The 57,671-nt window shown below is 60.6% G+C and carries 43 protein-coding genes and 2 pseudogenes (1 of these 45 running past the window's edge); 25 read left to right on the top strand and 20 right to left on the bottom strand.

Going from position 1 to position 57,671, the window contains the following annotated elements; genetic code table 11:
- From HV670_RS20670 to HV670_RS20645, 6 genes are all read left to right on the top strand, one after another.
- On the top strand, positions 1 to 578 hold the 3' portion of the coding sequence (locus HV670_RS20670; RefSeq protein ID WP_175106738.1) for a sugar phosphate isomerase/epimerase family protein. The gene continues 307 nt to the left of window position 1, outside the view; only the last 578 of its 885 coding nucleotides appear in the window; its start codon lies beyond the left edge, outside the window; the stop codon is at positions 576 to 578.
- A gap of 32 nt (positions 579 to 610) precedes the next feature.
- Positions 611 to 2,092: a sugar ABC transporter ATP-binding protein gene (locus tag HV670_RS20665; protein WP_217478475.1), complete on the top strand. Its 1,482-nt coding sequence runs from the start codon at positions 611 to 613 to the stop codon at positions 2,090 to 2,092.
- Entirely contained in the window at positions 2,089 to 3,075 is a 987-nt protein-coding gene (locus HV670_RS20660) for an ABC transporter permease (protein WP_175106736.1), read from the top strand. The genes HV670_RS20665 and HV670_RS20660 overlap by 4 nt, the downstream gene beginning before the upstream one ends.
- Positions 3,072 to 4,058 carry an ABC transporter permease gene (locus tag HV670_RS20655; protein ID WP_175106735.1) on the top strand — a complete coding sequence of 329 codons (987 nt, stop codon included), beginning with the start codon at positions 3,072 to 3,074 and terminating at the stop codon, positions 4,056 to 4,058. Before HV670_RS20660 ends, HV670_RS20655 begins: the two co-directional genes overlap by 4 nt.
- A 3-nt stretch (positions 4,059 to 4,061) precedes the next feature.
- On the top strand, positions 4,062 to 5,246 hold the full coding sequence (locus HV670_RS20650) for an ABC transporter substrate-binding protein (protein WP_217478474.1): 1,185 nt from the start codon (positions 4,062 to 4,064) through the stop codon (positions 5,244 to 5,246).
- Positions 5,247 to 5,814: 568 nt separating this feature from the next.
- Positions 5,815 to 7,941 carry an acyltransferase family protein gene (locus HV670_RS20645; RefSeq protein ID WP_175106734.1) on the top strand — a complete coding sequence of 709 codons (2,127 nt, stop codon included), beginning with the start codon at positions 5,815 to 5,817 and terminating at the stop codon, positions 7,939 to 7,941.
- A 112-nt stretch (positions 7,942 to 8,053) separates the two neighbouring features.
- Here HV670_RS20645 and hutG read toward each other — a convergent pair whose 3' ends face one another.
- From hutG to HV670_RS20615, 6 genes are all read right to left on the bottom strand, one after another.
- Positions 8,054 to 8,848 (bottom strand): N-formylglutamate deformylase, encoded by a 795-nt coding sequence (hutG, locus tag HV670_RS20640; protein WP_175106733.1) that lies wholly within the window; start codon positions 8,846 to 8,848, stop codon positions 8,054 to 8,056.
- Between the two features lie 138 nt (positions 8,849 to 8,986).
- Positions 8,987 to 10,870: an acyl-CoA synthetase gene (locus HV670_RS20635; RefSeq protein WP_175106732.1), complete on the bottom strand. Its 1,884-nt coding sequence runs from the start codon at positions 10,868 to 10,870 to the stop codon at positions 8,987 to 8,989.
- A 14-nt stretch (positions 10,871 to 10,884) separates the two neighbouring features.
- Positions 10,885 to 11,658: an SDR family NAD(P)-dependent oxidoreductase gene (locus HV670_RS20630; RefSeq protein ID WP_175106731.1), complete on the bottom strand. Its 774-nt coding sequence runs from the start codon at positions 11,656 to 11,658 to the stop codon at positions 10,885 to 10,887.
- Positions 11,655 to 12,416 (bottom strand): SDR family NAD(P)-dependent oxidoreductase, encoded by a 762-nt coding sequence (locus HV670_RS20625; RefSeq protein WP_175106730.1) that lies wholly within the window; start codon positions 12,414 to 12,416, stop codon positions 11,655 to 11,657. The genes HV670_RS20630 and HV670_RS20625 overlap by 4 nt, the downstream gene beginning before the upstream one ends.
- A 92-nt stretch (positions 12,417 to 12,508) precedes the next feature.
- Complete coding sequence (locus HV670_RS20620) at positions 12,509 to 13,690, bottom strand: lipid-transfer protein (RefSeq protein ID WP_175106729.1); 1,182 nt, start codon at positions 13,688 to 13,690, stop codon at positions 12,509 to 12,511.
- Between the two features lie 213 nt (positions 13,691 to 13,903).
- Positions 13,904 to 15,025: a DUF5938 domain-containing protein gene (locus tag HV670_RS20615; RefSeq protein ID WP_175106728.1), complete on the bottom strand. Its 1,122-nt coding sequence runs from the start codon at positions 15,023 to 15,025 to the stop codon at positions 13,904 to 13,906.
- Between the two features lie 812 nt (positions 15,026 to 15,837).
- On the opposite strand from HV670_RS20615, the gene HV670_RS20610 reads away from it, so the two are divergent.
- On the top strand, positions 15,838 to 16,224 hold the full coding sequence (locus tag HV670_RS20610) for a hypothetical protein (RefSeq protein WP_175106727.1): 387 nt from the start codon (positions 15,838 to 15,840) through the stop codon (positions 16,222 to 16,224).
- A gap of 28 nt (positions 16,225 to 16,252) precedes the next feature.
- The gene (locus HV670_RS20605; RefSeq protein WP_175106726.1) at positions 16,253 to 17,212 is read left to right on the top strand and encodes an SOS response-associated peptidase family protein; all 960 of its coding nucleotides are present in this window, start codon (positions 16,253 to 16,255) and stop codon (positions 17,210 to 17,212) included.
- Positions 17,213 to 17,225: 13 nt separating this feature from the next.
- On the opposite strand, the gene HV670_RS31145 is transcribed toward HV670_RS20605, so the two are convergent.
- Positions 17,226 to 17,477, bottom strand: a complete 252-nt coding sequence (locus HV670_RS31145; RefSeq protein ID WP_246257760.1) for a hypothetical protein — start codon at positions 17,475 to 17,477, stop codon at positions 17,226 to 17,228.
- A gap of 251 nt (positions 17,478 to 17,728) precedes the next feature.
- On the opposite strand from HV670_RS31145, the gene HV670_RS20595 reads away from it, so the two are divergent.
- Complete coding sequence (locus HV670_RS20595) at positions 17,729 to 18,208, top strand: hypothetical protein (protein WP_175106724.1); 480 nt, start codon at positions 17,729 to 17,731, stop codon at positions 18,206 to 18,208.
- A 7-nt stretch (positions 18,209 to 18,215) separates the two neighbouring features.
- Here HV670_RS20595 and HV670_RS20590 read toward each other — a convergent pair whose 3' ends face one another.
- Positions 18,216 to 19,361, bottom strand: a complete 1,146-nt coding sequence (locus HV670_RS20590) for an alpha-hydroxy acid oxidase (RefSeq protein WP_175106723.1) — start codon at positions 19,359 to 19,361, stop codon at positions 18,216 to 18,218.
- 397 nt (positions 19,362 to 19,758) lie between these two features.
- Between HV670_RS20590 and HV670_RS20585 the strand changes: the two genes are divergently transcribed.
- The 5 genes from HV670_RS20585 to HV670_RS20565 all read left to right on the top strand — a co-directional run bounded on the left by HV670_RS20585 (position 19,759) and on the right by HV670_RS20565 (position 24,763).
- Complete coding sequence (locus HV670_RS20585; protein WP_175106722.1) at positions 19,759 to 20,136, top strand: DUF4148 domain-containing protein; 378 nt, start codon at positions 19,759 to 19,761, stop codon at positions 20,134 to 20,136.
- A gap of 313 nt (positions 20,137 to 20,449) precedes the next feature.
- Positions 20,450 to 20,872, top strand: coding sequence for a hypothetical protein (locus HV670_RS20580; protein WP_175106721.1), 423 nt, complete (start codon positions 20,450 to 20,452; stop codon positions 20,870 to 20,872).
- A 305-nt stretch (positions 20,873 to 21,177) separates the two neighbouring features.
- The gene (locus HV670_RS20575; protein ID WP_175106720.1) at positions 21,178 to 22,689 is read left to right on the top strand and encodes a sugar ABC transporter ATP-binding protein; all 1,512 of its coding nucleotides are present in this window, start codon (positions 21,178 to 21,180) and stop codon (positions 22,687 to 22,689) included.
- 19 nt (positions 22,690 to 22,708) lie between these two features.
- On the top strand, positions 22,709 to 23,734 hold the full coding sequence (locus HV670_RS20570) for an ABC transporter permease (RefSeq protein WP_175106719.1): 1,026 nt from the start codon (positions 22,709 to 22,711) through the stop codon (positions 23,732 to 23,734).
- 87 nt (positions 23,735 to 23,821) lie between these two features.
- Positions 23,822 to 24,763 (top strand): ABC transporter substrate-binding protein, encoded by a 942-nt coding sequence (locus HV670_RS20565; RefSeq protein ID WP_175106718.1) that lies wholly within the window; start codon positions 23,822 to 23,824, stop codon positions 24,761 to 24,763.
- A 147-nt stretch (positions 24,764 to 24,910) separates the two neighbouring features.
- Here HV670_RS20565 and HV670_RS20560 read toward each other — a convergent pair whose 3' ends face one another.
- On the bottom strand, positions 24,911 to 27,073 hold the full coding sequence (locus HV670_RS20560) for a phosphocholine-specific phospholipase C (RefSeq protein WP_175106717.1): 2,163 nt from the start codon (positions 27,071 to 27,073) through the stop codon (positions 24,911 to 24,913).
- 637 nt (positions 27,074 to 27,710) lie between these two features.
- On the opposite strand from HV670_RS20560, the gene HV670_RS20555 reads away from it, so the two are divergent.
- Together HV670_RS20555 and HV670_RS20550 are read left to right on the top strand one after the other, a co-directional pair.
- Positions 27,711 to 28,205 (top strand): GNAT family N-acetyltransferase, encoded by a 495-nt coding sequence (locus HV670_RS20555; protein WP_343054480.1) that lies wholly within the window; start codon positions 27,711 to 27,713, stop codon positions 28,203 to 28,205.
- A gap of 60 nt (positions 28,206 to 28,265) precedes the next feature.
- A complete protein-coding gene (locus HV670_RS20550) occupies positions 28,266 to 28,685 on the top strand; it encodes a DUF1801 domain-containing protein (protein ID WP_175106715.1) in 420 nt (139 codons plus the stop codon).
- 34 nt (positions 28,686 to 28,719) lie between these two features.
- On the opposite strand, the gene HV670_RS20545 is transcribed toward HV670_RS20550, so the two are convergent.
- The 5 genes from HV670_RS20545 to HV670_RS20525 form a co-directional block, all read right to left on the bottom strand.
- Positions 28,720 to 29,133, bottom strand: coding sequence for a hypothetical protein (locus HV670_RS20545; protein ID WP_175106750.1), 414 nt, complete (start codon positions 29,131 to 29,133; stop codon positions 28,720 to 28,722).
- Positions 29,134 to 29,476: 343 nt separating this feature from the next.
- Entirely contained in the window at positions 29,477 to 30,442 is a 966-nt protein-coding gene (locus tag HV670_RS20540) for a sterol desaturase family protein (protein WP_175106714.1), read from the bottom strand.
- A 12-nt stretch (positions 30,443 to 30,454) separates the two neighbouring features.
- Positions 30,455 to 31,471, bottom strand: coding sequence for a YncE family protein (locus tag HV670_RS20535; protein ID WP_175106713.1), 1,017 nt, complete (start codon positions 31,469 to 31,471; stop codon positions 30,455 to 30,457).
- A gap of 273 nt (positions 31,472 to 31,744) precedes the next feature.
- The gene (locus HV670_RS20530) at positions 31,745 to 31,966 is read right to left on the bottom strand and encodes a dodecin family protein (protein ID WP_175106712.1); all 222 of its coding nucleotides are present in this window, start codon (positions 31,964 to 31,966) and stop codon (positions 31,745 to 31,747) included.
- 129 nt (positions 31,967 to 32,095) lie between these two features.
- Positions 32,096 to 33,529 (bottom strand): FAD-binding oxidoreductase, encoded by a 1,434-nt coding sequence (locus tag HV670_RS20525; protein WP_175106711.1) that lies wholly within the window; start codon positions 33,527 to 33,529, stop codon positions 32,096 to 32,098.
- Between the two features lie 75 nt (positions 33,530 to 33,604).
- On the opposite strand from HV670_RS20525, the gene HV670_RS20520 reads away from it, so the two are divergent.
- On the top strand, positions 33,605 to 34,570 hold the full coding sequence (locus tag HV670_RS20520; protein WP_246257758.1) for a LysR substrate-binding domain-containing protein: 966 nt from the start codon (positions 33,605 to 33,607) through the stop codon (positions 34,568 to 34,570).
- Positions 34,571 to 34,696: 126 nt separating this feature from the next.
- Here the strand turns inward: HV670_RS20520 and HV670_RS20515 are convergent, their stop codons facing one another.
- Positions 34,697 to 40,234, bottom strand: coding sequence for a trifunctional serine/threonine-protein kinase/ATP-binding protein/sensor histidine kinase (locus tag HV670_RS20515; protein ID WP_246257755.1), 5,538 nt, complete (start codon positions 40,232 to 40,234; stop codon positions 34,697 to 34,699).
- A gap of 693 nt (positions 40,235 to 40,927) precedes the next feature.
- Here HV670_RS20515 and HV670_RS20510 point away from each other — a divergent pair.
- Genes HV670_RS20510 through HV670_RS20495 form a run of 4 tightly spaced genes read left to right on the top strand, consistent with a single transcriptional unit; the run spans position 40,928 to position 44,676 of the window.
- Complete coding sequence (locus HV670_RS20510; protein ID WP_175106709.1) at positions 40,928 to 42,181, top strand: substrate-binding protein; 1,254 nt, start codon at positions 40,928 to 40,930, stop codon at positions 42,179 to 42,181.
- Between the two features lie 18 nt (positions 42,182 to 42,199).
- Positions 42,200 to 43,258, top strand: a complete 1,059-nt coding sequence (locus tag HV670_RS20505) for a branched-chain amino acid ABC transporter permease (RefSeq protein WP_175106708.1) — start codon at positions 42,200 to 42,202, stop codon at positions 43,256 to 43,258.
- Positions 43,245 to 43,979 (top strand): ABC transporter ATP-binding protein, encoded by a 735-nt coding sequence (locus HV670_RS20500; RefSeq protein WP_175106707.1) that lies wholly within the window; start codon positions 43,245 to 43,247, stop codon positions 43,977 to 43,979. Before HV670_RS20505 ends, HV670_RS20500 begins: the two co-directional genes overlap by 14 nt.
- The gene (locus tag HV670_RS20495) at positions 43,972 to 44,676 is read left to right on the top strand and encodes an ABC transporter ATP-binding protein (protein WP_175106706.1); all 705 of its coding nucleotides are present in this window, start codon (positions 43,972 to 43,974) and stop codon (positions 44,674 to 44,676) included. Before HV670_RS20500 ends, HV670_RS20495 begins: the two co-directional genes overlap by 8 nt.
- A gap of 17 nt (positions 44,677 to 44,693) precedes the next feature.
- Here HV670_RS20495 and HV670_RS20490 read toward each other — a convergent pair whose 3' ends face one another.
- The 4 genes and pseudogenes from HV670_RS20490 to HV670_RS32055 form a co-directional block, all read right to left on the bottom strand.
- Positions 44,694 to 45,551 carry a branched-chain amino acid ABC transporter permease gene (locus tag HV670_RS20490; protein ID WP_175106705.1) on the bottom strand — a complete coding sequence of 286 codons (858 nt, stop codon included), beginning with the start codon at positions 45,549 to 45,551 and terminating at the stop codon, positions 44,694 to 44,696.
- Positions 45,548 to 46,585: an aliphatic sulfonate ABC transporter substrate-binding protein gene (locus HV670_RS20485; protein WP_425511447.1), complete on the bottom strand. Its 1,038-nt coding sequence runs from the start codon at positions 46,583 to 46,585 to the stop codon at positions 45,548 to 45,550. The genes HV670_RS20490 and HV670_RS20485 overlap by 4 nt, the downstream gene beginning before the upstream one ends.
- A gap of 443 nt (positions 46,586 to 47,028) precedes the next feature.
- Entirely contained in the window at positions 47,029 to 51,234 is a 4,206-nt protein-coding gene (locus HV670_RS20480) for a trifunctional serine/threonine-protein kinase/ATP-binding protein/sensor histidine kinase (protein WP_343054479.1), read from the bottom strand.
- 100 nt (positions 51,235 to 51,334) lie between these two features.
- A pseudogene (locus HV670_RS32055) lies at positions 51,335 to 52,492 on the bottom strand (serine/threonine protein kinase); the annotation flags it as partial.
- Between the two features lie 459 nt (positions 52,493 to 52,951).
- On the opposite strand from HV670_RS32055, the gene HV670_RS20475 reads away from it, so the two are divergent.
- The 4 genes and pseudogenes from HV670_RS20475 to HV670_RS20460 all read left to right on the top strand — a co-directional run bounded on the left by HV670_RS20475 (position 52,952) and on the right by HV670_RS20460 (position 56,420).
- Positions 52,952 to 53,725 (top strand): alpha/beta fold hydrolase, encoded by a 774-nt coding sequence (locus HV670_RS20475; protein WP_175106704.1) that lies wholly within the window; start codon positions 52,952 to 52,954, stop codon positions 53,723 to 53,725.
- 106 nt (positions 53,726 to 53,831) lie between these two features.
- Positions 53,832 to 54,505, top strand: a pseudogene (locus HV670_RS20470) (heavy metal response regulator transcription factor).
- The gene (locus HV670_RS20465) at positions 54,502 to 55,920 is read left to right on the top strand and encodes a heavy metal sensor histidine kinase (RefSeq protein ID WP_175106703.1); all 1,419 of its coding nucleotides are present in this window, start codon (positions 54,502 to 54,504) and stop codon (positions 55,918 to 55,920) included. Before HV670_RS20470 ends, HV670_RS20465 begins: the two are co-directional and overlap by 4 nt.
- 134 nt (positions 55,921 to 56,054) lie before the next feature.
- Positions 56,055 to 56,420: a nuclear transport factor 2 family protein gene (locus tag HV670_RS20460; RefSeq protein ID WP_175106702.1), complete on the top strand. Its 366-nt coding sequence runs from the start codon at positions 56,055 to 56,057 to the stop codon at positions 56,418 to 56,420.
- A 278-nt stretch (positions 56,421 to 56,698) separates the two neighbouring features.
- Here the strand turns inward: HV670_RS20460 and HV670_RS20455 are convergent.
- The coding region (locus HV670_RS20455; protein WP_175106701.1) for a multicopper oxidase domain-containing protein at positions 56,699 to 57,671 on the bottom strand (973 nt) is incomplete at its 5' end.

Genomic DNA, 57,671 nt, shown 5'->3' with positions numbered 1-57,671 from the left:
GACCGGTCCATTCGCCCGTGGGCGTCTTTAGCGGCTTTGGGCCTACTGCCGAGGAGCGCGGCCGGTGCATTGAGGCGATGCGTGCGCTCGCCGAATATGCCGAGCCCGCGGACATCAGGATCTCCGCCGAAGCCATCAACCGCTTCGAGTGCTATCTGATGTCGACGATTGCTGCGGCATCGGCAATCTACCGTGAGGTCGACCATCCGAACTACGGCTATATGTTCGATACGTTCCACGCCAATATCGAGGAAAAGGACGCGCCGGCGACTTACGAACATTACCACCGGGAGATCAATCATTTTCACGTTTCCGAGAATGATCGAGGCATACCTGGCACCGGACATGTGCCCTTTCCGGCACATTTCGACGCGCTGCGCCGCTGCGGCTATGACGGTTGGCTGACCGTCGAGTCATTCAGCCGCGCCCTGCCGGAACTCGCTGGCGCCACGAGAGTGTGGCGAGATCTCTTCGATGACGTCGATGTGCTTTTCGCGCGCAGCGCAGCGTTCGTCCGGCAGCAATGGGATGCCGCCGGCGAAAGACTGGCCGTGTCACGGGCGGGGGCCTCGCAATGACAGGCATGCCGGTCCTTCAGATGAGGGGAATCGTGAAGGCCTTTCGGGGTGTCGTCGCCCTCGACCAAGTCGATTTCGATTGTTTTGCGGGCGAGGTCCACGCGATCTGCGGTGAAAACGGCGCGGGCAAATCCACGCTGATGAAGATCCTCGGCGGCGGCTATCGGCCCGATGCCGGAGAGATCCGCATCAGTGATCAGCCGGTGCGCTTTACGCATCCCGTTGAAGCGCAGGCGGCGGGCATTTCCGTGATCCATCAGGAGTTGAGCCTGCTGCCTCACCGGAGCGTTGCGGAGAACATCTTCATGGGGCGCGAGCCGTCGCGAAGAGGCTTCCTCGACCGCCAGCAGATGCGTCAACGGACGGCCACGCTACTGGCGCAGCTCGGCACTCGCATAGACCCGGATCAGCGCGTCGCCACCTTGTCGATTGCGAGCCAGCAACTGGTTGAAATCGCCAAAGCACTGCTACTTGATGCCCGGGTTGTCGTCATGGACGAACCAACGGCGGCGCTCGATGAGCGAGATTCCCGATCTCTACTGCAGCTCGTCCAGAACCTGCGAAAGGACGGTGTAGCGATTGTCTATATTTCCCACCGCATGCCTGAAGTCATGGCCATTGCCGACCGGGTGACGGTTCTGAAGGACGGGTGCAAGATCTGGACTCGGCCGCAGGCCAGCGCGGACGTCAATTCGATCGTCACCGCCATGGTTGGCCGGGACCTGAAGCATTTCTACCCGAAGCCGCCGGTCGTCGAACCCCGCGAATCGCTGTTTTCAATCGAGAATGGCGAGAATGCACAGTTGCACGGCATCGATCTGCATCTCCGTGTCGGCGAGATTTTGGGTGTCGCGGGTCTCGAGGATTCGGGTAAGGCGGCACTGGCCCAGGCGATCGTCGGCGACGTGCCATTGAAGACCGGCTCGATGAAGCTGCGCGGCAAGCCTGTGACGATTCTGTCACCGCGCCGGGCGGCGGCGCATGGCATGGGCTATGTTCCTGCTGACCGAAAAGGCGAAGGGCTCATGCTTCGTCAATCGGTTCGCGACAATGCACTTTTGAGCCTGCATGCAATGGCAGCGTCCTTGTCGCGCCCCGATCGCGGCGCGCTGGCATACAGGAAAATCGATGACGGACTGCGCGCCATGGATGTGCGCGCGGCGAACTTTGGCCAGCCTGTCGGCGCGCTTTCCGGCGGTAACCAACAGAAGACGATCATCAGCCGCTGGCTCGCCCAGGCTTCCGACATGCTCGTTTTCGTCGAGCCGACGCGCGGCATCGATATCGCCGCAAAGGCGGCCATTTACGAAACCATGCGCCAGTTCGTCGACTCCGGTCGCGGTATCGTGGTCATCTCCTCGGATTTGCCAGAGATCATTGGTCTATCCGACCGCATCGTCGTCATGCACCGGGGCGCAATCGCCGGAGAACTACCCCGAGGCTCCAGTGAAGCGGCCGTCGTGGCCCTGTCGCTGGGACTTGGCATGCACGAACGGCAGGACGCAGCCGCATGACCATCGAAGCTTATCCACGAGCGATGCGCTTCGGACGACCGTTTCGGTTCTCCTTTGCATCCGCCCTGCTTCTTATTTCCCTGGCCATCTATGCCTGCACCGCGATCGTGACCGGGGAAGTGAATCAACTGAGCCTGAACGGCCTGACCGGTCTGTTGCAGCGCATGGTGGCGCTCGGGCTTGTAGGGCTGGGCCAGACGTTTGTCATTCTCGTCGGTTCGATCGATCTCTCCGTCGCGGCCTTGATCAGCGTCGTTGCGGTGCTGGCTTCTTTCATCATGCATGGCGAGTCGAGCATGATGGTTCCAGCGATCGTCGTCTGCCTTCTCGTTTGCCTCGTTGCAGGATGGGTGAACGGCATGTTGGTGGCTTATGGACGCATCAATTCGCTGATCGCGACGCTCGGTACCGGCCTGGTCATGCAGGGCGTGTTGTCCACCGGGTTTTCCTCCATGCCGGGCTCCGTTGCGCCGCAGTTTGAGGCATTCGCCTATGGCAGCCTCTTCGATATTCCGTATCCGGTCTTCTTGCTGGCCATCCTTGCCATCGGTGCTTCTCGTCTACTGTCCGGCACGGTCTTTGGTGCTCGCATTTATTCTGTCGGCGGCAGTCCTGAAGGCGCACGCATGGCCGGAATACGGACCGAGCGCGTCGTGCTCAGTGCGCATCTGATCGCCAGCCTGTTCGCCGGTATCACCGGACTCTATCTCGCTGCACGACTGCAGTCCGGTACGCCTCGGGTCGGGCGCGACGGGATCTACGATCTGGAATCGATCGCCGTCACCGTTGTCGGCGGCACGATTCTCGCCGGTGGCAAGGGTGGAGTGGCCGGAACGATGGCCGGCGTACTGCTCTTTGCCAGCCTGGACGCAAGCTTCAACATGCTTGGCGTGGATGCCTTCGTCAAGCAAGTGCTACGCGGCGCCATCGTGATTGCGGCGGTCGCGGTCCACGCCGTGGGCAACAAGGAACATGTCGCATGACACTCATCCCGCACGCCACGCCGTCGCGACGGCCTGTCTTCTCGATCCCCGCTATCAATTTCGGTTTGGTCATTTTTCTTCTGCTTTATGCCGGCATCGCGATCTTGCAGCCAAGCTATCTGCAAGCGGGTCTCTTCATGAACTTTCTGCGCCGCGCGGCGCCGTTGATCATTCTGGCAAGCGGACAACTCTATGTCATTCTGACGGGAGGCTTCGATCTTTCGATGGGGGCCGTCGTCACGCTCGTTGTCCTCGCCGCCTCGATTCTCGTGAACGGTGATCCGAATGCGACCTGGCCGATGATTGGCGTGCTTTACCTGATGGGTCTTGCCATCGGCCTGGTCAACGGGATAGTGGTTGCCTTCCTGAAGGTACCGTCGATTGTCACGACGCTCGGCACCATGCTGCTGATCAAGGGCCTGGCGCTTGCATGGTCTGGCGGTGCGGCGCGTGGTGACCTGCCGGACAATTTTCGTGATCTTGGCCGTTTCGTCGCGCGCGATGTCTGGCTGATCGGAACCTTGCCGATCGCGGTCATCGTGCTCATCGTTTTCATGATGATCGCCGGCTGGGGGTTGCACGGCACGGTCTATGGCAAGCGAGCGATCGCCGTTGGCGACAATGCGCGCGCGGCGGAACTCGCCGGGATGCAGGTTGCGGCCACACGTATTACCGCGTTCGTGGTTTCGGCACTCGCTGCGGTGACAGCCGGCATCCTCGTTGGCGGGTTTTCGGGTGTCTCCGTGAATGCCGGCAACGGGTTCGAGTTGCAGGCGATCGCCGCCTGCGTCGTGGGCGGTGCCCAATTGCTGGGCGGGCGCGGCACGATCTGGAGCGCGCTCTTCGGTGCACTCAGTTTGTTCACCCTTTTTACACTGCTTAATCTCGCCGGCCTGCCACAGGCGTTGCGCGACAGCATTCAGGGATTGATCCTGATTACGGCAGTCGGCGCGAGTGCCTGGCGGGACCGACGGAAAACCTGACGCTTGCCGGACGGCCAAGCGATAAAACGCCGGTTCACCGGCACAAGGAGACGAAGCATGCATTTCAGAGCGACTATCGCAGCGATGCTGGCACTGGCATGCGCTGCCGCCACTCACGCACAGGGGTTCGACGATACCGCGCAGTTCCAGAAACAGCTGGCGGAATTGTCGACGACACCCCTGGGACCGCAAGGTCAGCCTTGGGCGCAGCATTTAGGCGGCAGCATGATCGAAACGACGAAGTACAAGAAGAATGGCCCGGTCACCCTTTGCTTTTCGAACGCCGGCGTCTTCAATCCCTGGCGCGTCGTTGGCCTGAAGAACCTTCAGGCAGAGGCGGAGCTGCACAAGGACCGTATCAAGCAACTGATTGTCGTTGACGCGGAAGGCAAGGACGACAAGCAGATCTCCGACATCGAATCGCTGGTCAGCGGCGGCAAATGCGACGCTCTGATCGTGTCTCCGAATACGACCGCCGCAGTGACCCCTGCCGTGGAGGCCGCCTGTACGAAGCTGCCAGTCATCGTGTTCGACCGAGGCGTCAATACAAAATGTCCGATCACCTACATCCATCCAGTGGGTGGGTACGGCTGGGGCATCACCTCCGGCAGATTCATCGCCAGCAAGTTGAAGAAGGGCGATAACGTCCTGGCGTTGCGCATCATGCCCGGGGTCGATGTACTGGAGACGCGTTATTCAGCCGCCAAGCGGATTTTCGATGAGGCCGGCTTGAACGTCATCGGTTCCGAATTCACCGGAAGCGACCGCGCCAAGACAAAGGCGATCGTTGAGGATTACATCAATCGCGGCAAGAAGATCGATGCGATCTGGATGGATGCCGGCGACACTTCGACTGCCGCGCTCGAGGCCTTCGAGGACGCTGGCCTGCCCTATCCGGTGATCAGCGGTGAAGACCAGCAGGACTTCTTGCGTCAATGGAAAAAAGACAAGCTGACTGCGATCGCTCCGTCCTATCCAACCTATCAGTGGCGTACGGCGATCATCGGCGCGATCGACGTCCTTGACGGAAAGCCGGTTCCCGGACCTGAATGGATCCTGCCGCAGCCGGCGATCACCCAGGATACGTTGACGAAATACATCGATGAGCGCATGCCGCCGCTTCACTACAGTCTCTGCGGCTGCCAGGATCTACCAGGATATCCGGGACGCTGGGACGGGAAACAATAGCAGGCAGGGCGCTTTCAACTTGCCAATTGTGCAGCGTCAGCGGGGAGCCGCGCCGGTGGAAGCCGGTGCGATTGTTCCGACATCGATTGAAGCCGGCCTCGGCTCGGCGCTGCGACGCATCGCAACGCTCATCTCATAATTGCTCATCCGTCTGTCCTTTCGTCTCGCCGCTTCCCCAGCGTCAATAGCGCCGCTTGCACGAACTCCCACTAGGGATTCGCTGATCAATTGATTTCTGCTACACGTTGCATGCATGCTGAAATCGATGCGTACATAACGGTACGGACATGAAGCAACGCAGCTTTGCAAGTGCCGAGTACGCGATGAGGAAGATGCAAAACGCGACGGGACCTCATCAATTGGCCGTTTTGCACAGACATGTGTGCAAACAATCGCCGTTCATTTTTAACCTTCGTGGAAAGCGAGCAAAGATCCAGACTGGCCGTGAATCGCCTTGAGTGCGCGTAGTGACGTTTGTGAGATAATAACTAGTTACACATCAATAAAGAAACTGGTCTGGCGCGAGTCATTTTTAATCGCGCGCGGCAAACTACGGGGTAATTGGGGTTTGGAATTCAGGAAAGACATAAACGGCCTGCGTGCCATCGCGGTATTGGCGGTCGTGTTCTATCACTTTGGCGTTCCCTATTTCAAAGGTGGATTTGTAGGGGTCGATGTTTTCTTCGTGGTTTCTGGGTATCTTTTGACCACCATCGTGCGCGGTGAACTGGAAGCCGGGCGCTATTCAACCATCAATTTTCTTTCGAATCGGTTACGCCGCATCTTCCCGGCTCTCTGCGTGTTGCTGTGTGCCTGCGTGTTCTGGGCAACCTACTCGTACTTGCCCGGCGATTATAAGCGCATCGTTCGCGACGCCACATCGGCACTTTTGATCCGTTCGAACTACGCGTTCGTCGACAATTCGGGATATTTCTCGCCGGATGCCCGACAAAACATTCTGCTGCACACATGGTCGCTGTCTGTTGAATCGCAGTTCTACCTCATCTTCTCGGTTCTCTGTGGGGTGTTCTGGCCCAAGGGTCGTGGGCTTTCGAGGCTCCTGGGGGGAGGACTATTTTTTGTCCTCGCTGCTATGTCTCTGATCTGGTGCATTTGGCACACACCCGCTAATCAGCCGGCGGCGTTCTACCTCCTGTGGAGCCGAGCATGGGAATTCATGGCGGGCTCCATCGCTGCACTTTGCGGTGCTCGCGAACTACGTGTGTCGCGCGCGAACATCCTGGCCACTCTCGGTGCAATTCTTCTGCTCGGTGGTATTGCGGGCTTTGATTCGACGATGCCCTATCCGGGCTGGCGCGCGCTGCTGCCGGTGGTAGGAACGATGCTGATCGTCGTGACAAAGCGAAGCTATATTGCTCGGCTTTTGGGCCTGCAGCCGTTGCAGTTTGTTGGCAGTATTTCCTATTCCGTCTATCTATGGCACTGGCCGTTAATGGTGGCGTTTCGCGAGCGTACCGGAGTCGTGCCGACACCTGTCGACATCATCATTCTCCTTATCGCATCGATTGTCGCCGGCTGGGCTTCCTATTCGCTCGTTGAGCAACCGCTTCGTCGACGTGCACGCAGCGGGCACCTGGCATTCGGGTTGGCCGGCACTATTGCTGCGGGTTTGGTGTTTTCTGGCGTGCTCACGTGGACTGAAGGATGGCCTCAAAGACTGCCGGTGTATGTTCAACCCGCCATCGCAGCGCGCGACGAGCCCAATCCACGCGCGGCCGAGTGCATGCGCGATGCCAACGGAGTGCAACATTCGGCGGGTGAATTTTGTGTGCTCGGCACCCTCGACGGCAATCGCCCGCCTGTCGCGATGCTTTGGGGCGACTCGTTCGCTGGTGGCTTGCAACCCACCGTGTCGTCGATTCTAAAAGACATCGGAATTTCCGGAATCTTGGCGTCGGAGGGAGGATGCCCACCCTTCATTGGAACTGCGTTCAAGGGGTCCGGCGCGGACTATTTTCCCGGGTGCGAGAAATACGCGAACTTCGTTTTCAAATACTTCGAACAAACCCCATCGATCTCTCTTGTGGTGGTGGCTGGAGACTGGAAACGTTATGACGCGGACTATGAAGGCTCCGTGCTCAAGAAGATCGCACAGGTCCTAGCTGCTCGGAACGGGCGCATGGTGGTTCTCGGCGCCGTCCCAGACCCTCTTGGCGATGTCCCTCATATGTGGGCCCGAAAGGAGTTTCAGGCGGCCAAGGCTGTCCCCAACATGACTGTGTCACGAGAATCGCAAGCCAAATTGCTCGACGAGGTTGCTCGGATTGTCACCCCGTCGCTGACTGTCGGGGATGTAATGACAGTTGAGCCATTCAGTTCTCTTTGTTCTGCGAAGGAATGCTTCAGTGTCAGGGATGACCGGGCCCTGTTTCTTGACACCGACCACTTGAGCAAGGCTGGCATTCGGTACATTGAGCCACAATTGCGAGCCGCGATCACGCTGTCGGAACGCGAAATCGAGGAAGCTCGTGTGAAGCCCCACGGATCCAACCCAACCGCCGTTGCTCTTCCACGTCTGCGAGACTCCCAACCGGGCCACGATGTCAGTTCTGGCCGCGCCCAGCGAGCCGAGGGCCACGCAGCGAACACGATTGAAGGGATGCCTGGCAATCACCGCTGCCTGAGTTCCAACTCAGTGCGATCAGAGTCATCGGAGCCTTGCGGTCTTCTCTGAGCCGTCAACGAGGTCGTCGTCTCGCTCAGCACGGCTAGGGATTCGCTGATCAATTGATTTCTGCTGCACGATGCGTGCTTGCTGAAGGCGATGCGTATTGGTCAGCGTATCCCTAGAGCGCCTGAACTGCGTGCAACGATGCTTCGACCATGCGTCGCACGACAGGCTGCACCTTGGCCGCGCGCGCTTCGTCATAGTTGAACGGGGATACTTCGTTCATGTACGTCGACTGACACATCTCGAGCTGGATCGCATGGATGCCGGCTTGCGGCGAGCCGAAGTGCCTCGTGATGTAGCCACCCTTGAAGCGGCCGTTCGCAACCCACGTGAATTCGCCCGCGGCGGCTGCGCTTTCTGCGGCATGTTGTACCGCGGCCGCGGCCGTGCGGCCGTCCTGGGTGCCCAGGTTGAAATCCGGCAATTTGCTGTCGAAGAGGCGCGGCAGAACGCTCGCGATCGAATGCGCTTCCCATAGCAGCACATTTTTGTGCTGCTCTCTCAAACGAGCCAACTCCGCTGTGAGCGTAGCGTGATACGGCTGCCAGTATTTCTCGACGCGCCCTTGCTTTTCGGCGGCGTCCGGCTCGCAGCCGTTTCTGTACACCGGTTCGCCGCGGAACGTTTCGCGTGGACACAGGCCCGTGGTGGTCTGCCCCGGATACAGGCTCTCATCGTTCGGCGGCCGGTTCAGGTCGATCACGTAACGCGAGATTCGTGCGCCGAGCACAGTGGCGCCGAGTTCCGCCGCAAAGTCATACAGGCGGTCCAGATGCCAGTCGGTATCCACTAGCGTGAGCGCGACATCCGAGTAGCGGTCGCGCAAATCGGTCGGGATGTGTGTGCCCAGATGCGGAATCGAAATCAGCAAGGGCGCCTCGCCTCGCTGCAAGCCGTACAGGTCGTTCATCGAATTGCCCCCAGTTGATGCATTTTAGCGCAAGGCATCATCCGGCAGATCGGGCTGCGCCCGCGCCAGCAACGGCTGAATCGCATTGTCCAGCACACCGCGCGTCATCATCTGTGTTCAAAACGATCTCAAGGTGATTCACGCCACCGACCACTTCGTCACCCAATGCACGGAAAGGCGGCCGAGTTCCGCTTCGGTTTGCACGATCAGCCGATTCCGATCCGCAATGTCTGAAAGCACCACATTGACGTGGGATTCCAGCCCGAGCTTCGGATGTGGTCGGACCTCGACGTCGACTTTCACCGTCTCTCCACACACGCGCCGGACCGTATCAACCAGTGCCTTCGCGATCGCTTTCTCCCGCAATGCGGGTTTGAAAATCTTGCTGACCGCCGTCAGCGGCATCGCATCGAGAATGAGCACCTGCACCGGAACGGCAGCACGTTCAGTGATGACGCTACGTGCGTGCGCCAGCAGCTCCTCAGCGCTGGTGCTTGCCCCGGCGCGCAGAGTCACATAGACGATCGGCAGCTCGCCCGCATGTCCATCGGGTATGCCTACGGCGGCGGCAATGTCCACCGCCGGATGCCGCATCATGCCTTCTTCGATCACGGCGGGATCGATGTTGTGCCCGCCGCGGATGATCAGGTCCTTGGCGCGACCGGTCAGCCAGAAATAGCCCTTGGCGTCGCGGCGGCCCAGGTCGCCCGTGTTGAGCCAGCCATCCTCGAGGCAAACACTTTTGTTGTCGCTCGCCTTGACATAGCCCGAAAACACATACGGTCCACGTAGCAGCACGATGCCGATCTCGTCCACCTCGCATTCGCGAATGATGCCGCCACCCTGCCCCTGGAACTCGACGATCTTCACTTCCTGATAAGGCAGACGCAGGCCGATGGAACCGGCCAGCCGATCGCCATCACGTGGATTGATCGAACTCACGCACGTGGCTTCGGTCATGCCGTAGCCTTCGAGCAGTTTGAGACCGGACGCTTGCTCGAAGCGCTGAAACAGTTCGGGCGATAGCGGCGCGGCGCCACAGATCGCGAAGCGCAGCGACCCCACGTCCGCACCGTCGCGCGGCACACTCAGCAATGCGGACAGCACCGTGGGCACCGCGCTGAACAGCGTCGCCCGATAGCGCTGGACCGAACGCCAGAACGACTTGCGAGTCCTCTCGGAGCGATAACCGCTCTCGGACAGCAACACGACATGCGCCCCGACGCTGAACGGCGCCAAGCCGGTCACCATCATCGCATTCGAATGAAACAGCGGCAGACCGCACAACGCTGTGTCCTGTGGACCCACGTCGAGAGCGGACGCGACGGCCCACGCGTTGGCCGATTCATTGAAGTGCGTGCGGCGGGCAAGCTTCGGCGTCCCAGTCGTACCACCCGTATGAAAATAGGAAGCGACGTCACTGCCATCCGCCGCGGGCAGCGGGAACACGGGCTCGACCGGTTGCTTCGCAAGCAGCGCGTCGAAGTCCTGCGCCCAGTCGGGACAGGCGCCTTCTCCGCCGACACGCAGAACCGTCGCGAGGCTCGGCACCTGGGAACGCAGCGCTTCGACTTTCTCCCACACGCCCGACGTCGCCTGGCGTCCCTGGGCCACGAGCGCGCGTGTGCTTGCGGCTTTCAGGATACCGACGATATGATCGACCTCAAGGAAGGGGTTGATCGGGTTCACGATGCCCACGGCCTCTGCGCCCCAAAGCGCGAAATGCGTTTCGGGCAGATTGGGCAACATGTACGAGACGACGTCGCCCCGCTCGACACCCAGGCCGTGCAACGCATTGGCTGCCTGGGTGACACGGGTCAATAGCGTCGCATAGTCATAGCGCTGCTCGCCATCGTCCGGGTCACCCGTGGGCACGAAGGTGATGGCTGTTGCATGCGGCGATCGCGCGGCCTGGCGCGCGATCGCCGCATAGCTCGAGACCGGACGCTCCAGGCGCTCCACCAGCGGCACGCGCTCCAGCGCCTCCACGTCGGCCTGGTTGCGAAGAGGAGGACGCACCATGGCTATGCGCAGGGTCAAAGAAGCGACGAACTCGCGCCGCCATCGACAACGAACGACCCGCCATTGCAGAAGCTGGAGCGCTCGCTAGCGAGAAAGACGGCGAGATTGGCAACTTCGCTCTCTTTGCCGTAACGGCCCTGTCGTTGCTTGATCACCGCATCGAAGTCCGGAATACCGAGTTGTTGCTCAAATTCCTTCTTGTGCGAAACAACCAGTTCAGTCGCGATGAACGACGGCAGAATCGCGTTGGTGCGGATATTGTGCGCACGCAGTTCAACCGCGGCCGTCTTCGCCAGCGACACGGCCCCCGCCTTCGACGCGGAGTAGCTGCCGATCAGCGCGCAAGAAGCCTTGGCCATGACTGAGGCCATGATCACGATGTTGCCACCGCCATTCTTGATGAGCGCGGGAGCGGCATAGCGAATGCAGAGGAACACCCCATCGAGATTGACAGAGGTGACCGCACGCCACTGTTCGAGGCTCTGGGTTGCAAGCGGGGCGACCACAGCCACGCCGGCGTTCGGCACCATGATGTCGAGCTTGCCGTAACGCTCGACGGTCGTGTTGACGAGTGCCTCGACCTGCGCAGGTTCACGTACGTCGCAGGTGACAGCGCTCGCCCCAGGCAGCGATCCGGCCACGCTTTGGGCGGCAGCACCGTCGATATCGGAGACGACCACCGTGGCACCCTCGGCAGCATAGGCACGAGCGATGGCTTCGCCCAGGCCGCGGCCTGCACCAGTGACAATGGCCACCTTGTCTTTGAGAATCAGTGAGTGATTGTTCATAGCAGGCTCGCGGACAGGCCGCCGTCAAGGAGGAACTCAGCGCCCGTCGTGAACGACGCGGCATCGGATGCGAGATAGGCCACCGCCTCGGCCACTTCAAGTTGGGTGCCCAGGCGCCCCTGCTTGAGTGCGACGAGGTCGGAGAACGGCACGCCGACGATCGCTTCGACAGTTGGAATCAAGCGCTCCACCATCTCCGTATCGACGAAGCTGGGACACACCGCGTTCACGCGAATGCCCAGTGGACGCAACTCGGCTGCCGCGGTACGCGTGAGCTGGAGCACCCCCGCCTTCGACGCCGCATACGCGCCAAACAGCGGGACGCCGTTGGTGCCCGCCGCCGAGGACATGTTGACGATGACGCCACGGCCCGAAGCGACCAATGCCGATGCGCTGTGCTTCATGCCGAGGAAGACGCCTGTCACATTGATCTTCATGATGCGATCGAACTCTTCCTCGCTGTGCTCGAACAGCGGCTTGACGATTTCGATGCCGGCATTGTTGACGAGCGTGTCCATCGCACCGAACGCGTCGACGGTGGCTGCGACTGCCTTGTCGAAATCGCCCGCGACAGTCACGTTGCAACGTATCGAACGCGCCTGTGGCCCCAGCTCCGATGCCGTGCGAGCCGCACCCGCTTCATTGATGTCGGCGAGCATGACGTACGCGCCGCGCTGGACGAAAAGTTCGGCGATCGCCTTACCCAAGCCTTGCGCCCCGCCTGTGATGAGAGCCTTTCTGCCCTGAAGTTCGTTCACTCGTTTGCTCCTCCTTTTAGGAATGCTCAGCTCGTCATGTGCGTGTGAGGCGCACGGTGAGAGCCAAAATACTGCGATTGACTACCTGCGATTCAATCGTGGCGGTACATCGTGACGACGCACGCACCGCCCAGACCGATGTTGTGTTGCAACGCGACATGTGCGCCTTCGACTTGCCTTGGGCCTGCCGCACCGCGCAGTTGCCAGACCAGTTCAGTGCACTGGGCGAGGCCGGTCGCTCCCAGCGGATGGCCCTTGGAAAGCAGACCGCCGGACGGATTCGTGACGATCCTGCCGCCATACGTATTGTCACGATCCCGGATGAATTGCTCGGCCCCGCCCTCCGGACACAGGCCAATGGCTTCATAAGTGAGCAGTTCGTTGACTGTGAAACAGTCGTGCAGCTCGGCGACCTGCACGTCTTCGGGGCCGATGCCCGAAGCTTCATACACCTGCCGGGCCGCGAGTGCCGACATGTCATAGCCGACCATCTTGATCATCGATGCCGGCTGGAAGCTGCTCGGATAGTCCGTCGTCATCGCCTGGGCGGCGATGTAGACGGGATTGGCAATGCCGTGGCGTGCGGCGAATTCATCCGAGCACAGAACCGCGCTTCCCGCACCGCATGTGGGGGGACAGCATTGAAAGCGCGTCAACGGATCAAAGACTTCGTCGGAGCTCATGACCTGTTCGAGATCAAGTCGCTCCTTGAACAGGGCATAAGGATTTCGGCTCGCGTGCTCGCGTGCTTTCACCGAGATCATCCCCAAGGTCTCCTTCCTTGTTCCATGGCGGTCAAGGTATTCCCGGCCAGCGCCGCCGAACATTTGTGCGGCCAACGGGGCTGAGGAGGCGCCTTGTACTTCGTCGATCACCTGGATATGCAGGCCAAGTGGGGACTCCCTATCGTCAAACCGGGTCACCAACGGCCCTTTCGCCATCTGCTCGAAGCCGAGCACCAGAACGCACTCGGCCGCGCCGCTCGCGATGGCCTGCCGGGCAAGCCAAAGCGCGGTCGATCCGGTCGAGCAATTGTTGTTGACATTGAGAATGGGAATACCGGTCAGGCCAAGTTCGTACGCGGAGCGCTGCCCGCATGTGGAATCTCCGTAGACATATCCGGCATAGACCTGCTCCACCGCACCATAGGGAATGCCGGCATCGCCCAACGCCAACCGGCCCGCATCGCTTGCCATCCGGTAGTACGGCGGACTGGCACCCGGTTTCGTAAACGGCGTCATTCCCACACCTATGACATTGACGCGACGACTCATCGTTCTCTCCCACTCTCTGGAACCTCGATCTGCCTGGCTGTGTCGGTGCCGCACGCTATGCTTTTGCGAAGCCGTACACCACCAGCCCGGCGACCATGGCCACACTGTGCCATGGTTATTTTTGAGACCATCAACTGGAGAAGCAACACCAAAGCGTCTCCTTACCTCCCCAGCCTGAAGGCCGAGTTTTCTCGGAGACGCTGATGAACTGCGTCAGTCGTGCACCGTGAGGTCCGGCTTCATCACCAGGCCGAAACTTCGCAATTGGCCAAGCAGCTCGCGATGACCAAAAGCCTGGCAGGCGGACGCGAAACCGACCTTCCTTGGCGCCGTCTGCAGCAGCGAGAACGCCGCATAGGCCTGCAGCAAACCTGTCTGCTTATAGTTGCAGTTGCCATGAATGACGCAATGCGCGCGGCCGAGCGGGCCGGACGCATACACCGAATCGAGGGTCGTGTTGACGCGCGTGTTTTCGCGCGGCGGCATGCTGGCTTGCAAGCTGCTTGCGATTGCGGCCAGAGCGGCATCCTGCTGATCGGGTGGCAGGGGTCGGATTTTCTCCTGGACCATCTGCTGCGTCTGGACTACGCCCTCCATGACCTCGCGTGCCATCACGCCGCCGACAACACGGCAATTCGATACGCGGGGATCGTCCTTGAACCACACGGGGTGCGCCGTGCCGCCCCATGGAACAGCGATCGCCGTTTCGTGCTGGCCCGGCACGTGCACATTCACGCTGGCGGTCGGGCTCCATGCGACATACTTGTTCTGCTCGAGGTAGTACCAGGTCGCCTTGAGAATCGTGAAGATGGTCTGGGTCGAAGCGTAGGTGGGAAAACCCTTCCAGAGCACCAGTATGTCGAGCGTGTCGAGACCGGGTGTCTCGAGGCAGAGATTCGCCGCGATCTCGCCGGTCGTGTACATCTGCGCGACGTTCGGAGCGAGCAACAGATTCTTCTTGGCGAACGCCTCGCCCCAACGCTCTTTTGCCAGCATGACCCAGTCCTGCTCACCTGTCGTGTCGGAGTAGTGGCAGCCTGCTGCCAGGCAGGCTTCCACGACTTCGCTGCCGTACTTGATGAACGGACCCACCATATTGCTGACGGACTTTGCGCCTTTGAACAGTTTAGTCAGCGCTTCGACTGAATGCTCGACCTCGACCACCTCATAATCCGCCGTTTCGATGCCTGGAATCTTGTCGACGACTTCCTGTACCTTTTTCCCGTCACGGCCGGCCGCAATAAAAGGGATATTGAATTCCCGAAGGTATTCGCACACCAGGCGCCCGGTATAACCTGAAACACCATAGACAACGACAGGTCGCTTCTCGCTCATTGCTTGTCTCCGCCGGCATTAAGAGGGTGGTGCGGGTACGCGGCTTACCTGCCAGGCCGCGGTCAAAGGACAGCCATCTGCTTGCGCGGGTCGGCAGCAATGCCGTCGACCGTCAACGATCGCCCTGCATTGACCAGTGCTCATGCGCCGGCCGCTCCGAAACCCTATACACCACTTGTCAGCAAGACCTTGCGCCCTCGAGACTGGTGTTTTCCATGAGTCTTCCCCCGTGTATCGGCTTGGGTTCGGACGAAAACTCGCCAAATATCTAAGCGACCGTTGAGATTATTTAGTACAGATGGTTGGATATTTATTTACGACCGTCAAGGCGAATCTTTACGATCGTCAAGTTATTTGTTAGCGTCTGATTAGTTGCATCGCATCATAAATACACCGATATCGTCTGGCGTATCGTTACGCGATATGCTGAGCCGGGCGACGGACAGTCTGCGGTTACGTCAGGGGTGGCTTTTGCTTTGCTCGACGGGCTTTTTCAAAAGTCTCGGTTGAGGCACGTTTCGAAGCAGCCCGACGCTGGTTCGGGCTCTCGAAGAGATGAGGCTTTGCTTCCGAGGCTTGGCCAGCCAGCGCAAATTCTTTCGCAGTGAGTAGCAGGTATGCCGGCAATCGTTCGCCGCGGTACCGGATAGAGCTATGCTCGCGACGCCAAGGCCGACGACAAGACTCCTGCGATGTGTTGGACGGTCAGACGACGGAAGGCAGAAATTTTTGTTGACATGGTCGGCTGCGCTCCCAAAGCCGGCGTGATAATTTAACCATGCGAATACGCGGTTTTCCCCTGGAGTCGAGAAATGCGGGTACAAGTCACAACGATGCGGCTCAATGGCCAACCTTTAACGGATGACAACTCCGACCAGCAGACGACAACCTCTGGCGAGCTTACTATCGACTCCGAACTTGTCGGCGAGCTCGCGGCACAAGTGACGGTGGCCCGGCTGAAAGCCGATGGAACGACCCAGTCCGATGAATTGCTGACACCGTTGGTGGACGCAAAACTGACGGAGCTATCCGACGATACTTTTGCCCTGACAGGCATTGAGGTGCGCGGCGTAGCCCGATTTGCACAGGCCTGGTATTGCAAGGTCCATGTGTGGAAGCCGGTTGTTTCCAGCGTGACGGCTCTGGCAAACAACGAACTTGCGAAGCGTGCAGAGGAAGAAGCGGAGCACGGTAGATAGCGGGTCCGAATGCGAACCGGAGACTTCGATGTGCTACTCGGCTCAGATTCTGGCGGACTATCGCAAGTACGTCCGGATGTTCGGTGCCCACATGAGCATAGAGGAATTCACTCGGCTTTTTTTCGAGCGAGTTCAAGGCAGCAAGGCGAAGATTCCGAAGGCGATGGAAGATGCGTTCGCCGAACCGCAGACCGATGCCGAGCGCGAAATCAGAGCGCTCATCGACAAGTTCAATGCCGAACAGGTCATCAAGCTCGAGCAGGAACGCTTCAAGCAGCGGACCCGTCTCGCGGATGCGGAGCGCGCGCTTCAGAATAAGGTAACGAAGGCGGCAAACGAAAGCCGGCGAATTGCCACTGACAAAATTGAGTGGACGCGTGGCAAGCTCGAGGACATCAACCGCATCTTGCCGGAGGCCCGCGACTCGCGCATCTTTCCCGGGAACCATGCACCCGTGATGGTCATGGAGAACGGCCAACGCGTCATCAAGCCGATGCGTTACCAGTGCCGCCTGGCTGACAAGCCCGCGTCGTACGACGTGAAATATCCGGGCACGTACAACGCGCGTCGCGACAGCCTCGAAGGCTTTTGGAAGCCGCTGTTCGGCTATTCCCACGGGCTGCTTGTCGTTAGTGCTTTCTTTGAGAACGTGAGCCGCGCGCGAATGGAAGGCCACGTGCTTGCGCAGGGGGAGCAAGACGAGAATGTGATTCTCGAGTTCAGTCCGAACCCGCCTCACGAGATGCTCGTTGCATGTCTGTGGTCGCGCTGGTCAAGTCCTGGCGAGCCCGACTTGTTGTCCTTTGCTGCCATCACCGACGAACCGCCGGCGGAAGTTGCCGCGGCCGGTCATGACCGTTGCATCATCCCGATCAAGCCTGAGTACATCGACGCGTGGCTTGACCCGGACCCTTCTGATCTGGCGGCGCAGTACGCGATACTGGATGATCGCGACCGGCCGTTCTATGAGCATAGACTGGCGGCGTGAGCCGCCGTCCGATCTACATCTGCCGCGTGCCTTGCTGCTGTTGTTGCTGCTTTTGCGCAGCGCGCTCCTTCGCTTGCTCCTTGGCCAGGTGATGCCCGACTATGCAGCCCCCTACCGCTCCAACCACGGCGTGGTGCCCCGCATAGTGTCCCGCAACACCGCCGACGACGGCGCCTTTCATACAGCCTGCGGCGGCGGCTGTGCCAATACTAGCGAAACCAAGGACGCCGGCTACTACTAAGGTACAAACTTTCAATGTGTTCATCCGATAAGATCTTTGTGAGTGGCGAAGAGAATGTAGCGTCGGGACGATCGAATTTCAAGATCCGCGACGACCTCTTCTCGGGCAGCTGACAATCCGGATACTTCGAGCCATTCGCCTTTTCGACTCGAGGACAACGTAAAGCAAGCTGAAAGCACGGTCGTCTTTCAAGCAGATTTCTTTCAAGGGCATTCAATGGAACAAGAGACCAGACGAGCCAAGGAGATGTTGCTCGCGCACCTGAGGGCGCTCAGATGAGCGCGACCATTGTCATCGGCAGAGCCCTGCTCAACCGCATCCATGCCGACCTGGACCGGCCCCACGCGTTTGCGGCTGAACGCGGCGGCTTTCTGACGTGCAGATCGGAAAGCGATGGGTCCGGTTGGACGATTCGCAGCATCGATTACGACCCTGTTCCCGACGTCGAGTATGTCAACGTCCCCTCGGTCGGAGCAGCTGTCAAGGGAAGCGCATTTCGACGTTTCCAGATGAAAGCGCACAGCGAGCCGGTGAGCATCTTTCATATTCATCGACACGACCACCACGGTACACCCCGGTTCAGTTCGGTCGACCGTCAGGAAGGGCATCGCTTTGTTCCTGATTTCATGACGGTCAGGCGCGAACTACCGCACGGCATCGTCGTGCTGAGCTACGACGCAGCGCATGCACTCGTGTGGTTACCCGAGGATCCTCACGCGGCAGTGGTTGGCGAGGTCGCGCTCGCGTTTGACTAAAGAGACTTCACCGCGTCCCAGGCAGCAGGATCCGCTCGTCCACACGGCGGATGTCGGTGTGCCCGCACAGGGCCATCGTGGTGTCCAGTTCCTTGTGGATGATCTGCAGGCACCGCGTGACACCGGCCTCGCCCATCGCACCCAGGCCATAGAGGAAGCTGCGGCCGATCAGCGTGCCCCTGGCGCCGAACGCAACGGCCTTCAGCACGTCCTGTCCGCTGCGGATGCCGCCATCCATCCACACCTCGATGCGCGAGCCGACCTCCTGCGCGATCTCGGGGAGCGCGCAGATCGACGACGACGCACCGTCGAGTTGGCGGCCGCCATGGTTGGAGACGATCAGCGCGTCGGCACCGCTGTCGGCGGCAAGGCGCGCGTCTTCGACATCCATGATTCCTTTCAGAATGAGCTTGCCGCCCCACAGCTTCTTGACCCATTCGACGTCTGCCCAGCTCAGCGTCGGATCAAACTGCTCGGCAGTCCATGAACTCAGGGACGATAAATCGCGTACGCCCTTTGCGTGGCCGACAATGTTGCCGAAGCTGCGCCTCCGGGTGCCGAGCATACCGAGGCACCACCGTGGCCTGGTCGCCAGGTTCATGAGATTCACGAGGTTCAGTTTGGGCGGCGCCGATAGCCCGTTCTTGATGTCCTTGTGACGTTGACCAAGGATCTGCAAGTCCAGCGTGAGCATCAGGGCGCTGCACCGGGCAGCCCGGGCGCGCTCGATCAGTCGCACGATGAAATCGCGGTCGCGCAGCATGTAAAGCTGGAACCAGAACGGCTTGCTTGTGTGTGCGGCAACGTCCTCGATCGAGCAGATGCTCATCGTGGACAAGGTGAACGGGATGCCGAACTTCTCCGCTGCACGCGCTGCAAGGATCTCACCGTCGGCGTGTTGCATGCCGGTCAACCCCGTTGGTGCGAGCGCCACGGGCATGGCCACCTCCTGCCCGACCATCTCCGTACGCGTGCTGCGGCCTGTCATGTTGACCGCGACTCGCTGGCGAAACTTGATGCGCTGGAAGTCGCTTTCGTTGGCGCGATAGGTACTCTCGGTCCATGAGCCACTGTCGGCGTAGTCGTAGAACATGCGCGGCACGCGCCGCTGCGCGAGTACGCGCAAATCCTCAATGCAGGTGATAGTTGGCACGATCTCTCTCAGCGTGGGGAGGAACAAGCAGTATATGTGCTCGAAGCAGTCGCCCGTTAATCGGGGAACGTTCTAGAACTCGCCCCTAACCCAACGCTGCCGGCGGGGTTACTCATCGCGAGGGAGGTGACACTGACCCGAATGCCCTCGGCGCGGACCCGACTGTAGATGCGCCATCACTCCCCTAGGCCGTTTCGGGCTGAAGGAAGCTTTTTCCCCCCGGACGCATCGGCGCCGATAAATAATGCAACGAGTTGATATTGCATTTTCCTATGATAGATACATTACGATAGTAAGGGTATAGACTGATCTCCGTCGTCTCACCACCGGCCAGAGCAACAGTCGCTGCGCCGGGGCAAGGCAGAACGAACAACTTTTCAGACATCGGAGCAGATTCATGAATACCAAAAGCCTTGCAGCTTTCGTCCTTGCAGCCGTCATTGCCGCACCCGTCATTGCCGCACCCACCTTTGCAGATAGTGCCACTCCCTCGTCCAACGGACCGGCCGCGGTGGCCGCACAGCCCGATGCCCTGAGCCGTGCTCAGGTGCGCGCCCAGCTCGTCCAGATTGAAAAGGCAGGCTATAACCCGGCCAGGGGCGAAGATATCCACTACCCGGACGATATCCAGGCGGCCGAGGCCAAAGTGGCTGCGCAAAATGCAGTGACGCGCAGCAACCCCACCGTAGCCGGCACTGCGTCGGCATCCGGTGCTCCTGCGATGGTCGCCGCCAGCGGCAACGACGGCATGACGTCGATCTATTCCCATCATTGAACCGTCAGGTCGACGAATCGCCGGCGGCCTACCCGGATCGCCAGGCATTGTGTGGTGAGGCGTGCGGAGATCCCGCACGCCTCCACCAGACGCACCCAATCCGACACTCGACAAGTCTTCGGTTATACGGACGGATAGGCCCGTTACCCTAACGCGGCATCGGCATATCCAACCGTAGAGTAGATATGCCCGGCAGCAAAACCTACTCTTCACTCATCAAGACAGCGCTTGCAGTGATGACGGCGCAAAGCTGGCGGTTGGCCCGCCGACCACCTGGCTTATTCGCGCAACTCGAGCGCGGCAGGAGACACGTATGAGCCTCGATTTCTTAAGCCATCAAGCCATCTTCGACAAGGCCGTCCAGCATCTTTTTCAGCAGCGTCAGGCATCGCTCCTGCCGGGCGGCGGTGGGGCATACCGAGGCTTCTGCGGCGGCTGTCCGATCGGCAACTTCATCAAACCACGTGACTACGTGACGGCGATGGAGGGGGTTCCCGTCCGCTTTGTCAGCCAGGGAAAAAGTGAAGTGCCTGCCTACATGGACGCGGGCGTCGCCGCGCTGAAGAAAGCGCTGCTGCGTTCGAAGATCAACGTCTACGACACCCAGACAGTCAGTCTGCTCAGCTGCCTGCAAAACGTGCATGACATCTTCGGCGTCTGGGAATGGAACGACAGACTGCAGTCCATCGCGCGCCAGTTTGGTCTCAATGCCGACCAAGTCAGGAAAGCTGCTTGAGTCGGCGATCCTGACACCCACCGATCCGGCGATCGACTCGAACAGTCTTCGCCGGCAGTCTTCCCAATCGAAGCAAGCAGCCTTCCCGAGCCATCGTGCAAGACGATATTAGGGAATGCCTAACCTTGAGCCCCCGCCGTACAGCGTCGTAGAATCGCTGCACATCAGCTCGGGGGGGCCCCAGGAATGGGTCTGGCTTCTCGTTACGATTTCAGCCGCGATACTCGGCAACGCCCGGCGCTTTTTCGACAAGCATCTCGCGATGAGGCCAGCGGCCGTCGCGGAATTGTCGTTCAACCCGCGCCATGATCCCGCTCATTTCCGTCAAAGCGCTCAACAAGAGCTTTCCCGGCGTGAGGGCGCTTCACGAAGTCCAGTTTGAGCTCATAGCGGGTGAAGTCCATGCGCTGATGGGTGAGAATGGCGCCGGCAAATCGACGCTGATGAAAATCCTGGCCGGCGTCTACACCCGGGATTCCGGCGAATTCCTCTATGACGGCCAGCCGGTCGAGTTCTTGAGCCCGCGCCAGGCGCAGGCCATGGGCGTGTGCATCATTCATCAGGAACTCCAGTTGATGAATCATCTGAGCGTCGCCCAGAATATGTTCATCGGCCGCGAGCCGCGCGGACACCTCGGCCTGTTCCTCGACGAAGACAAGCTCAACGCGCAAGCGCGCGACATTCTTGCCCGCATGCATGTGAAGCTCGACCCGCGCGCCGTTGTCGGCACGCTCACGGTCGCCATGCAGCAGATGGTCGAGATCGCCAAGGCCTTGTCCTTCGATTCGCGCGTCCTGATCATGGACGAGCCCACCTCGGCACTCAACGATGCCGAGATCGCCGAACTCTTCCGCATCATCAGAGAGCTGAAGAGCCGGGGCGTGGGAATCATCTATATCTCTCACAAGATGGATGAGCTCAAACAGATTGCCGACCGCGTCACCGTGTTGCGTGACGGGGAATTCGTGGCCACCGTCGCCGCCAGGGACACCCACGTCGAAGCGATCATCGGCATGATGGTCGGGCGAACGTTGACCGACGTCGCGCCTTCTCGCAGCGCGACGGACCAAGGCGAGGTCGCGCTCGAAGTCAAGAATTTGAACGCCGGTCCGCTGGTCAGAGACGTGAGCTTCGCGCTGCGCAAAGGCGAGATATTGGGCTTTGCCGGCTTGATGGGCGCGGGTCGCACCGAGGTCGCCCGAGCGGTGTTCGGCGCCGATCCGGTCGAATCTGGCGAGATTGTCGTGAAAGGCGCGAAGGCAACGATCAGGACGCCAAGCGATGCGGTGGCGCGCGGTATCGGCTATCTCTCGGAAGACCGCAAGCGCTTCGGCCTTGCGACCGGAATGGACGTCGAATCGAACATCGTGATGTCCAACTTGCGCAAATTCCTTTCGTTCAACTTCTTCTTGCGCCACGCTCAGATACGCGGGACAGCCACCCAATTCATCAAGCTGCTCGCCATTCGCACGCCCTCCGCGGCGCAGGAGGTGCGGCTGCTCTCGGGCGGCAATCAGCAGAAAATTGTCATTGCGAAATGGCTCGAGCGCGACTGCGATGTGCTGTTCTTCGACGAGCCGACGCGCGGCATCGACGTCGGTGCCAAGAGCGAGATCTACAAACTCCTGCGCTCGCTCGCCGGGCAAGGCAAGGCGATCGTGATGATCTCGTCGGAACTGCCGGAAATCTTGCGCATGAGCGACCGCATCATCGTGATGTGCGAGGGGCGCATCACGGGCGAACTCTCGGCCAGCGAGGCGACGCAAGAGCGCATCATGCAATTGGCAACGCAAAGAGAAACCTTAAAAGCGGCCTAAGCCTCGAGAGACCCATTTCATGACATTGCCATCGGATACTTCAGCGCTGGCTAATCAAGGACGGTTGTCCGGCCTTAGAGCCCGCGTCTTTGCGCCGACCTCAGTGCAAAAGCTGCTCGCGTTCGGCAGCCTGGTTCTGCTGCTGATCTTTTTCAGCTTCGCCTCGCCCGCTTTCATGCAGATGGACAATATCCTCGGGATTCTGCAGGCGACGGCGGTCAACGGCGTTTTGGCGATCGCCTGCACGTTCGTCATCATCACCGGCGGCATCGATTTGTCCGTCGGCACCTTGATGACCTTCACAGCGGTCATTTGCGGTGTGTTTCTGACCTATTGGCATTTGCCGATGTGGATCGGCGTCATCGCTGCGATCGCGACGGGCGCGATCTGCGGAACCATATCGGGAACCCTCACGGCGAAAATGAAAATACCGCCGTTCATTGCCACCCTGGGCATGATGATGCTGCTGAAGGGGCTTTCGCTCGTCGTCTCGGCCGACAAGCCGATCTATTTCACCGACACTGAAAACTTCTACATGATCTCCCAGGATTCGCTCATCGGTCATGTACTGCCGAGCCTGCCCATTCCGAACGCGGTCCTGATTCTGTTTTTCCTTGCGGTCTTGAGTTCGATCACGCTCAATCGCACGGCGCTCGGCCGCTACACATTTGCGCTTGGCAGCAACGAAGAAGCCGTACGGCTTTCCGGTGTGAATGTCGATCGCTGGAAGATTGCCATTTACGGCCTGGGCGGGGCCATTTGCGGCTTCGCCGGGCTGCTCATCGCCTCGCGACTGAATTCGGCCCAGCCGGCGCTAGGCCAGGGCTATGAACTTGAAGCGATCGCCGCCGTGGTCATCGGCGGGACCTCGCTCAGCGGCGGTTCGGGCACGATTCTCGGCACGATCATCGGCGCGTTCATCATGAGCGTGCTGACCAACGGCCTGCGCATCATGTCCGTCGCCCAGGAATGGCAGATCGTGGTGACAGGCCTCATCATCATTCTCGCGGTCTACGCCGATATCTTGCGCCGCAGGAAAGGCTGACGCTACACAGGACAAGATCAAGAAAGGGAGCGCCAAAGGCTCCCCAACGGCTGAAGGTTGATGCCCCACCTTAGGAGGAGAAACCCCATGTTGAGAAGCAGACTGATCAGTGTCGCGGTTGGCGTTAGCGCTCTCGTTGGCGGGACGAGTCTTGCGTGCGCGGATGAGCCCTACATCCCGCTCATCTCGAAGGGCTTCCAGCACCAGTTCTGGCAGGCTGTCAAAGCCGGCGCGGAACAGTCGGCGAAGGAGCAGAACGTCAGGATCACCTTCGAGGGTCCGGAAACCGAGGCCATGGTCGACAAGCAGATCGACATGCTCTCGGCCGCGCTCGCCAAGAAGCCCCAGGCGATCGGCATCGCCGCGCTCGATAGCAAAGCGGCCATTCCGCTGTTGAAGAAGGCGCAGGCCGCCAAAATGCCCGTCATCGCCTTCGACTCGGGTGTCGACAGCGACATTCCGCTGACGACGTGTACGACGGACAATCTTGCCGCGGCCGCACTCGCCGCCGACAAGATGGCCGAGGCGATCGGCGATTCGGGTGAAGTCGGTGTGATCGTCCACGACCAGACCAGCCGAACCGGCATCGATCGCCGCGACGGCTTCCTGAATCAGATGAAGGCGAAGCACCCGAACATCAAGATCGTCTCAGTCCAGTATGGCGCAGGCGACCATTTGAAGTCGGCGGAAATCGCCAAGACGATGATCCAGGCCAATCCGAATCTCAAGGGCATTTTCGGCGCGAATGAAGGCTCGGCGGAAGGCGCGGCAATCGGCGTCAAGGAGTCGGGCAAGAAGCTCGTCCTGATTGGCTACGATTCCGGCAAGGAGCAAAAGGAAGATATCAGCTCGGGCCTGATGGCCGGCGCCATTACGCAGAACCCGGTCGGCATCGGCAAATGCGTCGTCGACTCCGCGGTGAAGGCGCTCAAGGGCGAGAAGCTGCCCAAGAAAATCGACACCGGGTTCTACTGGTACGACAAGAGCAATATGAACGATCCCAAGATCGCAGCCGTGCTCTACGATTGACCGTTGCCGCTCGAGCGCGATGAGAGAGGAAGCGTCGCGGCGCTTCCTCTTTCCTTCTCTCCCCGCATCACAGGGAGAGAAGAATCCGAAGAGGCTGGCAGCCGCCCGTCCCGACAAGATCAACTTTGCCGTGGCGGACCGCCGCGATCAATCGCCCTCGTTGCCTTGACCCTCTTGATGCCGGGACGGCACCATCGCCGGATCGCTCAACAATGCACGGCCGTTCTCCAAGCGGCCAGCAAAGCGCCGCTCGAAGTTCTCGCCTGATACCGTGAAGTCGTACCAGTTGGCGTTGTCCGTGACGTCCCAATGCTGTTCGACAGTCACGCCAGCCGGCACCCGGAGGATCCACGGACCGCCCCGGCGATAGGCGTTTGCGACAACCGTCAGATTGATCGGGGCGTGGCCGCTGTTGTGGGCCTTGATGGACACGGTGGTGTTGTCGGCCTCGTAGCCCACCTCGATCTCTGCAACCGCGCCATTCACACTGCCCTTGAAGGTGCGTACAAATCCGTTCGGGCCGTAGACCCAAAGATCGTAGGCTCCATTGTCCGTCGCCATTGGGTTCCAGTAATTGTCCGACAGCGCCAAGCCGGCTTCGACCGTGTAGCGACGCGGGATTCGGTCAAGATGGTTCTTGTCGTAGACATGAAACACTGCGCCTTGCGAGCCCGTGTTCTGGAACGTGAGCGTCACCGCCCCGTTCGGTTGAACCGAGGCACTCGTATGCAGCTCGTAGGGCAACGCGCGGGAATAGCGCGTACCGGGCTCCTGAAAGAGCGCGGCTGGCGTAGCCGGGGCTGTCGCGGTTGGCAATGTCTTGGACTGGGCTTCGATTTGCTCCCAATCGCTCATGTCGGGCATCGTCGGAAACCTGCCATCGTTCGGATGCGAGAAGTCGAACGCCGATGTCAGGTCGCCGCTGACTGCACGGTGCCATTTGCTGATCGCCGGAATCGTCACGTTGAAGCGCTGTTCGAGGAACAGCCCAAGTGACGCGTGGTCGAAGACCTGCGAGTTCACGAAGCCGCCCCTGCTCCACGGCGACACCACATACATCGGCACGCGCGCGCCCATTCCCCACGGACGGACGTTCCCGCTCGCGGTATCCGTGGCCATCAGGTAGGACGCCTTGTTCACCGCGAAGTACATGCCATTGACGTCCAGCGTCGACTTGCCGGCTAGACTGCCATCGGGGTTATACGACGGGACCGCGGGCGGCGGGACGTGGTCGAACAGGCCATCGTTTTCGTCGAACGTCAGGAAGAAGGCAGTCTTGCTCCAGGTCTCGGGATTGGATGTCAGGGCCTGCAGCACCTGCTCGGCGAAATAGCCCCCGTGTGCCGCGCTCGACGGCGCGCCAGGATGCTCGGATTCCAGCTGGCTCGGCAAGACCCAACTGACTGCCGGCAGCGTTCCGTTGCGCACGTCATTGGCCAGGTCCTCGAGAGACCCATTGCTCATGCCCTTCTCGTAGATCGCCGAGCCCGGCTTCGCGTTGCGAAAGCTGTTGAACGCAAGGCAGCCGTTCATCGCACCGGTCCAGTTGTTGTTCGGGTCCTGATAGATGCGCCAACTGATTCCCGAGCTTTCCAGTACATCAGGGATAGTTGGCCAATTGAACCCGGAGCCCGCATAGGTGTAGCCCGGAGTCGGCCACGTGCCGGTGATCCAGCAACGGAGATTGACCGGCTCGGAGTCGGCATCCGTGCAGTTGATGCCTTGATTGCGTAGCACTGGGTTGTTGTTCGAACCCGAAAAGAATGCGATGCGATTCGGATCTGTACCGGTTGCGACCGAGCAGTGGTAAGCGTCGCAAATGGTGAATGCCTCTGCGAGCGCATACTGAAACGGAGCTTCCTCGCGCGTGTAGTAGCCCATTGACGTCGCCGTCTTGTACTTCGGCCAGTAGCCATAGCTGCCCTGATTCCAAGCTGCCTGTGCATCCGGGAAACTGTGCGGCATATCCGGGATGAGCGCCGCATTCATCGTGTTCTTGTTGAAGCGGAACGGCGTGATTTCCTTAGTGCCGTCGGATTGATACCAGACCGACTTGCCGCTCGCCAGCGGAATGGGAAAACGATCGCCATACCCGCGCACGCCACGCAGGGTTCCGAAATAGTGATCGAAGGAGCGGTTTTCCTGCATCAACACGACAATGTGTTCAATGTCGTTAATGGTGCCGCTCTTGTTGTGTGCCGGGATGGCGAGTGCGCGTTGAATACTGGCGGGGAGTGCCGCGAGCATGGCGGCCGAACCTACGGCGCTCGCGGAACTGCGCAAGAATTGACGTCGATCTATTTTTTGCATTTCAAAGTGTGCGAATAGGTTTGGAGAACAAACTGACTCGAGGTGAGCGAAGAACGCGCGATGCCTGTTCGTTGTCGAGACGCACTGCGCCAACCGTGTAGATCGGCAAGCCGGGTGCAAACATGAACAGGCGCTGCCCAAACAGCGCGAGTCACCGAGGGCGATCAGGCCCATGCATGTCAGGCATTCGAGAACGTTTGTCGTTTTAGCCTGAGGTCGATGACAGCGTTACGTCGCGGGATCATCCGCGACTCGGAGACTACATACCGCGATTGACAGTGAGATGACATGGCGTGGTTGCAGAAGCCGGTGTCGAACGTGGATTGATCAGTTGGCCGAAAATAACTCAAGCGTGGCGGAATAAGCCTTGTCGCGCTCCGCTGCATTGGCTTCAGTAACGTAAATCTGAAAGCCGCCGAGCATCTTGGGATGTAGGTGGTGATCTACTACACTGACTTGAGGTATATCGGGGCATCGCGGTACTGCTGGGATCGCTCCGATGCAACCGATCCCGACACACTTGCAAGCGCTTCAGCCGCACGAGCTGACGCAAGCTTTGTCGCTAACAGGATCATTCGGCCAGCACGGAGCGAATATGCGAGATGAGCACCAAAGAGAAACGCCTCTGCCGCTTGCCGTGACGCTGCGCAATGGGCGCCGTGCCACGGTACGGCCGATCCGCCCTGAAGACAAAGACGGGCTTGAAGCCGCCTTCGAGCACCTCTCCGCGGAGGCGCGTTACACGCGCTTCTTCACGGCAGTGCGGACCCTGCCCGAAAAAGTCTTCGATTCGGCGACCCATCCGGCTCCCGATCGAGAGGTTGCGCTCGTCGCCCTTAGCGATGAAGGGCCCCGGCAAAGCATCATTGGAGGTGCGCGTTATGCCTTGACTCCGGGGAACAATAGCTGCGAGTTTGCCGTGACGCTCGCCGATGACTGGCATGGTTTGGGCCTTGCCCGGCGCCTGATGGAGACGCTGATCGAGATAGCCCGTGCGCGGGGTGTCCAACGCATGGAAGGCTTCGTCCTGGCCGCCAACTCCAGTATGCGTGGACTCGCCGCTCGGCTCGGCTTTGCGGATATGCAATGCCCTGAAGATCCCACACTGCGTGTGGTGACGCTTGAACTATGATGCAGGAAGCCGACAACACGAACTGCTTGGAACGGTCAGAATTCACCGCAAAGGGGTCCAATGAATCCATCGGAGCGTATCGATCAGCTGATCGCAGAACTCACCGATTGGCGTGGCAAAATGTTCGCCAGCATCCGCAAGCGCATCCTCGAGGCCGACCAGGAGATAGTCGAGGAATGGAAGTGGATGGGAAGCCCGGTGTGGTCTCACGACGGAATAATCGCGGTCGCCAACGCCCACAAAGGGAAGGTGAAGCTTACCTTTGCCCACGGGGCAAGCCTCCCGGATCCGGACAAGCTCTTCAACGCGGGCCTCGAAGGCAACATGAGACGAGCAATCGATTTTTTCGAGGGCGACAAGATCAATGAGCGTGCTCTACAAAATCTCGTCCGTGCCGCTGTTGATTACAATCAGATCAAATTGAAGAAAAAAGCGCCTGTGGGTATCCGAGCGAAAATAGACAAGAATAAATCGACATGAAGCTCTAGCCTCTTCTCGCTAATTGCTTGGACAGTCAATGGACAGGCTGTCCGAAAACCCGTGCCCATGCCGCCCGGAGGCGTCGAGCACGGCCTTCAAAGAGATATGAGCCCGCCAGCGTCAGTAGCCCCGAAATCACACCCGTCAAGACGGCCTCGGCAAAGGGGAAGCCGTAATGATTCACATGCGAGTAGGCATCGCCCAGCGTTGTCAGGAAGCCGACAATCAGCGCATTGCCGTACCGGTGCGCGTAGAGCTTTGTCGCCGGCGTGAAAGTCAAAATCACGGCCAGGATTCCGGTGAGCAGACCTGTCTGCAATGCGATCGTCCAGTGGACAAGGCTCGTGATATTGCCCCAGCTACCCGGCATGCAAGTCATGCACGCGCTGGTCGGCTGCCAGAAGCGCTGGATAAACAGACTGACGCGGTGCTTCCAGTCGGTTTGCATCATGCTCTCCCCTTCAATGCGCTTCTCAGGGCTGACGCAGCGATACGTTTCCTTGGGGCTTTACTTCAATCGGGTCTGGAGCACCCCATGCGTAGGGAGCGGACCGATTAGTAAATATTAGGATGTTTTTTGACGGACGCGCTTCGTGACGGCGCACGCAAATGACGGAGATGCCAGCAATCGCTGCCGGTAGGCAATCACGTGCGCGACCAAGACCTTCTGGCTGTATGAGGAAAAGCGGTGAGCGTGGAGCTTCAATGTCATCGGGATTCGCCTCGATAGAGAAAGAAACTCCCACGCGGACGCCGACCGGTTCGACGGTCGGCGTATTGCCCGGATGCCGTCAGGAAGCGCGGCGTACGCGCTTGTTTGCTTGCCGGAACTCTGAAAGGAAAAACTTCAGGCCCCCGACTTGCTGGTCGACGTACCCGCCGCTTGCCATCGATTCGGGCGCGCGTCGGTCTCCGGTGGGCAGATACTCCGCTGAGAAGTCTGCGGTACGAAACAGAATATCCCAGATCGGAAAGACGGCGCCGTAGTTGCAGGAGTTACGACCGGCCGCCCGCAGACCATGATGCAGCCGGTGAAAGCGCGGCGAGACGATGAGCCTGTCGCCAAGCCAGCCGAACGACAACTTGATATTGGCATGGCTCAGGCTTTCGATAAACCGCATGAAAAGGAACAGCAAAGGAAATTGCAGCGGCGGAATGCCGATCGCCAGGCCCACCACGCCGAACCATAGCGCGGCAATCAGATCGTCCAGTAGATGGTTCCGGTCGTCAGACCAGAAACTCATCTGTCGCTGCGCGTGATGCAGCGCATGCAGTGCGTACCAGCTGCGGAATGAATGGGACAGACGATGACGCCAGTAATCCGCGCAATCGAGAATGAGCGCATACGCGACGAAAGTCATGATCGGGTGCCCCAGAAGCGGCGGCACAAGCATTTCCAGGGTCGGCGGAATGTACCCGTGGGCAACCACAAAGCTGTTCACCAGCACCTGCGCCTGATAGAACACCAGGAAACTGACAATGGGTAGTACGCCCACGCGATTGATGATCGTATAGAAAGCATCGACCACCACGGTTTTGCGATCTTCCCATTTTTCGATCGGGAAAAACGCTTCCAGCGGCCAGCATACCGCGTACGTGACTACGACCGCGAAAAACCCGTAGACGCAAATCAGCGCCCAGTCGAATGACAGTTCTTCCCACTCCATCCAGCCAAAGTGATAAAGCACGGGCAAGACAATATACTGATCGATTTCACCGGCAAGGATGCTGAACAATCTGTCAAGATAGATAAACATGGCGTAATGAATTCACAAGGATTCGGCAGTGATCAAACCCGGTCGCCGCATTTCGGTACTGAGAAAAATGCCATGCGGAGAGCGTCCAACATCAATGGTCTCGTAATTTCCACTTATTGGATCCAGTATCGCGACTTGTTCGCGAAAGCGCAGCGTGACCCAGAGCTTGCCATCCGGTGCAACGCTCAAATCGTCAGGTCCTGAGGCGCGGAACGGATAGGTGCGACGAAGTTCAAGGGTCGCGGGGTCAAGCGCCACCAGCGAACCTCCGATCCGGTTGGTCACGTAGAGCGTGGCACCATCCGGGGTGAGAAAGAGATTGTGCGGTCCGACTCCGGTTTTTATTTGCCTCAGCACATTTCCGGTGACCGGATCGACCTCCGCCACATGATCGCTTCCCATCACGCAGACCAGTACTTTGCCGTTGTGCCAAAGCACACCGGCGGGGGTCGAGCCCACGTTCGACTTCCAGCGTATCGTCATGCTGTTCAGGTCGAACGAAACAAGCGTGCCGGATTCCTGCATGGAGTTGAAACTCCAGCGCGAATCCGGCGAGAAGTCCAGATGGCTTGGCATTGAACCCGGCGAGAATCGCTTCACCAAACTCAGATCGTCGGAGCGATAGATGTCGACGTAGTTGAGCCGGAGCGCGTTGACGACGAGGTAGCGATGATCCGGCGTAAAGCCGAGTTGATACGGGTCGGCCACCACCTTATGACCGATTGCGGTACCGTCGTGTGGATCGACAATGAACAGCGCGTTCCCACTGGCGTCCGCGATATAGAGCTTGCTGCGATCTGGCGACAGGGCCCAGTGACTGGGTTCGCGCAGCGTAGGCAAATTACGGACGATCTTGCGCGACATCATGTCGATGACCGAGACGCTGGCCTCACCGGAATTCATCACGATTGCCAGAGCGGGGGCCGCAGCGCTGGCGACGCCAGACCGAAGGGCGAGAAATGGCGACAGACTGACGCTCAAGGGAATGGCGAGACTATGGCCAAGCAGTTTGCGACGTGAAAGCTTCATGCGAATAGGTGTTTTGGAACTCAGCGGATAATTCTGCGGGAGCCCACATTTCGGGGGCGAAACAATAGAGCGTAGCGGACGCCGCTACTATATCGATTCGTTCTTTCAATTCGGCAATCGAGTCAGCGGATTCAGACGAAAGGAACCGCAAGGCAACACGTTGTGAACAAGCAGTTACAACAGGCCGGGAGCAGACGCTCCCTGAGCTTGTGGGCATGCCCAAGCCGTTCGGCGGGAACGGCCCGCGATGCCTTGCCACGGTGAATCACTCGTTCAGGCTTCATACTTGAACGACAACGACACTCGCGCTCGGTATTCAACGACCTTGCCGTCATCGACCTTCATGTCGAGCTTGCTGACTTCGGCCACGCGCAAATCACGTAGCGACCTTCCGGCCATTTCCACGGCCGTTTTTGCCGCGTCCTCCCACGAGACCGAACTGGTGCCGATGATTTCCGTGACACGATAGACGGATTCTGTCTTTTTCTTGGCCATGCTCTCGCTCCTTCGGGTTAGGAGGCGCGAGTGACGCCCCTCGATGATTTCATCATAGGTCGTCTGTCTGGCAGGCGTCGCTTGAATTCGCATGGGGCGCTGGCCTTCGCCCGCGGGACGTCAACGTCGTCACTGCCCAATTGAAGCGCTCGTATGCTGGGCCGCGGATGGCTCCGGTCGGATGTTTTGATTCAGACGGAAGAAATTTCCTGGATCATATTTGTTCTTTACTTCCACGAGACGCGAGTAGTTTTCGCCGTAGGCGGAGCGCAGTCGATTCTCGCCCTCCTCGCCGAGGTTGTTCGCGTAGACGCCGCCGGTCGAGAAGGGTTTGATCGCATCCCACATCTCGTTTGCCCATCGCATAGCGGCCGCGTCGTCCGCCGCATGGTCCCAGATGGCAATCGGAAAGCAGTCGTAGAGGGCATCCCGGTTCACATAGGGCGTCTCCGTTTTCTGTACGCGGGCGATCGCGCCGCCGACCTGCTGCAACACGAGCATCGATGAAGGGGTAGTCGCGCTCGCGTAGACCCTCAGCATCGTGTCGATCGCGGTCTCGGTGAGCTCACGTAGAAATTGCGCCTTCCAATAGTAACGGCGGCCTCGCGGAAAAAAGCTGTCGCCAGCTGACTGTATTTGCAGATACGGGATCGCGGCAAACCGGCTCTCGACCGGTGTTCCATATTCGCTGACTAGCCTGATGAACCGAGCGCCCGCTTTCACAGACCCGGTGTAGCACGCCGAGATACTGAAGAACCGCTCACCAGACGGCGCAGTGACGAGTGCGGCGTCGAGACTGAGTTCGTCTGGAGCCTTGCTGGAAAATGCGTAGTAGAACCGCATTGCATCACGCGCCTGATCGTAGCGATGCAGCACCGACCCCGCCAGCAGTTGCGGCCCGACCGGATGAAGCCGGTATTCGAACGCCGTGACGATGCCGAAGTTGCCGCCTCCGCCGCGCAGGCCCCAGAACAGATCCGGATTTTCGAAGCGCGTTGCCCTCAACATGAGGCTGTCAGCGGTGACGACGTCGGCGCCAATCAGATTGTCACAGGTCAGCCCGCATTTTCGGCCGAGCTTGCCAAACCCTCCACCGAGCGTCAGTCCGGCAATGCCGGTATCGCTGTTGACACCCATCGTGGTCGCCAGACCATAGGCTTGCGTCGCAGCGTCGAACTCGCCGAGGCTAAGACCGGCTTCGGCGCGTGCAACACGGCGCACTGGATCGACCTCGATCCGCTTCATACGCGACAGGTCGATCACGACACCGCCATCGCAAACCGACATACCTGTGACATTGTGCCCTCCGCTGCGCACCGCCACGAGGTGGTTGCCTGACTGGGCAAAGCGAACCGCCTCGATAACGTCGTTGGCATCGGCACAATAGACGATCATCGCCGGCCGCCTGTCGACCATGCCGTTCCATACCTTGCGGGCCTCTTCGTAGCGAGGGGCACCCCGAATGACGGCTTCACCGCGCAATTTCTCGCGAAATCGAGTGATATCCCATTCCGGCGAGTCGAGACTCAAACCGGAGCCCTGATGGGGCTGACGCACGTCCATCGAAGCGCCTCCTCGAGTTCAGCACGGGTACCGGTTGCCCGTCTACCTTCCGCGGATCCTCTCATAGGCTGCTGCGTGTGGCAAAATCAAAGAACTCAGTTACCAGATGACATTCATTCATCTAGGAACGTCATGAGAAAGCTGCTTCCGTTGCGGTCTCTTCAGGCCTTCGAAGCTGCGGCCCGACACCGGAGCTTCAAGGCTGCGGCGGCGGAACTCGGGGTGACGCCAACGGCGATCAGCCATCAAATCCGGCTGTTGGAAGATGTGTGCGGTCAAAGTCTCTTCCAGCGGCATCCACGGCCTCTTGCCCTGACGAGTGCCGGCGAGCGACTCTTCCCGCAGCTGCGAAACGGCTTCGACACGCTGACACATGCTGTAGCGTCGCTCGCTGCGCCGCCTGATCCAAGGCCCCTTCGCGTGACGAGCCCCAATGCTTTCGCAAGCCGATGGCTGGTTCCGCGTCTGCCGAAATGGCGGGAGATGCATCCGGATATTTCACTGGAGATCATCGGGACCGACGCGGTTCTGGATCTGCGCGCGGGCGACGCCGACCTCGCGATCCGCTATGCACGCCTCATGCCTGCTGGCTTTGCAGCGCAGGAGGTTTGTCGCGATGCGTTTTTTCCGATCTGCAGTCCTGCGCTGCTTGCAACGGAGGACGGCCCGATCCAGTGTGTTGCGGACCTGCTGCGGTTTCCGCTCATTCATTTCGACTGGATGAACCGTGATCCGGAGGCGCCGACCTGGCGGAAATGGCTTGCGACGGCGGGCACGATTGATCTGGGCCTGAGGGAAACCGACAAGAAATGCGCTCTCAGTTTCCGTGAAGAATTGCACGCTATCGATGCCGTTGTCGCGGGACAAGGGATCGCAATTTGCAGTGACGTCGTGGTCAGTCACGAACTGAAGTCTGGCGTGCTGGTCAAGGCACATTCCTTGTCTCTGCAAGGCTATGGCTTCTACCTCGTATCGATGGCTCACCACCCCCGGCAGGCGGCGATCGATGCTTTCTCAGCATGGATGAGATTGGCAAGCTGATGCAGCTGCCTCGGCCGCGAGTGGAATCCGGCTATACGATTCGGCGCGGCTGGGTCATAGCGGCCGAGAAACATCTCCGTTTTCCGGACAAGAAGGAGACTTTCAGTTTCAATGCGTCGGCGGTACTTACGGATCAGTGCCGGCCCCTCCCAATGGATTGTCCGCGTGAGCCGGTAGGGAAAACTGGAACACGGCACCGCGAGGCACGTTCGGTTTCGCCGAGAGACGTCCCCCATACGCGTCGATGATCGAGCGGCAGATCGACAAGCCCATGCCCAGGCCACTCGCCTTAGTCGTATAAAACGGATCGAAGACGCGGTTGACCGCATCGGCCGGCAGTCCCGGACCGGTGTCCGACACGGCGATCGATACGCCCTTACTGGAGTCTGTGGCCGTGCTAACCAGCAACGCGCCCTCTCCCTCGCTCGTTGCGCTCATCGCTTCGATGGCGTTGACGATCAAGTTGAGCATCACCTGTTGCAACTGCACACGGTCTCCGCGAACGCGCGGCAAACGCTCTTCGAGTTCTGCCTGCACGGAGATGCCGTACCTCGACGCTTCACCACGCGTGAGCTCAATCACTTCGCGGACTGCCTCGTTGACGTCGACGCTGTCCTTGCGCGGGGGCGCTTTCTTGATGAGATCACGAATTCGCCCAATGATGTCGCCAGCCCGCGTCGCGTCATCGACGATGCGCTCGAGTGCTTGCGTGGCCTCATCGATATTGGGCGTCCGCGCGCCGAGCCAGCGTATCGCGGCCGCAGCGTTGATCGCCGCCGCGCTGATCGGCTGATTGACCTCATGCGCAATCGAAGCCGTGAGCTGCCCCATCGTCGCGGCGCGGTTCGCGTGCGCAAGCTCCGTCTGCACCTCGCGCAATTCCGCTTCCGCTCGTTTGCGCTCGCTCAGATCGAGCACGAAACCGACACCTTGGGTTCCACGCTCTTCGAACATCGCCACGCCGATGAGCACCGGCACTCGGCTGCCGTCCTTCCTGAAGTACTCCTTCTCGAAAGGCTGCAATGTCCCCCTCTCCTTGAGCACGGGTACCCACTCTCGTTTGTCGCGCTCGAGCCATTCGGGCGGCGTGAGCTCGGTCCAGCGCAGACGCCCCGATATGAGATCGTCACGGTCGTAGCCCACGATCCGCAGAAACGCGTCATTGGCTTCGAGAATCCGACCTTCGAGCTCCCAAATCAATATGCCGACGATGTTTGCGTCGACGAGGCGCCCGATCTTCGCTTCGCGTTCGGCGAGGTCGCGGTACAAGCGGGCGTTCTCCAGCGCGATCGCGGCCTGCGAGGCGAGCAGCTTCAGCACTGCAATGCGCGTTGGGGAAAACACGCGGGGTGCGAGGCTGTTCTCGAGGTAAAGCACGCCGATCAGCTTTGCCTGCGCGAGCAGAGGCAGGCAGAGAATGGAGCGCGCCCGCTGCTGCCGGATGTAAGGATCGGCGGCGAACGGGGACTCGGTCGAGGCATCATCGAGGATCACACTTTCCCCGGTGCGCAGGACATAGTGGAGTACGGCCTCCGGCAGCGCGGCGGCGGCCACGGCCTCGTCGCGCAGGTGCACGGTCACCGTGTCGCCACGGGTCGTAGCTTCCGCCGCGATCCGCTGCGCAGCCCCTTGCGCAAGAATTAACAGAACTCGCTCGGCGCCCGCCTGCGTCATCGCCGTGCGCATGAGCGTGTCGAGTAGTTTCTCCAAAACGATTTCGCCCGAGACGGCTTGCGACACCTTGATCACAGACGCGAGGTCGAGGTGTTCGACCGGCGTCCCGATCGTGCTCGTCAGACCTGGAATTGGCTCTTCCTCTCGCAGGTAAGGATACAACTCATCGAGCTGCCGCACCTTGCCGTCGGCGCCCCAACGCACGAAAGCATAGCGGGCGTCCCGCAAATACATACGGGCAATCTTCTCAAATCCGCGCGCCGCATAAAACCGCGCGGCGAGTTCGTTGGCGATCCCTTCACTATGAACGAAGCCGTTGTCGCGAGCCGAGCGGATGGCCTCTTCGTAAAGATACTCGGCATCGAGCTTGCGGCCGTCAAGGCGCGCGATCTCGGCCGCTACCAAAGCGTGCTTGTCGCGGAAGGTCGCCGAGCAGCGCTCGGCCCACTCTCGAAGCTGGTGCAGATGGGCAGTCAGGTCCTCGCGCGACTCGCTTTGCCTGCCGGGTGGAACCGTCTCGTAGACCGCCGTCATCGCGAGCGCGGTGTAGTAATGGTAGTCGAGCAACTGGATGTGGGCGTCTGTCGACCAAAGAAGCGCCTTGGCTTTCCGGGCTGCGGCGAGGGCCGCCTCGTAATCGCCGGACATGAAACGTGCCTGCAGTTTGAGAATCCAGTACCAAGCGACCATCGTGGCCATCCGGTCCGCGGTGAGTTGCGCCTCAAACGCCTCCTCATCGAACATCGCATCGCTGAACGTGGAGAAGTGGGCGGTCCGTCCTCGCATGTTGTCGATGAACCGCTGCTGGCTCACGATGATGTCGACCACGTCGCGGAACTTGGCCTTTCGCGCGAAGTCGAGACCGCGCTCCGACTCTTGCCACACCTCGTCGAGGTGATCACCTCGCAAGAGAAGGTCCGTGATGGTGTGGTTGCAGCTGTAGCAGGCGTTGGACAAGTCGCCGGTTTCGATACCGGCGCGGAAGGCCATGCGAATGAAGTCGATGGCGGCTTGCGGCGGCTGCGTCCAGAGGGCCGCCATCTCCGTCGAAAAGTAGGTCCTCGCCTTGTAGACGACAAAGCTGTGCCTTTCGACAAGATCACAGGCAAGCCTGCAAAAGCGGTCGCCGTCGCTGTAGCGATGGAACATTGGCCCGAGAATGGCGCCGAACCATGCGTAGCCGTATGTGGACGCGTCGGTCGTTCCATACCTCAGGGTGATGTTCACCATGTGGCACAGGTGCAGGCATGCCAGGTTGATGTCGGCGGTGAAGTACGCAGGCGCGTTGAGGACCGACAGCACGCGCATAGCGGCCTGCATGTCCGGATTGGTCATGAGTGGCAGGTCGATCAATCTTTCAATTGGGCGCCCGCCGATACCGCTCCAGATCTTCTCGTACTCGGCCTGAACCTCTTCGTGCGCCGGGTGCGGCCGCATCTCGATGCCGAAGAGGCGCAGGCACTCCAGGGCGCTCTCGATCGCCTTCGGATACTCCGACTTCATGACATGGAGGTCGACCTTGAGGCGGTAGGCCGCCGCCTTGTCGATCTTTGACGCGCCTCTCGCCAGCAGTTCCGAGATGAGCTGCTCGGCCTCGTCAAAATTTCCGTTCAGGTACTCGCATTCCGCGCGTTCGAGCCACAAGCCGAATGCGAGTTCGTAGCGGCTCGTCCAGCCCGCGCGTCCGAGCACGGCCATCCCGGCGCAGAGGTAGTTGCGCGCCGACGCATACGCCGTCGACGCCTTTGCGCGCTTTCCGGCGTTCAGGTTGAGCTCGGCGAGCCGCTCACGCTCCTCCTGTTCGATGATCAGGGCCGCGCCGCGGTTGAGCTGACCCACGATCTCGAAGATCATTTCCTGCAGCTGCTCTGGCGGCGTCTGCGCCGCGAGCAACCGGCCAATTCGCAGATGCGCCGGAGCACGTGATGCTTCCGGGATCAGTGAATAGGCGGCCTCCTGGACCCGGTCGTGAACAAACTTATATGAGTCCTTCAGCCGCTCAACCAGATCCAGGAGAACGGCCTCCGACAGAGCGGTATGGACGTGCTCCTCTGACGTCCCAATGGCGATCGAAAGCATGGCGATCTCGGCGGTATGGCCGATACAGGCCAGTTGCTGCAGCGCCGCCTGCGTTTGGACCGGCAGGCGGGTGAGTTTCCCGACCATCAGGTCCACGACGTTGTCGGCGTATCCCTTGGCATGGATGCGATCGAGATCCCAGGACCAGCGCGCCGCTTCATGATCGAAGACGAGCATGTCCTCTTCGACGAGCGAGGCAATGAACTGAATCGCGAAAAACGGATTGCCGCCAGTCTTGTCGTGCACCAGTTGCGCGAGCGGCGCGGCACGCTCCCGCTCGCAGCGAAGAGCGTCCGCAATGAGCTGCCCGAGATGTTCTCGGGCGAGCGGCGCAAGCGTGATCTCCGTGACCTTTCCGCCGGCAGCCTTGATGGCGCCGAGCGTGCGCATCAGCGGATCGGTGGCAGTGACCTCGTTGTCGCGATAGGCACCGATCAGCATGAGGTGCTGCAGATCTGAGCGGGTCAGCAGATCCTCAATGAGATCGAGCGTCGCCGCGTCGAGCCACTGCAGATCGTCGAGGAAGAGCGCCAGGGGATGTTCTGCCTGAGCGAAGACACCGATAAACCGCCGAAACACCCGCTGAAAACGCCGCTGCGCGTCCTGTGGCGGAAGCTCCGGGACCGGTGGCTGTTCTCCGATGATGAGCTTCAGCTCGGGAACGACATCGACCATAAGTCGGCCGTTCGGGGCGAGGGCCTCCAGAAGTCTGTCGCGCCAACCGCTCAGTTCGGTGTCGCTCTTGCCGAGCAGGGGGCGCGCGAGGCTTTCAAAGGCCTGAGCGAGCGTCGCATAGGGGATGTCACGCTTCAACTGGTCGAACTTGCCCGCGGCAAAGAGCCCGCGGGGCGGTACCAGCGCCTTGTGCAGCTCGTTGACGACCGAGGACTTGCCAATGCCGGAGTATCCGGAAACCAGCACCAACTCGGGCGGTCCGTTTTCGACGATGCGATCGAAGGAAGTCAGCAAGGTTTCGACTTCGCGCGATCGCCCGTAGAGCTTCTCCGGGATCATCAGCCGGTCGGGCCTGTCTTGTTGGCCGAGTGGGAACGCCTCGATGTATCCGTGGGCTTCCCACTCGGTAAGGCAGCGTTGCAGATCGCGCTCGGCGCCGCCCGCGGTCTGGTAGCGCTCCTCGGCCGTTTTGGCGAGTAGCCTCATGACGATGGCCGAGACCGCGGCGGGGACGTTTTCCGAGCGCTCACTGGGCGGCACGGGCTTGCGCGCGATGTGACAGTGCACCCAATCCATGGGATCGGCCGCGGTGAACGGCAGCGAGCCCGTGAGCATCTGGTAGAACGTGATGCCGAGCGCGTAGAGATCGCTGCGCGCGTCGATCGAGCGGTTCATACGCCCGGTTTGTTCGGGGGCCATATAGGCGAGCGTGCCGGCGATGGTCTCCGGTGGCTCGGGGGCCTGCCGCTCGCGAGGCAGGCGCGACGCAATACCGAACCCGGTGAGTCTCACCTCGCCATTCGCGTTCACGAGAATGTTGGCCGGCTTGAGGTCCTTGTGGATCAGGCCACGCTGGTGCACTTTCCTGAGCGCGGCGGCAATGCTGATGCCGAGGCGCAAGAAACGCCCCACTTCCAAGGGTGCCGCCAGGAGTCCGGCGAGCGGTTCGCCGCCCGGGTCCTCGAGCAACAGGAGCGTTCGACCGCCTTCACGCACCAGTTCCAGCGGCCGCGCCGCCCATGCGTTTTCGAGTTCGTTCTTCAGGCCGTACTCGTGCGTGAGGCGCTCGAGGCTCGCTGAGCTCGGGTGCTCGGCGGTGGGCTGCGCGGCTAGCACGACGATTTGCCTGCCGTCAGCCAGCACGCAGCATCCCCGGGAGACGGCATGTTCGCCGTCTTCCCATAGGACCTGAAAGCCGCTATCCCCAAGCGCGCCGAACCGCAAAGACGGACCCAACTGGTGGCCTCCATCGTCAAACCGGTTGCCGCTGTCGGGCGACAAAGCCCTCATCCGCGCCCGCCAGACCGCAACAAAGTGAGTCTGCCACAGCTGAGTAGACGTGTGTCTGCGCGATTTGTCCGAAAAGTGTGTGATTGACGTACAACTTTGTCGGAAAACCGCGTGTTTGAGAGGCCGCCACCACGAAGGCACGGATAGGTCAAAACAAAGCGCTGTTCCAGTATCGGCCGCGGCCCGTCGCATCCCTTACGCGCAAGGATGAGTTCCCTCCCCTGCTCGCTGCAGCAATGCTCGAAGCGGCTTTTCTTCCATCGGTCGGGGATTCCCGTATGGGTTGGAAAGCACCACTGAGATTCGGGTACTCGCAGACGTGTGTCAGTCGTCGTCCGTTCGCCTTCACATGGCCTGACCGAAGGAAATTGGTATCACGAACCCGGCGGAGATCCGGCGCTTCTTCCTTATATTCAAACCGTTATTCATTATCTACAACTCAAAACTTATCGTAGTCGCAAAGCTCCTATAAGAATCTTCCAAACGATCATTTGTCCCGCGCTAGTGCGTAACTGATACTCAATGGCAATCACATGATCCTGGTTTTGCAAGACGGCTAACGCGAGCGCAGGTCGTCCTTTCCAGGGCGAGCGTTGGCGGCAGCCTCCTGAATCGACAACAACAACGCGTGGAGACCCGATGCAAAAGTGGAATGACAGCAAGCGCGACTTACAGCAACTGGAGAGTGCTTCACGCAGACGCTGGCTGCAACGCGCGGCCTGGACTTCAGGGGCGATGGCCACCGGCGTGGGAAGTTGGGTCATACAGCCGGCATGGGGTGCCGACGCAGGTCCGATCAAGGTCGGCATCGCAACCGATCTGACCGGTGCCATGTCTTATGCGGGCGGGGCCGATGCCAACGTCGCGAACCTGGTAATCAAGCAGATCAATGCGGCCGGCGGCTTGCTCGGCAGGCCCGTTCAACTTCATATAGAGGACACGGCATCGAATGAGACGACTGCCGTTTCAAACACGCGCAAGTTGATTCAGCGCGACAAAGTCGATGTCGTGATCGGCGGCGTCACGAGCGCGACGCGCACGGCAATCCAGGACGTCATCGTTGGGCGTGGACGCACGCTGTATATCTATCCGCAACTATACGAAGGCGGGGATTGCACGCCGTATCTGTTCGCCACGGGACCCACCCCTGCCCAGCAGGTCGATCCGCTGATTCCTTGGTTAGTCGCCAATGGCGGCAAGCGCTTCGCCTTGCCGGCAGCCAATTACGTCTGGCCGCACAAACTCAACGAATATGCGCGTGGTGTGATTCAAGCGCACGGCGGCGAAGTCGTGTTCGAAGAATACTATCCGCTCGATCAGGTCGAATACGGTGCAACGGTGAATCGCATCATCAGGGAGAAAGTCGATGTGGTGTTTTCGACCATTATTCCCCCGGGTATCGGTCCGTTTCTGAAGCAGTTACGCACGGCCGGCTTTCTGGCGCGTGGCGGCCGTCTTTCGGTGCCGTACTACGATGAGAACACGCTGGGTATCAGCCCGAAAGAGGACATTGAGGGTCTCGCGACTTCGCTCGACTATTTCCGCGCGGTCGCGAAGGAGGATCCGATCAGCGCGCAGATCCAGTCGGAGTACGACAATGCCTATCCGAATGCACAGCACCTGTTCTCTGCCGGCAGCGCCGCGACCGGCACGTACCGCGCATTGAAGCTCTGGGAAGTGGCGGTGCGAAACGCTCACTCGGTCGAACGCGAGCCTGTTGCGGCGGCGCTCGATCATGCGAAGATTGCCCGTAGTCCCGGTGGGCCCGCCGAGTTCGTTCCCGGTGAGCGTCATACGAGATTGCGGATGTATACGGCTGTCGCAAAGAACGGCCAATACGAAATCGTCCAGCGCTCCAATGGCCTGATTGACCCCAAGACATGCAGTGTCTGAACCTGCCGGAGCGCCATCATGAACGACGGGGGCCAGCACGTCACCGTACGCAAGCCGTGGGTCCAAATCAGTAACATCGTGTCTGGGGCAGGCCGGCGTCGGCTCGCTGTGTTCGAACTCTTGCTGTGCCTGATATTGAGCGCCGCGCCGCTCGCGCTCCCCGACTATCTGATGGTGTTCGTAACGCGAATCTTGATCCTCTCGCTGCTCGCGATAAGCTTTGATCTCGTGTGGGGCTATGCCGGCATTCTGAGCTTCGGACAGGCTCTGTTTTTCGGCATCGGCGGCTATGCGGCGGCGTTGCTTGCACGCGATCATGAAGTGCGGTCCGTTCTCGTCCTGCTGCCGATCGCCACGTTCGCGGGTTTTGCGGTCGCGATATTGATGAGTTTCGTGGTCGTGTTCGGACGCGGCGTCACGCAGATCTTCGCGTCGCTCAGCACGCTGACCGCCTCATATGCAGCCTATCGGTTTGCCTATAGTTGGTACTACCTCGGTGGTCAGAACGGCATTCCGTCGCTGCCGTATCTGAAGATCGGTGCGACCGAACTCGGCGACGGTCCGGCATCGTATTATTTCGCGCTCGCGGTTGTTCTGATCGTCTATCTGGTCAGCCGGGCTGTGGTGAGGTCACAGTTCGGGCTCGCGCTCAGCGGCATCAGGGAGGCCGAACAACGCGTCGCGTTTTTGGGTTACCGGGTGTCTCGACTCAAGGCAGCGGTCTTCATTTTCGCCGGAGCGATTGCCGGCTTGTCCGGGGGCCTCTCCGCGTTCCATGAGGGATTCATCGGCCCTGGCGCACTAGGCATCGTGCTTTCCAGCCAAGTGGTTTTTTACTGTCTGATCGGCGGCAGCGGCACGCTACTCGGCGCGGTCATCGGCGTGATACTGACTGAAACCCTTAGCTACGCATTGAGCGATCGCTTTCCCGATGTATGGCCGATCGCGCTCGGTGTAGCGTTGCTGTTGGCCGTGATGTTCAGGCCGAACGGGGTGATCAGCGTGTTTATCAGTCCGCGGGAGCGGCTTGGCAACTTTGGTCGCGCTACTGCGCAGGGACGTGATGAGCTTGCTTGAGGCACGTGGCATCCATAAGCGCTTTGGGCCGTTTGTAGCGCTCGAGCATGTCGATCTGACCGTGGAAGCGCGGCAGTTTCATGGCGTGATCGGCCCGAACGGCTCGGGCAAGAGCACCTTGCTCAAATGCCTGGTCGGCGCCGAAGACGTCACCCGAGGCACGATCGCACTCGCAGGCAAACGGATCGAAAAGCTCGACCCGGCTGAGAGGGCCCGCAGCGGCATGAGCCTGAAATTCCAGATCGTCAGCATCATCGCGCAACTGAGCGTGTTCGATAACGTCCTGCTGGCGGTGCAGGCTCACGACTCTTTCCTGTCGCTGCTCGGTTCGCGCACGCGGCGGAAGTCGGCCGCGCGCGTGGACGCACTGCTGGCGAGCTTTCGGCTGACGAGGTACGCCGATGTGACAGCCGGCACCTTGTCGCACGGACATCAGCAGTGGCTGGAAATTGCCATGGCGCTCGCGAGCGAGCCCAGACTGTTGTTGCTCGACGAACCGACGGCCGGCATGAGCATCGAAGAGCGGCGCCTTACGGGCGAGCTGTTGAGGCCGTTGAAGGAACATTGCTCTGTGTTGATTGTCGAGCACGACCTCGATTTCATCCGTGGCATCTGCGACGTCCTCACGGTGCTCCATCAGGGCGAAGTGCTCGACAGCGGAACGGTTGCCCATATCCAGAGCAGTCGGAAGGTGCAGGAGGTCTATCTTGCTCATGTCTGAGCGCCCCCCTGTGTTGCTGGAAGTCAGGAACCTGCAAGCCGGCTATGGCGCGAGCCAGGTCCTGTTCGGCATCGATATGGATATCCCCGACACCGGATGTGTCGTCGTGCTCGGCCGCAATGGCGCCGGCAAGTCGACCTTGCTCAAGACCTTGACCGGTGAGCTCCGAGCGAGTGCCGGCAGCATCGCCTTTGGGCAGCGTGTGATCGACGGCTTGCCGGTGCACGAGCGAGTGCGTGCGGGCATGGGTTACGTGCCGCAGGAAAATCTCGTGTTCTCACGCCTTACCGTACGTGAAAACCTCCAGATCGGTGTTCAGACTCGAGTCGAGCGCGATATTTCTGCTGCGTTCGACTATTTTCCGAAGCTCGGGACGCGCCTGAATCAGCTCGCGGGCACGCTGTCGGGCGGAGAACGCAAGATGCTGTCGATCGCCCGCGCGTTGCTCGCGCGGCCCAGTTTGCTGCTGCTCGACGAACCGACTGAGGGCGTCTGGATTGGTGTGATCGAAGAGATTGCAGAACAGCTCGTGCGTCTCGCGCGTGAGATGGCCATCGTTCTGGTCGAGCAACACCTCGAACTTGCCCTGCGCGTGGCGACGCGCGCGTATGTGATGGACCGCGGTGCGATCGTGTTGGAAGACGATCCGGTCAGCCTGCGCGTCAATCCCTTGCTCGTTGAGTTGCTCACTCCCTGAATTGATGAGCGGCCCGGCTAGCGGCCGCGGGATGCAAACACGCCGCCTGGCCGAGCTTTGACGAATGCAATGGCAAGCACGAATACCAGCACGTCGGCGAGTATCGGCGATACGAACCACGGCAGGCCGGCACTCGCCGTGCCGACCGCACCGGCACCGACAAGCGGGCCGGCGAACGTACCCAGACCACCGGTCATGATCGCGACGAAGCCCTGAATCAGGAAGCGCACGCCGAGATCGGCGGAGAGCGAATACACCGGCACGATGACCGCCCCCGCCAGCCCCGCCATTGATGCAGCCAGGGTGAAGGTTGCGGCGTACAAAACGCGTGTCGATATACCCGACGCGGACGCGAGACCGGGATTTTCGAGAGCCGCACGAATCAGCAGTCCATATTGGGTCCGTTTGAGGAACCACCAGCACAGTGTACAAATAACGATTGTCACGGCAATCAGCAACACGTTCCATGCGGATATATGAAGCTCGCCGACGGTCAATGCGCCGCCAATTGGCGCGGGCACCGATAGGTACGTACCGCCAATTGCATAACGCACGCTTTCGCGGATGGCCAGTCCGAGCGCATACGTCGCCAGCATCGCCGGTATCGGCTCGGTATAGAAACGGCGGACTACCAGTCGCTCGATGGCGAGGCCACACGCGCCCACCACGAACGGCGCCAACACGATGCCCAGCCATACCGGCAAGCCGGCACGATGAACCACGTAGACTGTGCATGCACCGAGCAGCACGAGTTCGCCATGCGCAAAATTGAAGATGCCCATCAGGCTCGCGACGAGGCCCAGACCCAACACGATCAGCACCATGATCGATACAAAGGCACCGATATCGAAAGCTGCAGCAAGTATCGTCGTCATTTCGGAAGGGCCAGGCTGCCCTTCGCGATTTCCGGAACGTCGACGGTATCAAAACGCCACAACACGGCGCGCCGCGTTTCGACAGGGGCAGGCAGGAGCCCAGCCTGGAAGAATGTATCGGCGATCGCCTGCTGTTCGCCGAAGTTCTGCGGCTGCATCGGACGCACCTCGTAACTGCGCCGGCTATTCGCACGTTCCACCGCCGCTGCGTCAAGCCCCCAGAGTGGCGCCAGAATGCGCGCGGCCTCCTCGGGATTGGCCTTCACCCACTTACCTGCCTGGGCCAGTTGTTCGAACAGGATACGGATGACCGCGGGATGGGCCGTGGCGAATGGCTTCGTTGCAAGGTAGTAGCGCTGGTAGGACGCAAGCCCACGGCCATCGGCGAGGACTCGAAGATCGGGCTGCTTCTCGACGCTGGCCAGGTAGGGATCCCATGTCACCCATGCATCGACACTACCCGTCTCGAAGGCGGCGCGCCCATCCGCGGGCGCGAGATAGGCGATCTGCACGTCCTTGTGTGTCAGCCCGAGGTGTTGCAACGACGTCAGCAGAAGAAAATGTGCCCCCGCAGCCTTGGCCACGGCGATTCGCTTGCCCTTGAGGTCCGCCAGCGTATGCACGGGCCCGTCCCGGTGAACGATGATCGCCTGCGCTGAGGGTGAGGGTGCTTCCTGCGCAACGTACACAAAATCTGCCTGGGCTGCCTGCGCGAAGACCGGCACCGTATCGGCGATGTCCGCGCTGAAGTCAATCGCATTGGCGTTCAATGCCTCGACAAGCGGCAAACCGCTTGCAAACTCGTTCCACGACACATGAACGCCAAGCGGCGCCAGTGCCTTCTCGAGCTTTCCCTGCGATTTCAGAATGACGATCAGCGTCGACGACTTCTGATAGCCGATTCGCAAGTCGATGTCCTGTGACGGAGCAGAGGCGGACTGCGCGCTGGCAGCTGACCCCAAGGTCGTCAACCCCAACATCGTTGACAACAGCGTGATGCTCACTCGCCTACGCAGGCGTTTCGATTTGTTCATTGGATGGTCCCCGTCGGCGCATTCACTACCCGAAACAAACATCGTATGCATTCGGTGAAGTCGACGGAAGCGACGAATTGTCATTAGTAAATCGTTCGGAATAGGAAGCATGCCGGTGCGTCGGATTTCTGCGCGGCGTGTGAAGGTCGTCCAGGCACGATGATCTCGAGTGACTGATACCGGTCGTGCGTCGCGACAACCTCGCTTTTGGAAAGCACGCCGTCACATAAGCAATGCACGAATGGTGCTTTGGCTTCGAATGCACGTATGCTGCAATGACTTCTTCACGACCACCGACGACATGATCGCGGGTCTACTCGAGAGCAGTCTGGACACCACGGCCGTCGGGAACGACGGGGTGCTCGTGTGAATGATGACGAGGCATCCACCGGTTGAATCCGCATTTCGACATCGGAGGTTCGTAGGCACAAACGGTTCCAGCTTTAACGCATCGGCGGAGCTTCCGGATCAGCGCCGGCCCCTCCCAATGGATTGTCCGCGTGAGCCGGTAGGGAAAACTGGAACACGGCACCGCGAGGCACGTTCGGTTTCGCCGAGAGACGTCCCCCATACGCGTCGATGATCGAGCGGCAGATCGACAAGCCCATGCCCAGGCCACTCGCCTTAGTCGTATAAAACGGATCGAAGACGCGGTTGACCGCATCGGCCGGCAGTCCCGGACCGGTGTCCGACACGGCGATCGATACGCCCTTACTGGAGTCTGTGGCCGTGCTAACCAGCAACGCGCCCTCTCCCTCGCTCGTTGCGCTCATCGCTTCGATGGCGTTGACGATCAAGTTGAGCATCACCTGTTGCAACTGCACACGGTCTCCGCGAACGCGCGGCAAACGCTCTTCGAGTTCTGCCTGCACGGAGATGCCGTACCTCGACGCTTCACCACGCGTGAGCTCAATCACTTCGCGGACTGCCTCGTTGACGTCGACGCTGTCCTTGCGCGGGGGCGCTTTCTTGATGAGATCACGAATTCGCCCAATGATGTCGCCAGCCCGCGTCGCGTCATCGACGATGCGCTCGAGTGCTTGCGTGGCCTCATCGATATTGGGCGTCCGCGCGCCGAGCCAGCGTATCGCGGCCGCAGCGTTGATCGCCGCCGCGCTGATCGGCTGATTGACCTCATGCGCAATCGAAGCCGTGAGCTGCCCCATCGTCGCGGCGCGGTTCGCGTGCGCAAGCTCCGTCTGCACCTCGCGCAATTCCGCTTCCGCTCGTTTGCGCTCGCTCAGATCGAGCACGAAACCGACACCTTGGGTTCCACGCTCTTCGAACATCGCCACGCCGATGAGCACCGGCACTCGGCTGCCGTCCTTCCTGAAGTACTCCTTCTCGAAAGGCTGCAATGTCCCCCTCTCCTTGAGCACGGGTACCCACTCTCGTTTGTCGCGCTCGAGCCATTCGGGCGGCGTGAGCTCGGTCCAGCGCAGACGCCCCGATATGAGATCGTCACGGTCGTAGCCCACGATCCGCAGAAACGCGTCATTGGCTTCGAGAATCCGACCTTCGAGCTCCCAAATCAATATGCCGACGATGTTTGCGTCGACGAGGCGCCCGATCTTCGCTTCGCGTTCGGCGAGGTCGCGGTACAAGCGGGCGTTCTCCAGCGCGATCGCGGCCTGCGAGGCGAGCAGCTTCAGCACTGCAATGCGCGTTGGGGAAAACACGCGGGGTGCGAGGCTGTTCTCGAGGTAAAGCACGCCGATCAGCTTTGCCTGCGCGAGCAGAGGCAGGCAGAGAATGGAGCGCGCCCGCTGCTGCCGGATGTAAGGATCGGCGGCGAACGGGGACTCGGTCGAGGCATCATCGAGGATCACACTTTCCCCGGTGCGCAGGACATAGTGGAGTACGGTCTCCGGCAGCGCGGCCGCGGCCACGACCTCGTCGCGCAGGTGCACGTGGATCGCGTCGCCGCCGGTTGTCGCCTCGGCCTCGATCCGTGGCTCGCCCTCGCGCACCAGAACGAGCAGGCCTCTTTCAGCGCCGGCCTGCTCGAGTGCGGTGCGCAGAAGCGTATCGATCAGTTTGACGAGGACGATCTCGCCCGAAACGACCTGCGAGACCTTGAGCACCGTCGCGAGGTCGAGCTGGTCGACCGGCGTCCCGATCGTATCGGTCGGCCTAACGGTGGGCAGTTCATCCTTGAGCAAGGGATAGGACTGGTCGAGCTGCCTTACCTTGGCGTCGGCCCCCCAGCGCGCGTAGCAGTAGCGGGCGTTTCTAAGATACGCATAAGAAATCGTTTCGAAGCCAAGCTTGGCGTAGAAGCGTGCAGCCCGTTCGTTGGCGATCGCCTCGTTGTGGACGAAGCCGTTGTCGCGGGCCGAGCGGATGGCCTGTTCGTAAAGGTCCATCGCATCCCGCTCGCGGCCGTCAAGGCGGGCCATCTCGGCGCCTACCAATGCCGCGCGATTTGCAAAGTTCTCCGGACAGTTCTCGGCCCACGTCTTGAGCTGCTCGTGGTGCGATGCGAGAGCCTGCAGATGCTGAGCCCGTTCATCGGTCGATGCCGCGTCGTACTGTGCTGCCCGCGCCAGCGCGGTATAAAAGTGGTATTCGGCCACTTCAAAGAATGACGGCGACGTCCAGAGAAGCTGTTGCGCCCTCGATGCCGCCTCGAGGGCGCAAGCCCAATCATTCGCGAAGACGCGCGCTTGCAGCTTGCGGATCCAATACCAGCATCCTGCAAACGCCGAAGGTGGATCACTCTGCGAACGATGTTCGAACCGGTTCTCATCGAACCGTCCATCATTGAAGGAGCCGAACTCGGACGTCAGGCCACGCAGCGTCCGGATCAGACCGACCTGGGCGGTGAGAATGCCGATCATCGTATCGAACCGAGCTTTCCGGACGAATTCAAGCCCGTGCTCGGCCTCTCTCTGCACCTCGCTCAGCGGATCGCCGGCTGCGAGAAGATTCGTGGTGAGGTGGTTGCAGCTGTATGCCGCAAAGGTGAGGTCGCCGGTTTTGTTTGCGATATCGAAGGCGCGACGCACCAAGGCCCGGCCGGCCTGAATGGGCTGCGTCCACGGCATGACAATAGTCGCGAAGGACATGTAAACGCGGGCCTGGTAGCGATGCAGTTCGCGCTTTTCCACCAGATCGTAGCCGAGCCGGCCGAATCGGAATCCGGCCTGGTAATCGCCGAAGTGCGGCCCCAGAATCATGCCAAGCCAGATATAAGCGAAGCACGATCCATCACTGTTGCCATATTCGAGGCTAATATTGACCATCCGGCAAACCACCAGAGAGATCAAATTCTTATCGGTGAGCATTGCTGACGTTACGACTTCGATCAGCACATCGAGGGTCGCGCCGACCTCCGGATCATTCATGAGCGGGAGGTCAATTAAATCTTCGATCGAGCGGCCGCCGAGCTGACGCCATATCTGGTCGTATTCCCGCCTGACTTCGTCATGGGTGGGATGCGGCGACCAGTGGGTGCCTCTGTGGTGTTGGTAATCGAGGCACACCTCGACACCCCGATCGCTTCGATCCAGTGTCTCGTAGAGCGTCATGCGCAGGCACGCGACGGCGGCGGTGTCGACGAGGTTCCTGGCACGCTGGGCAAGCAGCGTAAGCCGCTCCTCCGCCGCAGCCAGGTCTGCCGTCAGCAGCTCGCACTCGGCGCGGTGGTACTCGAGCGCAAAGGCGAGTTCGTAGCGCCGCGCCCATCGGTCCTCCGCCAGCAGCCTCGCCCCGGCAGCGAGATAGGTCAGGGCCGCGGCATAGGCCGCAGCGGCCTGGGCGCGTTCGCCAGCCCGCAGATCGAGCTCGGCGATGCGTTCGCGTTCCTCAGACGCGTCGACGAGCGCGGCGCCGCGGTTGAGCTGGTTGACGATATCGAAGATCCGTTCGGTGACCTGCTCGGGGGGCAGGCTGGACGAGAGGATTCGGCCGATGCGCAGATGCCGTTCGGGCCGCGCCGCCTCGGGGATCAACGAATAGGCCGCCTCCTGAACCCGGTCGTGCAAGAAGGCGTAGGCTTCGTCCTGCCGAAGCACCAGGCCCGCCCGCACCGCCTCCCAGAGCGCCGCATGGATCGCCTCGGCGGATCGCCCCAGAATGAGCGCGAGCACGGCGAAATCGGCCGTGTTGCCGAGTGCGGCCAGCCATTGCAGGGCCTCCTGCGCCGCGGGCGGCAGGCGGGCGAGCTTGCCCACCATCAGGTCCACCACGTTGTCGGTATAGCCCTTGGCACGGATGCGCTTCAGGCCCCAGAGCCAGCGCCCGGCCTCGGGGCTGAAGACGAGCAACTTCTCCTCGGCCAAGGCGGTCAGGAACTGGATCGTGAAAAACGGATTGCCGCCGGTCTTGTCGTAAACCAGCTCCGTCAGGGGGGCCACCGTCTCAGCGGTGGAATGGAGCGTATCCGCAACGAGACGTCCGACGTCCGCGCGCGCCAGGGGCGACAGCACGATTTCACTCACCCGGCCGCCCGCCCGCCGGATCTCCTGCAGGCTACGCGCCAACGGATGGGTCGGGTCCACCTCGTTGTCCCGGAAGGCTCCGAGCAACAGCAGTGATCCCACGTCCGACTGGACCGTCAGATCGCCGAGCAGGTCCAGCGTCGCCGCGTCCAGCCATTGCAGATCGTCCAGGAACAATGCTAACGGATGCTCCGGCCGCGCGAACACGCCCAGCAGTCGGTGGAACACCAGCTGAAAAACGGCGCTGTTCGTCTTGCGGCGGCAGCTCCGACATCGGTGGCTGCGGGCCGATCAGCGGCTCCAGCGCGGGGATGAGGTCAATCATCAGCTGGCCGTTTGGGCCCAGTGCCTCCCGCAGCGCCTCGCGCCAGGGCGCCAGCTCGGCATCGCTCTTGCCCAGCAGCGAGCGGACGAGGCCCTGGAACGCGTGGGCAAGCGTCGCATAAGGGATGTCGCGCTTGTACTGGTCGAACTTTCCGGCGGCGAACAGTCCGCGCGGCGGCACCAGCACCTTGTGCAACTCGTTGACCACCGAGGACTTGCCGATGCCGGCATAGCCGGACACGAGTACGAGTTCCGTTGCGCCGCTCGCGACCACGCGGTCGAAGGCGGCGAGCAGAGAAGCGATCTCGCGCTCGCGGCCGTATAGTTTTTCAGGGATCAGCAGTCGGTCCGGCGTGTCCTTCCGGCCCAGCGGAAAACCGTCGATGCGGCCGTGACGCTCCCACTCAGCCAGGCAGTGCCGCAGATCGTGCTCGACGCCGGTCGCGGTCTGATATCGATCCTCGGCGGTCTTGGCGAGCAGCTTCATGACAATCGCCGAGACCGCCTTCGGCACGGTCGCAAGCCGCTTGGCGGGCGGCACCGGGCGGCGCGCGATATGGCAGTGCACCCACTCCATCGGATCGGCCGCGGCGAACGGCAGCGAGCCCGTGAGCATCTGGTAGAACGTGACGCCGAGCGCGTAGAGATCGCTGCGCGCGTCGATCGAGCGGTTCATACGCCCGGTTTGTTCGGGGGCCATATAGGCGAGCGTGCCGGCGATGGTCTCCGGCGGCTCGGGCGCTTGCCGTTCACGAGGCAGGCGCGACGCAATACCGAACCCGGTGAGTCTCACCTCGCCGTTCGCGTTCACGAGAATGTTGGCCGGCTTGAGGTCCTTGTGGATCAGCTCACGCTGGTGCACCTTCCTGAGCACGGCGGCGATGCTGATGGCGAGGTGCAAGAAGCGCCCCACTTCCAAGGGGGCCGCCAGGAGTCCGGCAAGCGGCTCGCCGCCTGGGTCCTCGAGCAACAGGAGCGTTCGACCGCCTTCGCGCACCAGTTCCAGCGGCCGCGCCGCCCATGCACTGTCCAGTTGGTCCCGTAAGCGGTACTCGTGCGCGAGGCGTTCAAGGCTCGCTGAGCTCGGGTGCTCCGCGGTGGGCTGTACGGCGAGCACGGCGCTCCGCCCGCCGTCAGCCATCGGCCACGCTGTCCGGCAGAGTGCGCGTTCGCCGTCTTCCCATAAGACCTGGAAGCCGCTATCCCCAAGCGCGCCGAACTGCGGAGACGGATCCAACGGGTGGCCTCCATCGCTAAGCCGGTTTGCCGTTGTGGGCCGAAAAAGCGCCTCGTACATGTTGGCCGGACCGGTGATTAGCTAGCCTACCACGGTTGAGTAGGGCTACAAAACGTCTGGCACTCGAAGACTCACGACACGAGGTCTTCAGGTCGAAGTTGTACCGCTCGGGTACTAGCGTAAATCTATCCTTAGACGCCTGTTTCCCGCTCCCGGTATGCGTATTCTCGGGTGGGAGACAACGAATCTTTCCTGTCATTTTTTCGCAATGATTGGGTCACCGCCCTGTTGGAGCCCGCTCCTTAGACTGGCATCACGCTGTACCACAATCCCTTTTACGTGATGCTTCCTCAAGGAGTTGCCATGCGCTTTCCCACTTTTCGCTCGGCCGCCGCACAGGCCGCCGCCACGCTCTGCCTGCTCACCGCTGCCGCTGCGCCTGCATTCGCCGCGCCGGTGAAGAACATCGTGCTGGTTCACGGCGCCTTCGTCGGCGGCGCAGGCTGGCGTCCCGTCTACAACATCCTGATCAAGGATGGCTACAGGGTCAAGCTGGTGCAGGAACCGCTGACCTCGTTCAACGAAGACGTGACTGCCACCAAGCGCGTGCTCGACAGCCTCGACGGTCCGTGTGTGCTGGTGGGTCATAGCTACGGCGGTGCGATCATCACCGAAGCGGGCAACGATGATCACGTGAAGTCGCTGGTCTACATCGCCGCGCATGCGCTCGATGTAGGCGAAACCGAAGCGAGCAACGGCAAGAAGTACCCGAATTCGACGAAGGCGGTCATCAAGACGCCGGATAATTTCCTCTACCTGAATCCAGCCGACTATCCGTCGGACTTCGCGGCGGACCTGCCGCGCGCGCAGGCCGAATTCGAAGCGAACGCGCAGATGCCGACTTCGGCTGCTGTGTTCACCGCGCTGATTCCCGATCCGGCGTGGAAAACAAAGCCGAGCTGGTATATGGTCGCGAAAGCGGACAAGATCATCAACCCAGACCTCGAGCGCATGTATGCGGCGCGCGCGCACTCGCACACGGTGGAAATCGACGGCGCGAGTCATTCGGTGTATGAATCCCATCCGAAGGAAGTCGCTGCGCTGATCGAACAGGCGGCGCAGCAATCGGCCCAGTAGGCGGTCGCCGCTTCCGTCGCGACGCGTTGGCGTGCGATCGGGGGGCAAACCCGCGGGTGCCTTCCCGATCACGGGCATGCAAGCGAAACTGCGACGATACGGCACTATGAGACTCCTGGTCATTGAAGACGAAGCGAAGACGGGTCAATACCTGTTCAACGGCTTGACGGAGGCTGGTTATATCGTCGACGTTGCCGCAAACGGCATCGACGGGCTGCATCTGGCGCAGGAAATGCGCTACGACCTGATTCTGCTCGACGTGATGATGCCGGAGATGGACGGCTGGACCGTGATGAACAAGCTCGGCGCGCGCACGAACACGCCGGTCTGTTCCTGAGCGCGCGCGGTACGCTCGAAGACCGGCTCAAGGGTCTCGATCTTGGTGCCGACGACTACCTCGTCAAGCCGTTTTCGTTCGCTGAATTGCTGGCCCGCATCCGCATCATCTTGCGCCGTGGGCAGCCGCAGAAACAGGAAGAGGTGCTGGAAATAGGCGATCTGCGCATCGACGTGCCGAAGCGGCGCGTCGAACGCGGCGGCTTGCGCATTGCACTGACCAACAAGGAATTCAATCTGCTTCACTTCTTCGCGCAGCATCAAGGACAGGTACTGTCCCGCACGCTGATCGCCTCGCGCGTGTGGGACATGAATTTCGACAGCGACAGCAACGTCGTCGATGTCGCGGTGCGCCGGCTGCGGCAGAAAGTCGATGAGCCCTTTGCCGCACGCCTGATCCATACGGTGCACGGTGTGGGGTACCGATTCGAGCACGAAGCATGAAGCAGTTGTCGCTCACGACGCGCCTCGCGTTGCTGTTCGCGCTGCTGGCATTCGGCGCGATGTCGATCGTCGGCTACGCGTTGTACCGAAAGCTCGAAGCGCAGCTCGTCGTGCGGGACGACGCGGCGCTCGTCACCCGTGTCGATCAGATCCGTACGTTGATGCAGGATGTCGACGTGCGCGATCTGATCCATGAGAAGCCGCATCTGTTCGCCAACATGCTCGGCAATACTGAGTCTTTGCTCGTGGTGCGCTATCTGGGCGAAGCGCCGCTCATCGTCGTGAACCCCCACCACACGGCAGTGCCAGTGGTGACGCCCGTGCCGGCGGACCTTGCGCTCTCGCTCGACGCCGTTCATCACGCGCGTACAAGCGACGGCACGCCGTTCATTTACGTCGCGGCCGCCGCGCGCGGCGTGGGCGGGCAGCGCGATCTGCAAATCATCTCGGGCCGGCTGATGACCGAGCGCACGCGGATGCTGAACGACTATCGCGACCAGATACTGCTATTCGCATCGACGGCCGCGTTTCTCGCTGCGTTGCTCGCTTTCGGCCTCGCCCGGCGCGGCATGTATCCGTTGCGGCGTCTTGCTGCGCAGACCGCCTCAATCGGTATTGGCACCCTTTCGACGCGCATCGACCGCCGCGATGCGCCGCGCGAACTCGACGCACTGATCGGTGCGTTCAACGGCATGCTAAACCGCCTGGAGCGAGGCTTCACGCAATTGAAGCAGGTGTCTGCCGACATGGCGCACGACCTGCGTACGCCGATCGGCAATCTGCTTGGTCAGACCGAAGTCGGATTGAGCCAGCCGCGCGATATTGCGTACTACCAGCGGCTCCTCGGTTCCAACTTCGAGGAGCTGCAGCGCATGTCGAAGATGATCGACAACATGCTGTTTCTCGCACGCGCCGAACATGCGGACCATGCGATCGAGCCGCAAGCACTGCGGGTTGCGGACGAGTTCGGGCGCATGGCGGAGTATTTCGAAGGTCTCGCAGACGAGCGCAACATCCGCCTCGAGTGGCGTGGTGACGGCAGCGTGTGGGCCGATCCGTTGCTGCTGCGCCGCGCGCTTGCCAATTTGCTGGCGAATGCCGTGCGTTACGCAGATCCCGGAACGGCGATCTCGACTGTGGCTGAGCAAGGGCCCGACGGCACGACCCTATATGTCGAGAATCGCGGCCCGACGATTGAGCCGCAGCACCTTGAACGGCTCTTCGATCGCTTTTATCGTGCGGATGCGTCTCGACATCGGTCGTCGGAATCAAGCGGGCTTGGACTCTCGATTGTGCGCAGCATCATGTTACTGCACGGCGGAACCTGGCACGCCACGAGCAATGCAAACGTGACGCGTTTTACATTGGCATTCCCGCGGCAGCGCGACCAACCCGCAAAACACGAGGCGGATTGACGATGCGGTCAAGTACGCGAGCCAAAGCAGAGCCCTATTCGTCCAAATTACCAGCCGCGTAATTGAGCACCCGTTGTGCCTTCGCTATCGTGTTTCTGCCTGAATGAACAGGCATCCCAACCATGGAGATTGACATGACTGATGCTGTCCACATTGCCGACCGCTACATCGCCGTCTGGAACGAGACCGATCCCATCCGCCGTAGCGCCCTATTGGCTGAGGGATGGAGTGAAGACGCCACCTATGTCGACCCGCTGATGCGCGGTGACGGCCGCGACGGGATCGGCGCGCTGATCGGCGGCGTGCATGAACGCTTCCCGGGATTTCGCTTTACGCTCGATGGTCGCATCGACGGCTATGGGAACAAGATCCGCTTTTCCTGGACGCTCGGGCCGCAAGCCGAACCCGATATGATCAAGGGCACGGACTTTGCAGAGATTGAGGATGGCCGCCTGAAGTCGGTCATTGGCTTCCTCGACAAAGTGCCAGCCAACGCCTGAGCTCGACTGCACGACTCCGCGACTGAACGTCAGCAGCCCGACTATGGATGACTATCTTTCGGGCTCCGCGCATCGAGCTGCGCGCCCAGGGCGGCTGGAGGGCCATGTCGACGACATAGCGAAAACCCTTCGTGCTCACGTCAACGCCATCGGTACGATGGCGCACATGTCAACCGACCACAGAGGGACGTGCGGCAATTGCCGAGCCACACGTCCCATCAAGACTCGACGCGAGGCGATCATTCGCCCGGCGCTGCATGTCCTTGTAGGGAAGAGAGTCAATGGTGGCCGTTCTCTCCTTTGTCCGTGGAACTGGGTTGGACCCGCACTATTGCCATCATGCCCGCGTCCTCGTGACTGAGGACGTGGCAGTGAAACACGAAATCGCCAATATCCGGCCCGCGGAAGTCGAGACGAAGCTTGACGCTGGGGAAGGGGTGGTTGGGGTTCCGATCCCAGAACGGAACTTGTACCGTATCCAGGTACTGGCCGGTGATGGCGGGCGCCTGTTTTGAGCCGTTGATCTCAAAGTTATCCTGAGATTTCACCAGGAAGTGAATCTGATGGATGTGGAACGCGTGATTCTCCGGGGTACGGTTTTCAACGGTCCATTCCTCCACGGTTCCTTGAGTGACCACGATGGAGGGCGCCGCGTTCGGATCGAAAAGACGCTCTGTCTGGCCTTCCACCCCCATGAAGTATTGAGAGAGCGGAATCTCGTCGAAGTACAAGGCGTGGGTCGCCGCTACTTGGGCCGTTCCGAGTCCGGCGAAGCGCTGCTGGGTGGTGCTCTTTGCGGTAGACCTTCCGATCTGATGATCATCGCTCCTGTCCTCCTTGGTGCCCTCGCGCCGTCCGCCGAGGAGCTGGACCGTCGCGAGAGGACGCTGTGGCAGATTGTAGAAATAGGGGCCGCCATTGACACGCAAGGTAGTCAGCTGCGCCAGCCGCACCCGCGGTGGAGGGGGAGAGACGATGAACTCCACGCGTGAGGCTGGTGGCATCGTGAAGTGTGTCACCGGGGTCACGGCAGCGGGCTCGGTGCCATCTTGCGAATTTAACGGAACCCCATCGACGGCGACAAGTTGCAGCGTCTGTGGCACGCCGTCGAAGACATACTGAAGGTCGAGGACACTATCTGCGGCGGTGTTGGTCACCCGCCAGAACTCCCTTTCGCCGGGCCGCATGTTCAGGATCGCCGGAACGAAATTCGTGGCATCGGGCGCCGTTGGCGAGGTGATCGGAATGAAA

The organism is Pararobbsia alpina (assembly GCF_902859895.1).
In the GTDB taxonomy this organism is placed as follows: domain Bacteria; phylum Pseudomonadota; class Gammaproteobacteria; order Burkholderiales; family Burkholderiaceae; genus Pararobbsia; species Pararobbsia alpina.
The sequence above is the reverse complement of the archived record's forward strand: the minus strand, read 5'-3'. Positions and strand labels throughout refer to the sequence as shown.

What these genes read in the sequence shown, in the direction of transcription:
- HV670_RS20500 (WP_175106707.1), top strand. Translation starts at nt 43,245, where the DNA reads ATGAGCTTGCTTGAGGCACGTGGCATCCATAAGCGCTTTGGGCCGTTT.
- HV670_RS20565 (WP_175106718.1), top strand. Translation starts at nt 23,822, where the DNA reads ATGTTGAGAAGCAGACTGATCAGTGTCGCGGTTGGCGTTAGCGCTCTC.
- HV670_RS20505 (WP_175106708.1), top strand. Translation starts at nt 42,200, where the DNA reads ATGAACGACGGGGGCCAGCACGTCACCGTACGCAAGCCGTGGGTCCAA.
- HV670_RS20660 (WP_175106736.1), top strand. Translation starts at nt 2,089, where the DNA reads ATGACCATCGAAGCTTATCCACGAGCGATGCGCTTCGGACGACCGTTT.
- HV670_RS20460 (WP_175106702.1), top strand. Translation starts at nt 56,055, where the DNA reads ATGACTGATGCTGTCCACATTGCCGACCGCTACATCGCCGTCTGGAAC.
- HV670_RS20605 (WP_175106726.1), top strand. Translation starts at nt 16,253, where the DNA reads ATGTGCTACTCGGCTCAGATTCTGGCGGACTATCGCAAGTACGTCCGG.
- HV670_RS20545 (WP_175106750.1), bottom strand. Translation starts at nt 29,133, where the DNA reads ATGCAAACCGACTGGAAGCACCGCGTCAGTCTGTTTATCCAGCGCTTC.
- HV670_RS20570 (WP_175106719.1), top strand. Translation starts at nt 22,709, where the DNA reads ATGACATTGCCATCGGATACTTCAGCGCTGGCTAATCAAGGACGGTTG.
- HV670_RS20485 (WP_425511447.1), bottom strand. Translation starts at nt 46,585, where the DNA reads ATGAACAAATCGAAACGCCTGCGTAGGCGAGTGAGCATCACGCTGTTG.
- HV670_RS20655 (WP_175106735.1), top strand. Translation starts at nt 3,072, where the DNA reads ATGACACTCATCCCGCACGCCACGCCGTCGCGACGGCCTGTCTTCTCG.
- HV670_RS20550 (WP_175106715.1), top strand. Translation starts at nt 28,266, where the DNA reads ATGAATCCATCGGAGCGTATCGATCAGCTGATCGCAGAACTCACCGAT.
- HV670_RS20610 (WP_175106727.1), top strand. Translation starts at nt 15,838, where the DNA reads ATGCGGGTACAAGTCACAACGATGCGGCTCAATGGCCAACCTTTAACG.
- HV670_RS20510 (WP_175106709.1), top strand. Translation starts at nt 40,928, where the DNA reads ATGCAAAAGTGGAATGACAGCAAGCGCGACTTACAGCAACTGGAGAGT.
- HV670_RS20630 (WP_175106731.1), bottom strand. Translation starts at nt 11,658, where the DNA reads ATGAACAATCACTCACTGATTCTCAAAGACAAGGTGGCCATTGTCACT.
- HV670_RS20525 (WP_175106711.1), bottom strand. Translation starts at nt 33,529, where the DNA reads ATGGACGTGCGTCAGCCCCATCAGGGCTCCGGTTTGAGTCTCGACTCG.
- HV670_RS20585 (WP_175106722.1), top strand. Translation starts at nt 19,759, where the DNA reads ATGAATACCAAAAGCCTTGCAGCTTTCGTCCTTGCAGCCGTCATTGCC.
- HV670_RS20560 (WP_175106717.1), bottom strand. Translation starts at nt 27,073, where the DNA reads ATGCAAAAAATAGATCGACGTCAATTCTTGCGCAGTTCCGCGAGCGCC.
- HV670_RS20635 (WP_175106732.1), bottom strand. Translation starts at nt 10,870, where the DNA reads ATGGTGCGTCCTCCTCTTCGCAACCAGGCCGACGTGGAGGCGCTGGAG.
- HV670_RS20530 (WP_175106712.1), bottom strand. Translation starts at nt 31,966, where the DNA reads ATGGCCAAGAAAAAGACAGAATCCGTCTATCGTGTCACGGAAATCATC.
- HV670_RS20615 (WP_175106728.1), bottom strand. Translation starts at nt 15,025, where the DNA reads ATGAGCGAGAAGCGACCTGTCGTTGTCTATGGTGTTTCAGGTTATACC.
- HV670_RS20535 (WP_175106713.1), bottom strand. Translation starts at nt 31,471, where the DNA reads ATGAAGCTTTCACGTCGCAAACTGCTTGGCCATAGTCTCGCCATTCCC.
- HV670_RS20575 (WP_175106720.1), top strand. Translation starts at nt 21,178, where the DNA reads ATGATCCCGCTCATTTCCGTCAAAGCGCTCAACAAGAGCTTTCCCGGC.
- HV670_RS20595 (WP_175106724.1), top strand. Translation starts at nt 17,729, where the DNA reads ATGAGCGCGACCATTGTCATCGGCAGAGCCCTGCTCAACCGCATCCAT.
- hutG (WP_175106733.1), bottom strand. Translation starts at nt 8,848, where the DNA reads ATGAACGACCTGTACGGCTTGCAGCGAGGCGAGGCGCCCTTGCTGATT.
- HV670_RS20465 (WP_175106703.1), top strand. Translation starts at nt 54,502, where the DNA reads ATGAAGCAGTTGTCGCTCACGACGCGCCTCGCGTTGCTGTTCGCGCTG.
- HV670_RS20540 (WP_175106714.1), bottom strand. Translation starts at nt 30,442, where the DNA reads ATGTTTATCTATCTTGACAGATTGTTCAGCATCCTTGCCGGTGAAATC.
- HV670_RS20475 (WP_175106704.1), top strand. Translation starts at nt 52,952, where the DNA reads ATGCGCTTTCCCACTTTTCGCTCGGCCGCCGCACAGGCCGCCGCCACG.
- HV670_RS20580 (WP_175106721.1), top strand. Translation starts at nt 20,450, where the DNA reads ATGAGCCTCGATTTCTTAAGCCATCAAGCCATCTTCGACAAGGCCGTC.
- HV670_RS20620 (WP_175106729.1), bottom strand. Translation starts at nt 13,690, where the DNA reads ATGAGTCGTCGCGTCAATGTCATAGGTGTGGGAATGACGCCGTTTACG.
- HV670_RS20490 (WP_175106705.1), bottom strand. Translation starts at nt 45,551, where the DNA reads ATGACGACGATACTTGCTGCAGCTTTCGATATCGGTGCCTTTGTATCG.
- HV670_RS31145 (WP_246257760.1), bottom strand. Translation starts at nt 17,477, where the DNA reads ATGAACACATTGAAAGTTTGTACCTTAGTAGTAGCCGGCGTCCTTGGT.
- HV670_RS20495 (WP_175106706.1), top strand. Translation starts at nt 43,972, where the DNA reads ATGTCTGAGCGCCCCCCTGTGTTGCTGGAAGTCAGGAACCTGCAAGCC.